Source organism: Pedobacter riviphilus (genome assembly GCF_014692875.1).
In the GTDB taxonomy this organism is placed as follows: Bacteria; Bacteroidota; Bacteroidia; order Sphingobacteriales; family Sphingobacteriaceae; genus Pedobacter; species Pedobacter riviphilus.
Genome location: NZ_CP061171.1, coordinates 4958092 through 5015762 on the forward strand (window position 1 = coordinate 4958092; position 57671 = coordinate 5015762).

Consider the following 57671-nt stretch of genomic DNA (forward strand, 5'->3'; position numbering starts at 1 on the left):
GTAACGCAGTAGAGATGGCAACCAGCTTAACGGAAAGCTACTTTTTTAACGTATTCTCATACAATTTAAATATTCTTTTATACTCATCGGTCCAACTGCTTGGCTCGATAAAACCATGGTCTTCTACCGGATAAACCGCAAGTTCCCAGTTATTTTTACCCAACTCAATAAAACGTTGCGTTAGGCGTACAATATCCTGAAAATGAACATTCACATCAACCATTCCATGTGCCATTAAAAGGTTTCCCTTTAACTTATCGGCGAAATAGATCGGAGAGCTTCTTTTGTATGCAATTGGGTCGTTAAAGGGTTCATTTAAAATATTCGAGGTATAACCATGGTTGTAATGCGCCCAGTCGGTAACCGAACGTAAAGCGGCACCACTGGTAAAAACCTCGGGCTCGTTAAACATCGCCATCAGCGTGATAAAACCGCCATACGAGCCGCCATATAAACCAACATGCTGCGGGTTAACACCATATTTCTCCACCAAAAACTTAACGCCATCTACCTGGTCCGTTAAATCTTTTCCACCCATATGACGGTAGATGCCTGTACGGTGATCGCGGCCATAGCCAGAACTTCCGGTATAATCAATGTCAATTACGGTGTAACCATTATCAGCCAGTAAATTATTGAACATAAACTCGCGGAAGTAAGTGCTCCAGCCAAAGTGAACGTTTTGAAGATAACCTGCACCATGAACAAAAACTACCGCGGGATGGTTAGGATGCGGATTATCCGATTTATAAACTCTTGCATACACATCTGCGCCATAACGGTTTTTAAAGGTTACCATATCCGGTTGACGCCATTTGTAAGAATTAAACTCAGCAGATGTAGATTGCGTAATTTTTTCGGCTTTGGCTCCAACCTTATTCGGCTGAAGATACAACTCACCAGGTTTATCCATAAAGGAGTAATTAATGGCGATGTATTTCTCGTCAGGAGAAAGCGTAATTTCATTTAAACCTTTCATAGTGGTAATCTGCACAGGTTCGCCACCATTAACACCGATTTTAAAGAAATTGGTAATACCAGGATGCTCTTTGTTTGCTTTAAAATAAAAGATGCTTCTATCTTTTGAAAGCTGAACAGATTGTACTTCCCATTTGCCGGAGGTTAGTTGTTTTTTATCGCCTGTGGTAACATTAGCTACATAAAGATGCGAATACCCGGTAGCTTCGCTTTGGTAATAAAAGCGGTTATTGTCTATCCATCCAGTACTACCCTGGTAAAAGCCACTAATGCCTGGGCCACCAATCCAGGCTTCATCCCATTGGCGGTCTATTAAAGAAAATTTACCAGTTAAAGCATCTAGTTTTAAAATCCAGCGGTCTTTATTGTCGGTAGATGTTGCCACAACAATTGCCGTACTTCCATTATCGTTCCAAAGTGGCCCAAAGAAATTTACAGGTCTGTCTGCATTTTTCTTTTTTAGCGTATCCAATTCTTTTGGATAATCTTTAAGGTAATCAGGAAGATCTTTAATGCCCGGTATGGTAGCAGTCTGAATGGCATAAACAGAATCTTTTTGGGTATCGTAGATAAAGCCCTGCGAAATATTTTCATTTTCTCCAACCTTTGTTCTGCCAGGAATATCTTCGGTATAGCCTGATGATGTGATATAATTCGGAACAACAGTGCTATGGTTATTCTGCGCTGGTGTGGTGAGCTTATAAGTAATAAAATGCCCATCGGGACTAATGGTTACACCATTTAAAAATTTATCTTCGGTATAAAGCTCTTTTAATGGTTTTGTATCTGCAGATGTTGCGCCAGAACGGCCTCTTCCACCACGGGCACCACTTCTGGTTTCTGCATTTCTCTTTTTGATGATATCGAAGAGTTCGGTTTGCTGTGCTTTCAGCCATTTATCCTGCTCGGTAACAGGTTTGGTTTCTGGCCTTCCGGCTTTTTTACCTTTAACGAAATTGGTGAGCTGTTTGGTTTCGGCTGATTTTAGATCTACCTCGAAAAGATTATCACCCAATTGATAAACAACATTTCCACTGGTTAAAAAAAAAGGGCTGCTTTCCCGCTCTTGTGTACTAGTTAACCGCGTTTCTTTATTGTTTTTGAAATTCTGCAAATAGATATCGCCACTTTTTTCGATTAAACCAAGTGAGCGGTCAGTATTATAGGTATAGTTTAAGCTTAACAGTTTTTCATCTTCCTTTTCTGCGGCTTTAACCGGTTTGGTAGATGTTGCTGAAACCTTGAATAATTCTTCTTTAGCTTTATTTTCGGGATTCCAGTTAAAGTACAGGGTTTTGCTATCTGCAGTCCAACGGAAATTAGTTGGTGCAACGCCCATCCACTTTGGATCGCGCATGATCTTTTCTACGGTTAAAGGCGCTAGTTGTTGCGCGAAAGTATATTCGCCTGTGCAAAGCAAAAGGAAAAGTAAATATTTCTTCATGAATTTTAGGTTTGGACGCAATTTAGGTAAAGCGCCACCTAATTTTAAAAGGAAATGGAAATGTTACAACAACCTCCCTATGAAGGATAGTGTTTTATAGCAAAAGCTCTTCATTCCCTCTCCTTGAGGAGCGAGGCCACACGAAAGGCAGATTAGCTGCACCCACTTACATAGAGAGGGGTTAGCGGATTACCCTGCCCGTTTTATCTACATTCACATCATCGAACGGCTTTAGGTACTCGTTGATGATTATTGCAAATTCTCTTCTGGTTAATACTTTTTTAAGGTCGTATTTAGAAGTAAACTTGTAATTTTTGCTCCACTTTTTTTGCAGTTCGGTTTTGATTGCCTCAACCGATTTATTGCCTACATAACAAACCATCGCAATGGTGTTTTCTAAATTAATGGGGATATTCTGATGGTCATCAAACCAGATCTGGGCCTTGTAATAATAATCTTTGATCGGCTGCTTAATTTCATCGTAAGTAACCTCTTTTTCAGGGTTGAAATAGGCTTTATCTTGCCTTATTTCTGCCTTAAGAATACCGGTTACACCAACTTTCTGAATGGCGAGCCAATTAGAATCTATCACTTTTACATCCTCAAAAGGCATTAATGCATGTTTGTAACTAAGTAATTCGCCCTGAATCCTTTTTAAGTTCGATAAACTGGTTTTTGTGTCGAAAAAAGCGGTATAAGCGGCGGTTGCTCCGGCGGCAGGTCCGATTTCAAATTGATCGGCAGGAATATATAAAAGGTTTTCCTGATTTGGGATGAGTAAGCTGTATAAAGATAAAAAATCGGCCCCTTTGGACGAAACACTTGCTACTGTTGTTCTATATAGGGTTTCGTTATAATTTAATTGATTTGAAGGGGCAGGATTTAAGTTTGTAATTTTTAATGCAGCCATTAATTTTCCTGGATTGTCGGCCATAATCAGAACTTTTGCTTTGATGCTCGTATCTTTAGTGAGTTTCACTTCCCAGCCGCTGCCAGATCGTTTAATTTCAATATAAGGCGTATTATTAATCACATTTAATAGCAGCGTGCTATCAACCGTTACTTTTGTCGGCTTCTTTTTATCGGGTTTTGGTTTAGGCGCTGCTAAGCTTTTTGCGTTTTCAATTTCCCTTTTTAGAAAGTCCTGATAGAAATTTACCTCCGTTTTAGGCTTGCCCTCAGAAACTTTCTTAAGATTGAGCTGTTCCTTTTGTGTGAGTAAAATGGTTTTAACACCAGATTTAAATGATTGAAAAGATGCGGTATATGCGGCATCACCACTGCCAATAACCAGTACATCTGTTTTTAGGGTTTGGGCATGTATAATAACGGGAATTATGAATGCAAAAACAAAAAACAATCTTTTCATCTGTGAATATTAAAATTTGCTGCAATATGCTTTAAATGAATGAATTTTTAATGAAATGAATGCATTTTAACTAAATTTAACGCACAACATAGATAGGCTTTTTGAGCTTATTTCAAAGAGAGACAGTCAAAAATCTTTCGACAAGTTCAGGAGGACACAAACTAAATGAAAGAAGAAATTAAAACGGTTTTCGGTTTACAGCAGCAACATAAATTCGGGTTGCGCAAAACGGATGCTAAAACACGCATTGGAAAACTAAGGCAGCTTAAACAGGCATTAGAAAATGCCGAGGAAGAAATATTTGCCGCATTGAAGAGTGACTTGCGCAAAAACCGTTTCGAAAGCGCCGTAACCGAGTTGTTTTTCACCTATGCCGAAATAGATCACGCTATAAAAAAACTGAAGGAGTGGATGAAACCAAAATCGGCGGGTAGAAGCATGAGCAATCTTTTTGCTAGGAACAAAATCTATTACGAACCAAAAGGTGTTTGCCTGATTATTGCGCCTTGGAATTATCCTTTACAATTGATTATGAGCCCGTTGATTTCTGCGATTGCAGCAGGAAATTGTGTCATCTTAAAACCTTCTGAACTGAGTGGCGCAACAGCAGGTGTGATTAGCAAATTGATTTCAGATACTTTTGATGTAAAAGAAATTGCTTGTTTTGAAGGTGATGCAGATGTTTCTACCGAATTGCTAAAACTTCCTTTTGACCATATATTTTTTACGGGGAGTACCGCAATAGGTAGGGTGGTAATGGAAGCTGCAGCAAAAAACCTTAGCTCAGTTACCTTAGAGCTTGGTGGTAAATCTCCGGCTATTGTAGATGAAACCTGTGACCTACAAAAAGCGGCAAATAAAATTGCCTGGGGGAAATTGGTTAATGCCGGACAAACCTGTATCGCCCCAGATTATGTGCTGATTAAAGAAAATATGCTGAATGATTTTGTAATACATTACAAAGCTGCTGTTCAGAAAATGTTTTTTGAGGAATCGACAATTAATAAAAATGATTATGCTAAAACCATCAACACGAAACAGTTTCAACGTTTAAATAAATTGATTGAAGAAGCCCTTCATGATGGTGCTGTATTGGCCTTTGGTGGAAAATCGAATGAGCAAGATTTAACCATTACACCAACACTTTTAACTTCGGTAGCTGAGGGCAGCGCGATCATGCAGGAAGAAATTTTTGGACCAATTTTACCTGTAATTACTTACAACAATCTACAGGAGGCCATTGATTTTGTAAATCGTAAAGCAAAGCCTTTAGCATTATATGTTTTTTCAGATAACACTATACATCAAAATAAAATCATCAACGAAACTAGTGCCGGAGGAACCTGCGTAAACGATGTTCTGATTCATATCGGTAATCCGAATTTGCCTTTTGGTGGCATAAACAGCAGTGGGATGGGAAGCTGTCATGGTATTTTTGGTTTTAAAACCTTTTCACACGAAAGGGCAGTGGTTTTTCAATCAAAATTGGGTTTAACCAATATGATTTATCCGCCTTACGAAAAAAAAATGGGCTTGTTAAAATGGTTGAAGAAGTTGATGTAATTTAGTTCCTGCTGATTTAAGGTGACCTAAATACCCCAGCTCTTTGCTCTCTGTGTATTCCCATTTGTGATCTTTGTGGAAAAAAACCGATAATTATTCTTAAAAATCTTATTTTGCTTCATGGATTTAGAACAGCTTAAATACCCGATTGGCCAATTTTCAATGCCAGAAGTTTTCGATCAAAAACAAATCGACATATGGATTTCCGAAATCGAAACTTTACCGAACGAACTTAAGAAGGCTACCGAAAATTTAACCGAAAAAGAATTAAACCAAACTTATCGTCCGGAAGGATGGACGTTGAGACAAGTTGTTCACCATATTCCCGATAGCCACATCAATGCCTATATCCGTTTCAAACAAGCCATTACCGAAGATGTTCCCGTAATCAGGCCATATTACGAAGAGCGCTGGGCCGAAACTGGAGAAGCGAAAAATGGTGATATCAAATTATCTATTGATTTATTGGCTGCTTTGCACCAACGTTGGGTTGCTTTTTTAAAAACATTGAAACAGGAAGATTATCAGCGAAAATACATTCACCCGGCTCAAGGAAAAGAACTTACATTGGCAAACATGTTAGGTATGTATGCCTGGCACGGCAAACATCATTTGGCACACATTACCAATACCATAGCAAAATGAAAATAAATCGTTTAAATTTATTGGTCTTAATCTTTATCTGCTTTTGCACCAATGTGAATGCACAAAAACATCCTTCAAAAGCTTTTGCTTTTATTTTAGGCTCATGGGAAATGCAATCCGCCAAGGGCAAAATAGTAGAACAATGGATCCAAAATGCAGATCAAACATTCAGCGGCAAAAGTTACCGAATAAATGCCAAAGGTGATAGTTTGCTTACCGAAACCCTTAAGATCAAAAAGATTGGAAAAGATACTTTTTACTGTTCGACTGTGACAGGGCAGAACGAAGGGAAAGAAACTTGTTTCAAACTTATTACTACGAAAGACGAGACCTATGTTTTCGAAGATAAAACCCACGATTTTCCGCAGAGAATAGTTTACCAAAATCAAGGGAAAAATGATTTGCTCGCCTGGATAGAAGGCGAGCTTAATGGTAAAAGCCGAAAATCGGAGTTTAGGTATAAACGGCAATAGTTTACATCAAAACCAACATTGCTGCGCTCATGGCAATCATAATCGCATCTTCAACAATGGTTACAGTACTCATGGGTAGGTTAAATACCGCGCCCAAGCAAGCACACTGAATCTTTTTCTTATTTAAAACGCTTTCTAAAACACCAAGGATGCTTATCGTCATTACGATTAGCGTAACCCAGTTTACCACTACAGGTGATAAGTTTAAAGCGAAAGATAAGCCTAACCCAAGTTCGATAAAGGCATAGATATAACCCCACGCACCAAACTTTTTGGCTACAATATCGTACATGGCATAACTTTCGGCAAAAGCTTTTAGATTAAGCATTTTAAAGAATGAAAAGGTAAGGAAAAAACCAGCCATAAAAATGCGCATAAACACCATGAAATTGATGGCATTGCCCTGCCACGAAACCACTAACGAAATCGCGGTAACGTACCCGAAAATTAAGAGAATAGGTTTATAGGTTTCGGCCCAAGATTTTGCCCCTTCTATTGCTTCATTATGTTGGGTTGCTGAGATCTGATATTTACTATCTGATCCGCCCAAGGCTTTTTGCAAGGTATCTAAACCGATATGTTTATCCATGCTAATGGTAGCGGTATTAGTGTCTTTTGAGACCTCGACCGAGGTTACATCTGGTAAAACGAGCAGGTTACTTTTTACTTTATTTTCGCAACCGCCACAGGTCATGCCCGTGAGTTGATAGGTATGTGTCATAATTAAAATCTTTATACAAATTTACTGCTTCGCGCTGCGAGAGGCATTACAGAATAATCATAAAGTTTTATAGAATTTTGTGTACTATCATCCCGTGGAACATAGGTCTTTTCTTAATGACTTTAATTCCTTAATGATAAATTTTCAAAATATGCTTTTGACCATTAAGAAGTTAAGAAAATAAAGGTTCAAGATCCGTTTGAAATAGCTAAAACCAGTTCTTTGGCGATTCGTTTCTCCCTAAACCTCTATTTATCCCACCACTACCGAAGTCATCGTTAACGAACCGCCAACGGCTTTATCATTAAAGAAAGAAACCTCTTCTTTATCGTTTTTCATTCCGAGGGTATAAATAAGTGGCAGATAATGCTCTGGCGTAGGAATCGCCAACATCGCATCTGTGCCGAGGTTGCGGTAGTTGATCAAAGGTTGATGGTCGCCGTTGGCGATTAAATTTTTAAACTTATCGTTCATTTCAATCGCCCAATCATAGCCACCTCCATTAATCATGTCCCAGCTTAACATACGCAGGTTATGCACCATATTTCCGCTGCCTATAACCAATATCCCTTTTTTGCGGAGGGCATAAATTTCTTTGGCAATTTCATAATGTAACGCTGGCGATTTGGTGTAATCGATACTTAACTGGAGAACAGGAATATCTGCATTAGGATACATATGTTTAACAACAGTCCAGGTACCATGATCTAAACCCCAATCGTGGTCTAAGCCCACAGGGGTGGAATGAATTAAATTTGGTATTTCGGCAGCCAGTTTTGGATCACCCGGAGCAGGATATTGAACATCAAAAAGTGCCTGTGGAAACCCTCCAAAATCATGGATGGTACTTGGGAAATCCATTGCGGTGACAAAAGTGCCATGAGTGTACCAATGTGCCGATACAACCAGCACGGCTTTTGGAACGGGAATGTTCTTCGCTAATTCTGCCCAACTTTGGCTAAACTCATTGTTTTCGATGCCATTCATAGGCGAGCCATGACCAATAAAAAGCGTTGGCATTAGCTCGGTTTGAGGCAAGTGCTGAGTGAAGCTCCGGAATTGCGATAGTGCAGACATGATATTTTAGAAGTTATACTAACCGTCATCCCGAACTTGTTTCAGGATCTATTTAAAATGAAAGATTCTGGGACAAGCCCGGGATGACGATCTTATGTTTTTATGTTATTTCCCTTGAACAAACTCCAGGTTTAATTTAATAGCCACATCTTTTGCAACGCCAGCGCCAGTTGGGTCATATTTAATATTATAATCTAAACGGTTAATGGTTGTAGTTGCTCCAAAACCAGCTTTAGTGTTGCCTTGCTGATCTTTAGCGGTGCCACCATAAACAACGGCAAATTTTACATCTTTAGTTACATCGCGGATCGTTAATTTACCACTTAATTCATAATTATTTCCACTTAATTTTTTGAAAGATGTGCTTTCGAATTTCATTGTGGGATAAGTCGCCACGTTAAAAAAATCATCAGTTTTTAAGTGCCCATCTCTCATATCAACACCAGTAGTAATGCTATTTACATCAACAGTAAAGCTGATTTTGGCATCGGTTAAATCTGGTTTAGAAGCGGTAATCGTTCCGTCGAATTTTTTAAAAGAACCGTCAACGAAAGAAATACCCATGTGTTTAACCGAAAAGTTAACAAACGAATGCATGGGATCTATTTTCCAGCTTGTTTGTGCAAATGATGCCACACTGATTGAGGTAGCGATCAGAAATAAGAATAATTTTTTCATACTCAGTAATTTATTTAAATACAAAGTTATCACAGAATCAGCCAATTAGTCTTGATTTATGATAAGAAATTATTTTTAAGAAGTTAATCTGTTAACGGTTTTTGGGTTCATAGTTCCATAGGCGATAGGCTCATAGGTCATCAACCATGATCTATCTAACCATTGACCATAAACCTTACTCCATTTTCCATCAAACCTCGTCAAGCGTTTTCCTACTGTCTGTTGATGTGGTCTTATAAACCGAGGGTGTAATTCCGGTTACTTTTTTAAATTGTGCTGAGAGGTGGGCAACACTGCTGTAATTTAGCTGATAAGCAATTTCGCTCAGTGTAAGTTCGCCGTATGTAAGCATTTCTTTTGCTTTTTCTATTTTTTGTGCAATGAAATATTTCTCGATGGTTTGATTTTCCATTTCTGAAAAAATACTGCTCAAACTCGTATACTCCAGTTTTAACTGCTCACTTAAGTAAACAGAGAGGTTAATTTTTAACGGCTCTTTGGTGTAGTGTATCAGTTTAATAATGGCGGTTTTAATCTGTTCGGCAATTTGAGTTTTCTTATCTGCTAGCAGTTCGAAGCCAAAATCTGTTAGGCGCTCTGCTATTTTGATTTTATCCTCCGAAGAAATATTTTCGGCCAAAGTAACTTCGCCCAGTTCAACCAATAGTGGTTTAAGGCCTAGCTTTTCCAGCTCAGCCTTAACCACCATTTTACAACGGTTGCATACCATGTTTTTGATATGCAGCTTCATTATTTCGATTTTATGGTTTCTGAAACATCGCCACAATCGAACATCATGCTTCCATAATATGGGTTTTCGATGTTTTCTTTTTCGTTTAACCAGCTCGCCTTAGCCATTGGGCAATGTTGAATGTAAACGGTCTTACTATTAAATTTTAGACCTCTTAAGGTTTTAATCATGGCATAAGAAATTCCTTCAAAAGCTTTTCTCTGTGTTTTAATATCATTAGAGCCTGCAAGTTGTGCTGCTTTACTTTTAATGACGGCCGCTTGTTCCATAAATGTTTTATGCTGACCAGCAGGTAGATCTTTATGGTTCACTGCATTTACCTTTGCTGATAAAACTTTTACTTTTTCTATAGCGACGTCCTTTTTATCGGTTGCCAGTGCATTTTTTACGTCATAATATGCTGTTAAGACCTGATTTAAGGCTACATCTGTTTTGCCTTGGGCGTAGGTGAAAGCTGTTGTTGCGATTGTCATAATGGCAACTATTCCTAATATTTTTTTCATCTGTTGTAAATGGTTTTTGTACTGTTTATTTTAAAACGTTAAAGAAATTAAATTCTGCCCTAAGCAGATACATATTTTTGGTGTATCGGTTATCCATATTTCCGGCTGCCTGAAAGCGGTAGCCTAAATCGATACGGGTTGTACTGTTTAAAATCATCTGTATAGCAGGAGCGATATCCAAGTAAGATTGGCCGCTACTTGGATCGGTTTTGCCCAATAGTTCTAAATATACGTTAAAGTTTGGCTGCTTATAATCTTTGTAAACCACGGGTAGAACCAAATAACCCGACGATAAGCTGTACGAGAAAATGTTCTTCGGTTGAGGCATTCCCGCAATCTGTCTGTCATAATTTTCGAAAGCATGCGCGTAGCCTAAGGTTGATGATAGTGCCAGTTTGTGCAGCAACTGGGTAAAAATCAATCCGCCCTGCACACCACTGTTGTCGCCCTCAAGGTTAATATCACGGCTATATGTTGGCCTTCTGCTGGTACTAATCCTTCCAAATGCTGATGCTCTAAAATGGCTTTGTGCCTCATCTAACGATAAAAACCGATATTTCGCATACAAACTTCCACCCTCTAACCGGTATTTGCCGTCCATATCAGACATAAAACCTTGCGCATGCATCATCAGGTTTTTATTAAAACCAATCATTACTTCCGGAATAGTTCTACTTACAAAACCAGGATTATTGAACATGCCTTCATTCGTAATTCTTACGCCAATCGATTTGGTTGGCATATTACTGGCAGGTTCGGTAAATACATATAGTTCTTGTGCAAAACCATTTGTATAGGCGCCGATAAGCATCAACGCCAATACGAATACCTTTTTCATCTTAAGAAAGAACTAAATGGTAAATACGTGTTTTTTTTTCCATTAACTACGCCAGTACCACTCGCATAAGCATCAGAATTAGCTGTTGCGGCCTGCTTTTTAAATGCAGCGCCTGAAATGAAATTTTTATCTACAATACTGGCTTTTACAGTTCCATTAAGTGTTTTGCTTTTTGCGTTTACAAAGCGGTACACATTGCCATCAACAACTGCCTGCCCTTTATCGTCTATTTTTACCTGGTTAAAATTGAAATTTGCGGTTAAGCCACCAACCGAAAAACCAGCATCCTGAACTTTTTTGCGCACTAAATCAAGATTGATATTGGCATCCTTTTTAAATGTTAGAACAAAGATATTTTTGTTTAAATCGGGTTTTACACTGCTGATAAAGTTTAAGGTTTCTAACGACTTTTGTGTTGCATTAGAGCACATAGAGCAGGTTAAGCCTGTTACCTGTAAATCTGCTGAAGATATTTGTTGTGCCGAAACATTAGCGGCGAAGAATAGCATAATGATGCTGAATATTTTTATTGCTTTCATGATTTTTTTGAATTAGAGTTTAAGAAAAATGTCACATTGAGCCTGTCGAAATGCAAAAAACGATGCATTGACGAGCTGATGTTTAAAATCCTAATTCCTAAAAATACAATTGAAAATATGAAGGGCAATCCGCGAAGAGAGTGGCGGAGCTTTATTCGAAATTTTACTGAAAAATTTGGGGCTAATGTCGGATAAAAAAGCTAAAACTGGTGGATGAAGAAAAAGATGAATAAAAAAGAGCTTTGGCATTTGTACCTGGGCCCCAATCTGGTGACTATCTTTAACTTTTACCGTTACCTGGGTATTTTTACAACAGCCATCATCTTTATTCTCGGCTGGAATTTCTTTGCAAAATTTGCAGGAAACCTCGTTGCTAAAAAGTTTAACGTTTTCTAGTTTGCCCCCACAAAAATGGAGACTTAAAGCCAAACCCATAACACTAACTGCATATAATACAGCCAAAGAAAGTGCTATTTTTTGTTTTAACCTCATTAATACAAAGGTAAAGGAAAAAAAATCGAATAATGCCAGCAATTATTTATTGAATTTCATTTTTTAGCTTACTTTAGCCTTAAACACCAGTTAAATGAAGAAAATATTATTATTCCTCTGCACCTTTTCTATACTTTCGGCTTTTGCTGCAAAGCCCAAAAATCAATATGTACGGATTAAAACAGAATTCGGGGAATGCATCGTTAGGCTATATAACCAAACCCCTTTACACCGCGATAACTTTTTGAAATTAGCCCGGTCGGGCTATTACAACGGTGTTTTATTTCACCGGGTGATTAAAGATTTTATGATTCAGGGTGGTGATCCAGATTCTAAAAATGCCAAACCAGATTCGCTGTTGGGCGAGGGCGGACCAAAATATACCATCCCAGCAGAATTTAATGATAGCTTATTTCACAAAAAAGGCGTTTTGGCTGCGGCCAGAGAAGGCGATGATGTAAATCCGGCCAAAGCATCGAGTGGTAGCCAGTTTTACCTGGTGCAGGGAAAAGTTTTTACTGACCAGCAATTGGATAATGTAGAAGAAAAGCGCTTGAAATTTAAAATCCCTGAATGGCAGCGAGAGGTATATAAAACGATAGGCGGTACACCTCATTTGGATCGAAACTATACTGTTTATGGCGAAATTGTGGTTGGTTTGGATATGGTTGATAAAATAGCTGCTTTGGCGACGGATAAAAACAATCGGCCAAAACAGGATGTGAAAATGGAAGTTACCGTTTTAAAAAGAAGAACGGCGAAAAAATTGGAAAAGCGGTTGTTGCAAGGGTCTTTGAAAGATAAAATGATTATGGGCTCTTAGTTTTAGCACTTCTTCCAGACGCGCCCATCATGCTGAATTTATTTCAGCATCTTCGTACTATAAAGACCCTGAAATAAATTCAGGGTGACGACCGCTTGGACTTATCTCTAAAAAAAAGTTTCTGAGTATGTCACATTAATTGAATTACAATTACTAAGCATTTATTCAATTAATTTCTAAATTTACCGCCCACAACAATTGAAATTACTGAATGAAGATTATTTCCTACAATGTTAATGGGATTAGGGCGGCGAGTACCAAAAATTTTTTTGGCTGGCTTCAGGCTACAGATGCTGATATGGTTTGCCTGCAGGAAGTAAAAGCCCTGCCATTGCAGATTCCGGAAATTATTGCCCTGATTGAACAACTCGGTTATCATCATTATTGGTTTCCTGCTGAAAAAAAAGGATATAGTGGAGTAGCAATCCTAACCAAAATTAAACCTAACCACATCGAATTTGGCTGCGGTGAAGAGTGGATAGATAAAGAGGGTAGGATTTTAAGGGCCGATTTTAATGATTTTTCTTTAATGAGCCTCTATATGCCATCTGGCTCAAGCGGAGATGAGCGGCAGATTAAAAAGTATGAATTTATGCGGTTTTTTGATGTGTATATTGGTGAACTGCGCAAAGAGATCCCAAATTTAGTTGTAAGTGGCGATTACAATATCTGCCATACAGCCATCGATATTCATAACCCTAAATCGAATGCCAATTCATCAGGCTTTTTACCCGAAGAACGGGAGTGGATGCAGCTATTTTTGGATAACGGTTTTATTGATACCTTCCGTCATTTTAACAAAGACCCACATCATTATACCTGGTGGAGTTATCGGGCTGGCTCGAGAGGAAAGAATCTGGGTTGGCGGATCGATTACCATTTAGCTACGAAACCCATGGAGAACCGCTTGAAAAATGTTAGAATTTTGCCAGATGCGATACATTCAGATCATTGCCCTGTGCTTTTAGAGATAGATTAAATTTGGTTAAAAGTTAATTGTTTAAATCGGTTAACTGTACCCAATGCTCAATTAACCAGTTTATACAGTTTGAATATTAACCATTCTATAAATGCTAATCACAAACATAAAGGGGCTCGTAGGCCTGCATCCAAAAGATAAATTAGTGCTTCGTGGCAGCGAATTAGATTCGTTGCCTATTCTCGAAAATGCCTGGCTTTTAATTGAAGATGGCCTGATTAAAGATTTCGGCGAAATGGATTCAATCCCATCTCTTGTTTCAAGTCTACCATCTCAAATCTCGGCAGAAGGCAGATATATTTTTCCTTCATGGTGCGATAGTCATACACATATTGTTTTTGCTGCCCCACGTGAGGAAGAATTTGCCATGAAAATTCAAGGCAAAAGCTATGAAGAGATTGCCGCTGCAGGAGGTGGGATTCTAAATTCAGCTAATAAGCTCCAAAAAGCCTCAGAAGACGAATTGTTTAAAAGTGCATCTGTGCGATTAAATCAGATGATCCTTCATGGAACTGGTGCGGTTGAAATTAAAAGCGGATATGGATTAACCACAGAGAGCGAAATAAAAATGCTCAGGGTTATCCGTAGGTTGAAAGATCAGTTTCCAATTCCGATAAAAGCAACTTTTTTAGCTGCCCATGCTTATCCGGCTGAGTTTAAAAACAACCACCAGGGTTACATCGATTTAATTATTAATGAAATGCTACCTCAAATAGCAGCAGAAAAACTGGCTGACTATATTGATGTTTTTTGCGAAAAAGGATTTTTCTCTATCGAAGAAACCGATCAGGTATTAAAAGCGGGGGCAAAGTATGGGCTAAAACCAAAAGTACATGCTAATCAGCTTTCTGTTTCAGGAGCCGTAGAAGTTTCTGTACAAAACAAAGCCGTTTCGGTTGATCATCTCGAAGAAAGCAATGAGGAAACCATCCAGACATTAAGAAATGCTGATACCATTGTAACATTACTCCCTTCTTGTTCGTTTTACCTAGGTATTCCTTTTGCTGATGCCAAAAGCTTTATTATAGCCGATTTACCCGTTGCTTTGGCTACCGATTATAATCCTGGTTCAACACCCTCGGGAAACATGAATTTTGTGGTGTCGCTTGGATGCATTAAAATGAAGATGGTACCTGAGCAAGCGATAAATGCTGCAACATTAAACGGTGCGGCGGCAATGGAAATGAGTGATGATTATGGAAGCATTACCGTTGGTAAAAAAGCAAATCTATTTATAACCAAGCCAATGCCTTCAATTGCCTATTTGCCATATAGCTTTGGCGAATCGCAAATAGAAACTGTTATTTTAAACGGTGAAATTTATAATGGATAATCTTAAAATATATTCGCAGGGCGACATCGATCATCTGATTATCCTCCGCGATGGGGAAACCAAACTTGGCGAAAGAGTTGCAGTTTTATCCTCTTGGGATGAACTGGAAGGCGCAAATGCGAAATTTGTGCTTTTGGGTATCCCAGAAGACATAGGGGTGCGTGCCAATGCGGGTATTGCAGGTGCTGCATCTACTTGGAAGCCAAGTTTAATGGCTTTTTTAAATATCCAAAGCAACCGCTTTTTAAATGGTGGGGAGGTTTTGGTTTTAGGCCATTTCGAAATTGATGAGCCCGAAGATTCTTCCCTAAAGGGTTTAAGAAACAAAGTAACGCAGATTGATGACCTGGTTTATCCAGTAATTGAGAAAATTGTAGCTGCTGGTAAAATACCTATTGTAATTGGGGGCGGGCACAATAATGCCTACCCAATAATTAAGGGTGCTTCTTTAGCGCACAAGAAACCAATAACTGTTTTGAATGTTGATGCGCATGCTGATTTAAGAGAACTGGAAGGTAGGCATAGTGGAAACGGATTTTCTTATGCATTAAAAGAAAAATATCTCGACAACTATTGCATGTATGGCTTGCATCAAAACTATAATAATGAGGCTATTTTAAATCAAATAGATACCAACCCCAAGCTTAAGGCTGTATTTTTTGATGATATTTTAACTGGAACTGATTTTACTAACTTGATGAATGAAATAGGACCAGCTGCGGGTTTGGAAATTGATTTGGATTGCATTCAAAATGTGCTTTCGAGTGCAGAAACTCCATCAGGGTTTGCCGTTAACGATGTCAGAAAACTGATTTTAACCAGTGCTAAGAAATTTTCTTATTTGCATATTAGTGAAGGCGCCACACGGATGCTTGATGGGAGGGTGAGCAGGCTAACGTCGAAATTAGTAGCTTATTTGGTGAGTGATTTTGTTAAGGCATATATTTCCTAATTAAAGATCGTTATGCTGAATTTAGTTCAGCATCTTTAACTAAGTTGATTTCTTGTAGATAGACCCTGAAACAAGTTCAGGGTGGCGACTGTGTAAGAAATTTACAAGTGCTCTGCTTCGTATTTTTCTCCGGCCTGTAACATTAATTCAATCTGTTTCAGGTCTTCGGCGGTTAATTCTTCCTTTTCCTGTAATTCGAATACCGCAATCATGTTGTCTTCGTATTGTTTTTCGGTTTTGATAACGATTTCCTGAGGCATGCTGGTAAGCTTAAAATTTTATAATTTCTGTTGGCGTAATGCAAAAATCTAACCTGATGTCGTGTTCATTTACATCATCGATTTTTTCAATAGCAGGATACAAAGATAAGCCTATTTTTTGAGCATTTATATCCTGTAAAAAACGATCGTAAAAGCCCTTGCCATAACCCACCCGGTAACCTTGTTTATCGAAAGCTAATAGTGGAATCAATACCATGTTAATCTCGCCCTCATGCAAGCTTCCTTTTTGCGGTTCCAGGATGTTATAAAGGTTTTTCTTTAAGTCGCCTATTCCTAAATATTCGTGATTGCTCATTAAAGCCGTTTCAAAATCGGCTTTAGGTACAATGATTTTAATTTCTGGGTGATTTTTATTAAGCCATTCGATCAGTAGAAAGGTGTTGGGCTCTTTTTTTTCGGTGATGGGCAAAAAGATGTGCAGGGTTTTAATTTGGCTAAAATCGATCGATTTAAACTCATTTAAGAGCGCTTCACATAGGATTTTGTATTCTGAGACGCTCAGCAATAATCTTTCCTTTAGCACTTGCTTTCTGATTTCTGCTTTTAACATATTAACAAAGGTAAATATTTTACAGACCTATAAGGTTTCTGAAACCTTATAGGTCTTGAGAAAATAAAAAAGCCTCTAAAAACTTAATTTTAGAGGCTTTTAAATATTGAGTTAATTATTTTACACGCTCAACGTAGTCGCCTGTACGGGTGTCAATTTTAATTTTATCGCCCTGGTTAACAAACATTGGTACTTTAACTTCAACCCCATTTTCTAATGTTGCTGCTTTTAAAGCGTTTGTAGAAGTATCGCCTTTAACAGCTGGTTCCGAGTACGTAATTTCAAATTCGGCAAAGTTGGGTAATTGTGCCATAATAGCCTCGTCGCTTTCCATAGAAACAATAATGTTCATACCTTCTTTTAAGAATTTAATTGCAGAACCGAATAAGGTTTTTTCAACATTAAATTGCTCGTAAGAGTTGTTGTCCATTACTACCAGGTAGTTGCCATCTTCATAAAGGTATTGGTAATCGTTGGTTTCTACACGGCAAATTTCAACAGCCTCGTCTGTATTCATACGGGCTTCTACAATTCTACCTGTTTTAATGTTACGGAATTTACCGGTGTAAAATGCACCACCTTTACCAGGTGTACGATGATTCCATTCGTCAACAGTAACCAGCTCGTTGTTTACACGAAGAATGTTACCTGTTTTGATTTCTGATGCTTTTGCCATATTGTGTTATCCTAAATTGGATTTATATTTCAGTTTTTCGTGACGGCAAAGGTAAAATTATTTTGATAAAAACCTATAAAGGTTTAGGGTATAAGGCATAGGGTTTAAGGAGATTTAGAACCCCGGTTATACTATTTTACCCTTTCCATATATTCGCCGGTTTTAGTATCAACTTTAACCTTATCTCCTTGGTTAATAAACAAAGGAACCCTAATTTCGGCGCCGGTTTCTACAGTGGCATATTTTTGTGCGCTGGTAGAGGTATCGCCTTTTACAGCGGGTTCAGAGTAGGTAATTTCCAGCTCTACGCTATTAGGAAGCTGGGCAACAATCGGTTCATCACTTTCAAAAGCGATCGTTACATTCATGCCCTCTTTTAAAAACTTAATGGAGTTTCCGAAAAGCAGCTTGGGGATATTGTACTGCTCAAAAGTGTTGTTGTCCATTACCACTAAATAATCGCCATCTTCATAAAGATATTGATAGTCGTTGGTTTCTACACGGCAGATGGTCACCTCCTCATCGGTCCGGAAACGGTATTCTACAATTTTTCCGGTTTTTACATTGCGCATACGGGCCTGATAAAAAGCCCTTAAATTTCCTGGGGTACGGTGGATGTACTCTTCAACACTTACCAACTCTCCGTTAAAACGAAGTACGTTTCCGCTTTTTACTTCTGATGCCTTTGCCATTTGATAATGAAATATTGTTTTGTCAATTTTTAAATGCCAAAGTTAAAAAAAGGAATGTAATCCTTAAAATCGATCGATCAAAACCTTGCGGGTTTGATTCTGGGAAGAAAAAATACCCGTATAAAAGAAATGCCTTTGGGAACCACTCCAAAGGCATAATCAACCTAAACCTCAAACTAAACTATGAAAAACTCTTTGCCTTTTACGGGCTATATATTTTAATTCCTAAATACGGAAAATATGATCTTTTACTTAGAGAGATAAATTAAATAATTGTTTCTCTTTTTGGTGGTGCAAAGGTAGGTATAATTTGTGAATTACAAAATATTTTTTAAAAAATTTGTTTTTAATACAAATGTATGACAAAACAGACGTTTCGTAAGAGGTGGTGTTTTTTGTTAACTTACTTGTAATCAGATATTTGTATTTGATTTGTGCAGAAATCATACTCCTGAATCTGATTAGAGCCAATTATCGTTAAACGCCCTTTTCCGAAATTTTCGATCAGTTCGCGGTACCAACTTATTCCCTGAACGTCTAAATTACTCGTTGGTTCATCTAAAAATAAAATCGGCGTATCGGTGCAGCAGGCCAAAGCCAGTTTGGTTCTTTGCTTCATTCCTGATGAAAAGTATTTAATTTCTTTGTTTGTTGCTTTTTCCAGTCCTAAAATTCCGATCAGCTTTTTGGCATCAAGGCCCGGGGCAAAATTTTTGAACTTAAAGTGGAAGTCAATAATCTCCATTAAGGTGAAAGTTTCAACCAATTCGAGGTATGGTGCAGCCAAACTAATATATTTATAGATGTTCTCTACCGGGATATCTTTTGTATCTGAGAATGAGATTGCTCCCTCAGAAGGAGATAAACTGCCAGTTAGCACGCTCAATAATGTTGATTTACCAGAGCCATTGGGACCTAATATTGCATAACTATTTCCAGAAGAAAATTCAGCACTTAAATTCCTGAAAATCCACTCCTTATTAAACCTTCTGCCAACGTTATTTAAAGAGATATTCATTTTTGCTAGGCGTTAAGGGGTTTAGACATGCAAACGCTGTTATCAACGCCAATATATTGCCCGTAGTTGGGTGTAATGTTGTAACCCACTTTTTGGTAAAGTGCAATGGCCTCTGGTTGTTTTTTACCCGTTTCTAATACACATACAGTAAAACCCAGTTCAGTAGCCCAGCTTTCTAATTCATTCAAAACTTTAGCAGCTATGCCTTGCTTCCGGTAATCTGGATGTACAAACATTCTTTTAACTTCAGCAGCTGCTGCTGAAAAAGACTTTATGGCGCCACAGCCAACAGCGGCTCCATTTTGATAGGCCACAATCACTTCTCTGATGGCATCAACCTTGTTAAACTGGGCATAAAAAGCATGGTCGTCACCATCTCTAATCGCTAAATCCTGATCGAGCAAGGCAACCAATGTTCTAAAATCGGTATGGTCTGAATCGGTTCTGATCAGCGTTAAATCACTCATGAATATTTGTTTTGCTTTAAGCTTTTCGCTTAGCTTCCCATGCCAAAACCCTTCATTACCCCGCGGTTAGAATTACGGATAAAATCTACAATTTCATCACGTATTTCAGTAGGTTTAAATTCGGCTTCAATCATATCTAAAGCTTTGGTTACGTTGTTGTGCTTTACAAAAAGTACGCGGTAAATTTCTTGAATCTCATCAATCTGCTCATTGGTAAAACCTCTTCTGCGCAAGCCTACGGAGTTAATACCCGCATAAGAAAGTGGCTCCCGAGCCGCTTTAACATAAGGTGGAACATCTTTACGTACCAATGAACCTCCAGTTACAAAGGCATAAGAACCTACTTTAACAAACTGGTGTATGGCAACCAAACCAGCCAGAACAACATTGTTACCAATGGTAATGTGACCAGCTAAAGTGGTGCTGTTAGAGAAAATACAGTTGTTTCCAACCTCGCAATCGTGTGCAATATGCGAATAGGCCTGGATAAGACAATTACTGCCGATAACCGTTTTCCATTTATCTTTGGTGCCCCGGTTAATGGTTACACATTCGCGGATAGTTGTATTATCGCCAATTTCTGCAGTCGTTACCTCACCGGCAAATTTTAGATCCTGAGGTTCTCCAGAAATCACTGCACCAGGAAAGATGCGGCAGTTTTTACCAATACGTGCACCATCCATAATGGTCACGTTCGATCCGATCCACGTTCCCTCTCCAATCACAACATCTTTATGTATCACTACAAAAGGTTCAATTACCACGTTTTCGGCAATTTTTGCCTGAGGATGTATATATGCTAGGGGTTGTATCATTATTGAGCGGGTTCTGCTTGTTTAACTTTTGAAATTTGAGCCATCATTTCGGCTTCGACAACGATTTTTTCGCCAACCATACCCACACCTTTCATCTGGGCAATGCCCCTTCTGATGGGTTCAAGTAAATCGCAACGGAAAACAATAGTATCGCCAGGAAGAACCTGGGCTCTAAAGCGTACGTTATCTATTTTTAGGAAATAAGTAAGGTAATTTTCAGGGTCGGGCACGGTACACAGGACAAGGATTCCGCCAACCTGTGCCATAGCCTCAATCTGCAATACACCCGGAAATACCGGCGCACCAGGAAAGTGGCCTTTAAAAAACTCTTCGTTCATGGTTACGTTTTTAACGCCTACCACATGGTTTTTAGAGAGTTCCAGTATCTTATCAACAAATAAAAATGGCTGACGGTGTGGCAAAATCTCCATTATTTTAACTACATCAAATAATGGTTTTGCATTTGGATCGTATACCTTTTGTATTTTTTTGTTTTTCTCTTTTTTGATGGCTGCTTTAATCTTTTTTGCAAAGGCAACGTTTGCAGCGTGGCCAGGGCGGGCAGCCATAATATGGCCTTTTAAATGCATGCCTACCAAAGCCAAGTCGCCAATCATATCTAATAATTTATGACGGGCTGGCTCGTTTTGATAACGCAGTTCCATGTTGTTCAAAATCCCCTGTGGGGCAACATCAATGTCCTTACGGTTAAATAATTTAGCCAGGTGGCTTAATTCATCCTTCGTAACCTCTTTATCTACAATTACAATGGCGTTATTTAAATCGCCGCCTTTAATTAAATTGTGCGATAACTGGTATTCCAGTTCGTGAAGAAAACAGAAAGTACGGCAAGAAGCAATTTCTTTCTTAAACTCTGCAATGGTATTAATGCCTGCGTGTTGGCTGCCCAGAACAGGAGAGTTATAATCGATCATACACGTAAAACGATAGTCGTCTAACGGCATGGCCACAATTTCCACTTTTCTATCTTCTTCGGTGTAGGTAATGTTATGCGGAATGGTGAAATACTCGCGATCTGCATTTTGCTCAACTGTACCTACTTCTTCCAGTAAATCCACAAACTGGATGGAGCTTCCGTCCATAATTGGCGTTTCTGGGCCGTCTAATTTAATGAGTACGTTATCCAGATCCATACCAACCAGCGATGCCATTACATGTTCTACAGTACTTACACTAGCACCATTTTGGGTAAGCGTGGTGCCTCGTGAGGTATCGGTAACGTTATCTGCATCGGCTTCAATAATGGGGTGGCCGTCTAAATCAATACGCTGAAATTTAAAGCCATGATTTTCGGGGGCCGGGCAAAATGTTAAAGTAACATTAGCGCCTGTGTGTAAACCAACACCAGATGCTGATATTTCTTGTTTAATCGTTTTTTGTCTAACGTTCATTGTGTATTGTATTCTTTTCCAGTTCAGCTGTAAGCTTTTTCAATTCCTCTTCGAGCGCATTTATTCTTTTTTCTACATCTGGAAGATGTTTGAAAATTACTGAGGCACGCATCCAGTTGCGCAGTGGTTGCGCCGGACTACCATGCCATTGTTTATTTTCTTCTGTAATATTAAAATTAATGCCGGCCTGTGCGCCAATCTGCGTACCTTTTGCTAAGGTTAAGTGCCCTGCTATACCAACCTGACCGCCAACAACACTGTTAGGGCCAATTTTTGTACTTCCTGATATACCTGATTGAGCGGCTAAAACGGTGTTTTCGCCAATCTCTACATTGTGCGCAATTTGGATCAGATTATCGATTTTTGCACCTTTCTTTACAATTGTTGATCCCATTGTTGCACGATCTACGGTTGTATTTGCGCCAATTTCTACATCGTCTTCTATGATAACATTTCCAATCTGAGGGATTTTATTGTAAGTGCCGTCTTTTTGTGGGGCAAAACCAAAGCCATCGCTTCCGATAACGGTATTGGAATGAATAACAACTCTGCTGCCGATTATCGAATTGTGATAAATTTTTACACCAGGAAAAAAGGTGCTGTTATTGCCAACTTTAGAATTTGCACCGATAAAGGTTTGCGAATTTATTTTACAGCCATCGGCAATTTCTACATGCTCAGCAATATATGCAAAAGCATCTATAAACACATTCTTGCCAATTTTTGCTGTTGGGTGAACGAATGCCAGTTTGTCAATTCCAGATTGTGTGGTTTGGGCATTAACGGCTTCGTTATATTTATCTAATAAGATTGTAAAAGCGCTGTATGGATTTTCTACACGTATTAATGTACTGGTATACGGTTGTGTAGGAGCGAAATCCTTTGATACGATAACAACTGACGCCTGAGTAGAATACAAAAAGTTTTCGTACTTAGGGTTCGAAAGAAAAGACAAAGAGCCTTCCTTCCCGTCTTCTATTTTAGAAAGTTCGGTAACGGCTACATCAGGGTTACCATCAATGGAACCGTTTAGAAACTGACTTATCTGCGTGGCAGTAAATTGCATCGTACAAAGGTATATGTTAAATTGATATGAACAAAAAAACCTGCTCGGGTTAAAGGGTGTATATTTTACACAATAATAAGACTTAAAACGGCACCAAAAGTTAAATATTTTGTTAAATAACCTTAAATCCCTCTGGGGTAACAGAGGATATATTTTTCTACAGTTTTTTGCAGCGACTCCAGATTAGACAAATCAGAGGCCTTTGCAATATCAACAATATCGTTATTTTTCATCAAAATCTTAATATTTCCAACACCTGCATTATAGGCGCGGTTTTGAATAGAATCGGTAAAAACGAAATATCGGGCCTCTTCCGGTTTGATTTCTAATAAATTAACAGCGGCATCCTGCAAAAAGTTTACACGGTCGCGATTAGCCATTTCGTTACCCATTTCTACTTTATAGAGATTTCTGGAAGTAAGCATTTTACATAAAGTAGACAAAATTTTATCGTCATGTTTGGTCCAAACCTTAACGGCTGCATAAATATCCTGATCGTCGAGGTTGGTAAAATGCTCGAGATTTTCGTGCTGATAAAAGAAATTAGCCTCATTAATATCGTTTTTCAAAAAATAATTTAATGATGGTGAAGCAAATAAATCGGCTCCAGCAGCCGATAATTCTTTTGCACGCTCTAATAATTTTACCAAAATCATCTCGCCAGAAATAACGGTTTTGTGCAGATAAACCTGCCAGTACATCAGTCTCCGGGCAATTAAAAATTTCTCGATAGAGTAAATACCTTTCTCCTCAATTACCAGATCATCATCGTAAACGTTAAACATCTTAATAATCCGATCGAAACTGATTACACCTTCGCTAACACCCGTAAAAAAGCTGTCGCGGTTTAAATAATCCATTCTATCGAGATCTAACTGACCAGAAATCAATTGATGCAGAAATTTTTTAGGGTAGGTGCCGTTAAAAATCTCAATGGCATGGGTTAAACGTCCATCGAAATGTGCATTCAGATCGTGCATCAGTTTTGCCGAAATATCTTCATGCCTAATTTCACTTACCAAAGAATGTTCTAACGCATGCGAAAAAGGACCATGGCCGATATCGTGCAATAAAATGGCCAAAATGGCGGATTCTTCTTCGCCATCGGTTATGGTATGACCTTTACTCCTTAAAAGATTGATGGCCAAACTCATTAAATGCATGGCACCTAATGCATGGTGGAAACGTGTATGTAAAGCGCCAGGATAAACCAAATGAGTCATTCCAAGCTGTTTGATGTAACGCAAACGCTGGAAATAAGGATGTGAGATCACATCGTAAACTAATTCGGACGGAATGCTAATGAAACCGTATACCGGGTCATTTATTATTTTCTTCTTGTTCAATCGTTAAAAATAGTTAAATAGATAGATACGGTACAAAAATTGCTATTTTTATTTACAGTTTGATTTACCTGCCAAAATTAAAAGGCAATACTTACCTATTTTTACAATAACATGCAAGAAACTAAAATATTATGGGCCGATGATGAAATCGACTTATTAAAACCTCATATATTATTACTAAATGATAAAGGTTATAATGTAACCACATTTACCAATGGAAACGATGCGCTGGAAGCATTTGGAAAAGCCCATTTTGATCTGGTTTTTTTGGATGAAAATATGCCAGGCATGAGTGGGATCGAAACACTATCTGCCATTAAAAACCTTAATCCAGATGTTCCTGTTGTGCTGATCACCAAAAGCGAAGAAGAAAATTTGATGGAGGATGCCATTGGTAGCAAGATTGACGATTACCTCATTAAACCAGTAAACCCGAAACAGGTTTTGTTAACCATTAAAAAACTGATTGATAACAAACGCCTGGTGAGCGAGAAAACTTCTATGGCTTATCAACAGGATTTTCGCCGTTTAGGCATGACCTTAGGAGATAGGCTGAATTATGAGGAGTGGGTTGATGTTTATAAAAAGATCGTTTTTTGGGAGCTTGAGTTAGAAAAATTAGACGATCCGCAGATGCATGAAATTTTAACCATGCAAAAACAAGAAGCCAATACGCAGTTTTCTAAATTTGTTGAAGAACATTATTTAGGGTGGATTAAAGAAAAAGATAAAGCCCCGTTGCTTTCTAACGAGTTGTTAAAGAAAAAGGCTTTTCCGCATATTAGCGAGACAACACCTGTCTTTTTTATCCTCATTGATAATTTAAGGTACGATCAGTGGAAAATCATCAATCCCTTAATTTCTGAATATTTCAGAATTGATGAGGAGGATATGTACACCAGTATTTTACCCACGGCCACACAATATGCCCGTAACGCCATTTTTTCGGGAATGATGCCTTTAGATATGGAGAAACGTTTCCCTCAGCTTTGGCAGAACGATGATGATGAAGGTGGGAAAAATATGCACGAAGAGGCTTTTTTGGCCGATAATATTAAACGTAACATCAGAAAAGATTGTAAGTTCAGCTATAACAAAATCTTAACTTTCGAACAAGGAAAGGATTTGGTAGACCAGACGAATAATTTGTTACAGAACGATTTCAATGCGATTGTATTCAATTTTGTTGATATGTTAAGCCATGCCCGCACGGATATGCAGATGATCCGCGAGTTGGCTAATGATGATGCTGCTTACCGTTCGTTAACTTTGTCTTGGTTTGAGCATTCGCCGCTTTGGGACTTACTGAAAAAAATATCTCAGAAAAAGGTAAAAGTGATTATTACAACTGATCATGGGACCATCCGTGTGAAGAAACCGGTTAAAGTAATTGGCGATAGGAGCACAAACACCAATTTAAGATACAAACAAGGTAGAAACCTTAATTTTAATGCAAAAGATGTGTTTCTGATTAAAAACCCTCATGATGCTTTGCTGCCTAAAATCAACATCAGCAGCAGTTATATCTTTGCAAGAGAGGATAGCTATTTCGTTTACCCAAACAACTACAATCAGTTTGTGAATTATTATAACGAAACCTTCCAGCATGGAGGAATATCATTAGAAGAAATGATTATTCCAGTGGTAACGTACTCACCGAGGTAACAAAAGAGAATTGAGATACTAGATTTGAGCTCAGTCGTTTTTAATAAGACCGTCCTCCTGAATTTATTTCAGGATCTGTCACGATGGTAAGGTCTTCGACAGGCTCAGACTCACAAATCGCAAAATAATCAGGCAAAAGCAATGCAATTATGTATTACTTTTGCCTTTATTTTTTTAAAATGGATATTGAAGTTAACAGTTTAGCCGATTTACCTGCTGTAGCACAACAGCTTTCAGACTTTGCCGGTGGCCAAAAAGTCTTCATTTTTGAGGGTGATATGGGCGCAGGAAAAACAACCTTCATTAAAAAATTCTGTAAACATTTAGGTGTTGATGATGTGGTTTCGAGTCCCACTTATTCTATTGTTAACGAATATGAAAGTCCTAATGGTCCGGTGTTCCATTTCGATTTTTATAGAATAAAAGATATTCACGAAGCTTATGATTTGGGCTATGAAGAGTATTTTTATGGTGGTGGTGTCTGTTTAATAGAATGGCCAGAGCGGGTGGAAGAATTGTTACCCGAAAAACTTATTAAAATTGAGATTAATGTGTTGGATGAAAACCGCAGATTATTCAGATTTTCGAAGGTATAACAATTAGTTATCAATAAATTAACAGATTTTCCTTACCTTGAACAACCTAAAACTATCAAAATTTTAATTCAACATGGCTACAGGATTACGCGAAGGAATGGCCGATATAGCTCGTCAGGGTTTATTACAAACCCAAGAGGCAAAGTTAGAAACCAGAAATAAAAAAAACAGCCTATACATAGGAATACCCAAGGAAATTTCTTTCCAGGAAAATAGAATTGCCTTAACACCGCTTTCTGTCGCCTTGTTGGTAAACAATGGTCACCGCGTTGTACTGGAAAGTGGTGCCGGCACGGGAGCAAATTTTACCGATACAGAATATGCCGAACAAGGTGCTAAAATAACCTATAACAAAAAAGAGGTTTTCGAAGCAGATATCCTGGTAAAAATTGCACCACCAACGCTGGAAGAGATTGATTTGATGCATAAAGGGCAAACGCTTATTTCTTCTTTACAAACCGGAACGCTAAAGCAGGATTATCTAAAAGCATTGATGCATAAAAAAATTAATGCGTTATGTTTTGAGAATCTTCGCGACGAAGGTAATGTACTTAGCGTGGTACGTGCCATGAGCGAAATAGTAGGATCGACCTCTATTTTAATTGCTGCAGAATATTTGAGCAATGTAACAGGTGGTAAGGGATTAATGTTAGGAGGCTTTACTGGTGTTCCACCAACAGAAATCGTTATTTTGGGTGCTGGAACAGTAGGCGAATATGCTGCGCGAACAGCTTTGGCACTGGGTGCCGAGGTTAAAGTTTTCGATAGTTCTATTTACCGCTTACGTCGCTTGCAGAATAATTTGGGCAGTAGGGTGTTTACCTCGGTAATGCAACCTATTGTTTTAAATAAAGCCATTGTAACTTGCGATGTCGTAATAGGCGCTATTAGGGCTACCCACGGGCGTAGCCCATGCATAGTAATGGAAGAAACGGTTGCCCGTATGAAACCACATTCGGTGGTAATTGATGTAAGCATTGATCAAGGGGGCTGTTTTGAAACTTCTGAGGTAACCAATCATACGAATCCCGTATTTAGAAAATACGATGTAATCCACTATTGTGTGCCAAATATTGCTTCGCGTGTGCCAAGAACAGCATCTTACGCTTTGACGAACATTTTTGCTCCAATTTTATTGGATATCGGTGAATTCGGAGGTTTAATGAATATGGTTTGGAATAATCCGGGCATTCGTGAAGCACTTTATATTTACCAGGGTAACTGTACCAATAAAGATCTGGCAGATATGTTTAATCTGCCATTTAAGGATCTTGAATTATTGGTCGTTTCGAATCAGTAAAACTTTGCAGTAACGAGACTATTGATAAACGAAAGAAATGTCATCCTGAGCTTGTCGAAGGACATTTTGTTGGTTATTTAAATGTAAAGGTCTTCGACAAGCTCAGACTGACAATCGTTTTGACTTATAGCAGTAATGACATATGCCAAATACCATTTTATATGAAATTCAATCTCTTTACGTTATTTTTCTTCCTCTCAGTCGTTGTTAGCGCCCAAAATAAACCCATTGCCGAAAAAAAACTGGTGGTGGTGGGTTCCTATAATCAATATCTGGCATCGGTAAAAACAGATCCGAATAACGAATTGGTTGAAATTAAAAAAGCCATTCCCAATATCAAATTAGATATCCGCTATGCTACCAATAATAATTTTATGCAGCAGGTGATGTATAAACAGGCAAGAGCTTTTGCCCGAAAGCCAGTAGTAGAATCGTTAAAAAAAATTCAAAAGGAATTAAATAAAAAAGGCTATGGTTTAAAAATATTTGATGGTTATCGGCCTTATGCTGTAACTGTTGAATTTTATAAAAAAGCCAGTGATAAAAATTTTGTAGCTAACCCATCGAAAGGGTCTAAGCATAACAGGGGCTGTGCGGTAGATTTAACCTTGATTGATCTGAAAACGGGCAAAGAAATAACAATGCCAACTCCTTACGATAGTTTTTTGGCTGCTGCTGCGGCGAAATACAAAAATGTATCGTCAGAGGCAAAAAAAAACCGCGATTTTCTGATCGCTATAATGGGTAAGTATCAGATGAATGTGCTAGAAAATGAATGGTGGCACTACGATTTCTCGGGGTGGAAAAAGTACGATTTAATGGATATTCCCTTCGAGAAGCTTTAGGGGTTTATTGGTTCATTCGTCAATAAGTCCATTGGGTGTGATGCATATCTTGATCATTAGTCATTGCAAAGAGCAAATCGTTGAGTTCAGGTTGTTGGTATAAATCATTCTAGTTTTTAGGAAATGAAGGGGCAGCATTTCATGGATGCTGTAGTCCTGCCATCCGCTTTACTTCGTTGCACTCGTGCTCGCTCCTGTCTGGTTTAGTTAACAACAGTTTGTTTTCAGTGCACCGACCTGAGTTAAATAAACCCGATTGTCGGGAAGAGCTTCCGATCCTTCATCGGAGCTCGAACCAAAAGCGGGGCTGAAAAAGCCAAATGCGCAGAACCAATCATTTCCTATTAGCCTGAGGCTAATTATTTTTATTAGGCTATATATCCGTAGTGTAAGATGTTGCCATCTGTTGATATTTAGTTTAACAATTGTCAGTTGGTAACACCTGACATTACAAACTACAAATGATGCGGCCTCCCGTATTGTTCCATTTTTACCCTGGCCTTATCTTCCTTTACTGATAGTTCAAAAATATAATCGTAATCATCATCAGTTAATTCATCTTTAGGCTTTTTGCCACCAAGGGCTTCAATAATCTCCAGCACGGTGTTAGAATGGCCCGCTACAATAACGGTTTTGCCGACATAATTGGTTTTAATACTATCTACAAGTGATTTGATGTCTTTATAATCAATCACCTTCGGAATCACCAATGAATCTAATGTTTGATGTGTTCTTTTTGTTGGAGTGGCAAAAGCAACATCAAACTTTACCTTTTTTAGGTAGGTTGCTAAATCTCCTGCACGGATTCTTCCTTCATCAGAAAGGTTGGGGTTGGTATCCTGTGGGTTCGATTTATCTTTCTCTGCATGTCTAACAATCCAAACACTAGTGGTTTGTGCAAAAACTATATTGGCAAAGAGTAGCGTTAACGAAAGTAATACGAACAGTTTTTTCATGTCATAAATATTCGAAAATTAATTGGATAAGAAAAGGTTAAAAATTTATAGCGGCGATTAATTTTTCAATATCTTCTTTTTCATGCCAGGCAGAAAGCACTATACGGTTTAAGGTTTCGTCGGTAGGATTCGGATAAGGAAAAGACGAAATCAGGACCTGCTTTTGTAAAAGATGTTGTGAGAAATTTACATCACCCAGCAGATAAACAGGAAAACCCCATTCGTATTTCCAGGAAAGATCTAATGCCGTTTCAAACATCAACATATTTTCCTTTAGTTTATTTAAAGCTTTGCTATATATTTCTTCTGCATGCATAAACGCATAAAGGCCAGCTGCAGTTGATGGGGAGGCACCAATAAAAGTATTTGTGTTTTTAAGCAGATGGATAATTTTATTTGAAGCCAAAACAATACCAGCATCTACGCCTAAGGCTTTTGCCATAGAAGCAAGCACCACATTTTCGATGTTTTCTTGTTTGGGAAGATTAATAATGGCTCCCATGCCATTGTTGTTTACGCCTATTCCATGCGAATCATCAACAACAAGGATTATATTTTTATCCCTGCTGATTTCTTTTACAAAGTCGAAATTATAAATTTCGGGTATAAGATTGTTCATCGAATTGCTGATCAAAACCCAGGTTTTTTCTTCGGATGCATTTATCCTTTCAATGGTTTCCCGTTCCCATGCTTTAAACGGTATTAAATTTCTGGTTTGATTTTCTGCTAGCCAGAGGGATGGATGTGCTGTAGGAGCATAAATTACTTTGCCCAATCTGTCTAAGGCTTTAACAGTAAGCTGCGCAGCTAAATAGCCGCTCGAAGTAATCAGGGCTGCTTCTGCTCCATACCGAGCTGCTGCTACTTTTTCGGCATCATCGTAAATACCTAATTGGATGTTGTTGGTGCGACTTGTTCCGTTGTTTAAACCGAATTTTTTAATCCCTTCGATATATAGATTAATGAAATCCTGATCTTGAGGAATGCCCAAATAGGCTGTTCCCCCAAAATATAAATAGGTGCTTCCCTCAATATTTATTTTGTTAGAAAAGGGTTGATCAATCGATTTAAAGTTAAGCTTCATATTAATTGTAGTTTCTGCCAAGCTCATCATTTGCCGCACGGATAATAGATTTATCGCCATTGTCATCATGGTAAAATTCCCAGAACATGATTCCATTTGCCATATCTTTAGCCAGTTTAGCTTTTTTCCTGGTTGTTACTGTTCCATTAAAGTAAAATTGAACGCCATCAATTAATGCATTATCTAAACTTACATCAGCACCCGCGGTTACAAAATCGCGATAAGCCTTCGCCGAATTATTGGCGTTTTTACCATAAGCCGGGATGCCTAAAACGGCTTTTTCCTTTGGCATACCGCGCGTGCTTAACCAATAATTTAAACTGGCAACGGCCATATTGTACGATGCATGTTGAAAAGGCTCATTTTTATCCCAACCAATGCCATCATAAACCATAATATTAAAGAAATCTACAGCAGGGAAAACTTCTGATTTTAATCCATCACGAATACTGCCTGCGTATACACCCGGGGTTATAGCTGCGCTTAAAAATTTATGGTGTTTGTGCAGCGAATCAGAAAGCTCCTTCATTAACAACACATAATTGTCTGCCGATCCGTCGCTGGTACTTGGATATTCCCAGTCCATATCTACGCCATCAATATTATTTGTTTTAACAAAAGTTAGTACATTTTTTACAAACAGGTTTCTGGCTGTTGCAGATGCTGCCATGGTTACAAAAATACTTTTCGTGCCAGATATCGAAATACCTGTTTTTACGCCATTTGCCCTCGCTTTTTGCATTAGGGTTGTAAATCGGCCAGGTTGTGCTAATGCCACTAAACTTCCATCTGTATTGGGATTTAGAAAGGCATAAAAGAGGTGCGTAATCATTTTGAATTTCGAGTCTGCAACACCGGCAGGATCACGGTAACTGGGAAAATAGCTTATAACTTTAAAACTGTTGTCGGGCACATATGGTGTAGTAGGCATAGGAGGTTCAGTAGGAACTGTTATGGGATCGTTTTTCTTACAAGATGACATGATAAGCAGGCTAGAAATGCCAATCAATAGGTAGATTTTTTTCATAGGTTAGGTGTTTTTTAATGCTGCATACGTTTAAAAATTATCGTGTATATAAGTGATTATCCTCACCATTTCTGCACGTACCTCGGCAGTTGGTTTTATAAAGCTGTTGTTCATGAAAGAATAAATATATGTTTTACCCTTTTTTGTTAGTACATACCCACTTTGATTATGAACACCCCCTAGCGAGCCTGTTTTTCCGAAAACAAAAGGTTTGTCGGTTTTGGGGTAGGCATTTTTTAAAGTGCCACTTTTACCACCTGCAGGTAATAGATTAAAAAGCTTTTCCGGGTTGTTTACCAATCTGTAAATAGAATCAAGGAGGTATACATTATCACGGGGAGTAAATAAATTCTGACGGGACAAGCCAGATCCATCAACCCATTTTACTTTATCAGGTAGAAAAGAAAGGTAATTTTTCGTAATGTAATCAATCGCTTTTGTTGTACTTAATGTATCGCCAATCTGGTTGGAGCAAACCAACAACAAATGCTCGGCAATAAAATTGTCGCTGGGCAGCATCATATGCTTTAAAACCGAATCGCGCTTTGCGCCAGGTAATGTCTTAGCATCTGATGGTATTTTTAGATTTATGATGCCAACAGGTTTGTGTAAAGTATCTGTTAATATTTCGACGGTAACCTGTGCACTGGTTTTATATGGGTTTTGCTGATTGTAGCCTGGTTTTACCGCAACTGCCGGATAATGGAAGCGGTTGCTTAAAAAATCTCTGCTTACCTGAAAGCCGCCCGTTTTCTTTGTAGAATCTATTTCGAAACAGGGGGCAAAAACCTTTGGTTCAATATTAATTTTATTCAAACCGGCGTAAGTGGAAGTAACCATGTTATCCATAATTGGCATTTCGGTAATTTCTGGCTGATAATAATAATCGTAATCATCCCACGACCAGCCATCGCCAAAGAAATTGCCCGAATATCGCCCTGCAGAAAAGAACAGCTTTTTGTTTGAGGAGAGGAGAAAGTTGTAAGCCGATTTGTCTTTTACTGCAAATTGTAAAAAAGCTGGATCTCCGGTTCCCCAAAAAATCAACGAATCATTCCGCTCAATGTACCTTAAAGCAGGCATTAAATCTGGCAGCATTTTTAAGCTCGCAAAAAAAGTATAAAGTTTGGTATTAGATGCCGGGGTAAAATACTTATCGGCATCTTTCTGAAAGATCATTTTTTTATCTGTCGGATTATATAGCGCAAAGCCAACCTGATATTGCTTAATCACCTGCGAATTTTTAAATTCTTTAGCTACTTTTTTTGAAATGATTTTATTGGTTGAGCAACTTATTAATAAACAAATAGATAGTACAAATGCGAGAAAAATAAAATTATGATTTTTTAAGGGAAACATGTTCTAAATTTAGGGACATAATTATCAACTAATTTATTAAATTTAGTTTAATGTTAACCAAGTATAACCCCGGTGTAATAATCTGTTTACGTAAACTGACAATTTGCATGGGATTTATATTTCTTGCTTTTTCTGGGTTTGGGCAAGAGTTCCTTTTTAAAAGGAATCGCCAAAAACAGTCTATTCCTTTTAAGTGTATCAAAAACCTAATGGTTATTCCGGTATATGTAAATGGAAAAGGGCCATATGATTTTGTTCTTGACACCGGAGTTGGGCCCATGATTATTACAGATCCATCTATTATCGATTCGTTGAATTTTAGCATGCTCCGTAAAATTACGGTCTCTGGTCTGGGCATCGAAACCGTCGAGGCTTATGTTTCTCAAAGTCTCGATGTTAAAGTAGGTAGTGCAAGCATTGAACATATACCTACGGCAATCTTAAAAGAAGATCTCTTTAACCTATCGGGGCATTTAGGGCTGAAAATTTATGGCTTATTGGGTTTTAGCTTTTTTAACAGCTTTATTGTTGATATAAGGTATAGCGAAAATAGGCTGATTATTTACGATCACGACGCTATGGTTAAATACCGTGGAAAAAAAATACCCATTGAAATAGAGAACCAGAAACCATATATATCAGCTACAGTTGATGTTCCGGGCAGCAAACCCGTTGAAGCACGGTTTTTAATGGATACCGGAGCCAGTCACGCTTTATCGCTCGAAATGTTAAGGGGAAGCGAATTCCCACTGCCAGAAAAAAAAATCAAAGCTAATTTAGGAATGAGTCTTAGCGGGCAGATTAAAGGGTATATTGGGCGTGTAGATAAACTTAATGTTGGAGGTTATATTTTTAAAGACGTTGTTGCCGGATTCCCTAATTTTAAGAGTATTGCAGATAAGATCGATTTATCAAAACGGAACGGTAATTTAGGTGCCGATTTACTTCGGAAATTTAATATCCAGTTTAACTACCAGGATGGCTTTATTTATGTTAAACCCAATGGATTAAGTAAAACCCCTTTCGAACACGATATGGTGGGGATGGTGATTTATCTCGATCAGAAAGAGTATAAAAGAGTTATGATTGGAGAAATAGATGAAAATAGCCCGGCAGAAAAAGCAGGTTTGTGCCCTGATGATGAAATTATTGCCGTAAACTTTAAAAACATCGATGCCTATTCTTTAAACGACCTTACCGAGATGTTTAAATCGAAAGCAGATAGAAATATAATCTTTGAAATTTTTAGGGATAATCAAGTCTATTTTAAAGTGGTGCGCCTTGAAAAGAGGATCTGATAAGCGTAATTTTCCAGTTACAAATGAATTGTGCTGTAACAAGCCTTTAACTTTAACCTCTTATTGCCAAGCAAACTAACTTTTATATACACATGAAGAAAAACTTTAAGGTACTTGCCCTCGCAGGTATCGTAGCACTTGGTGTAGCTGGATCAGGTTCGGCATATGCCCAGAAAAAATCTAAAACAACAAAAGGGGCTACTCCTGCAGCCCCGGCAGCAGCACCTAAAAAAGAAGGAATTAAACCATTCTCTGAAGTAATTACCGCAAAAGCCAGAACAACAAACGGCTTATTCAAAACACACAAAGTAGACGATAAATGGTACTTTGAAATACCAGATTCGATGATTAACCGCGAAATGCTTGTGGTTACGCGGCTGGCAAAAGTACCCGCAGGTGTAAAAGTTGGTAACCAGCAGTATGGTGGTGAAGAATTAAACGAACAGGTTTGGAAATGGGAACGCAGAGGCAAACAGGTTTACATCCGCGTACCAAGTTATTCAACTAAGGCCGATCCGAACAGCGATATGTACGAATCGGTACAAAACTCCAATCTTGCACAGATTTTAGCCAGCTTTGAAATTAAGGCTTATAATAAAGATACAACAGGGGTTGTGATTGATGTTACCGATTTTTATAATGGCGATGTAATGGCAATCGGCGCTACCGATCAAATCCGTAAAGCCTATAAAGTTACCATGTACGATGCAACACGTTCTTATATCGATACGGTAAAAACTTTCCCTATTAATGTTGAAGTAAAAACGGCTAAAACCTACCGTGCAGCAGAATCTCCAACAGATAATAGTAATGGAGCGGTTACTTTCGAATTCAATACGTCGATGTTATTATTGCCAAAAACTCCTGTAAAAGCCAGAATAATGGATAGCAGAGTTGGTTTTTTTGGTCAATCTCAAATCGATTATGGAAGCAATGCACAAAAGGCAGAGCGCACAGCCTATATTCACCGCTGGAATTTAGTTCCGAAAGATACAAATGCCTATAAACGTGGCGAACTAGTAGAACCGGTTAAACCTATTGTAATTTATATCGACCCTGCGACACCAAAAAAATGGGTGCCGTTTTTGATTCAGGGAATTAACGATTGGCAGGTAGCGTTCGAAGCTGCTGGTTTTAAAAATGCCATTATAGGTAAAGAAGCGCCAACACCACAACAGGATCCTCAGTTTAGTGTAGAAGATTCTAGATATTCGGTTGTTCGTTATTTTGCTTCAGATATTGCAAATGCTTACGGCCCGCATATCAGCGATCCCCGTACCGGACAAATTTTAGAAACGCATATTGGCTGGTATCATAATGTAATGAATCTACTGCGTAACTGGTATTTTGTACAAACAGCGGCCATTAATCCTGAAGTGCGTAAAGCTAAATTTACCGATGCACAAATGGGCGAATTGATCCGCTTTGTTTCTTCACACGAAATTGGTCATACTTTAGGCTTACCGCATAATTTTGGCTCAAGCTATGCTTATCCGGTTGATTCGTTACGTTCAAAAGCGTTTACAGATAAACATGGTACCGCACCATCCATTATGGATTATGCGCGTTTTAACTACATCGCTCAACCAGGCGATGGCGTAACCAAGCTTCACCCGCAAATTGGAGAATACGATAAATGGGTAGTGAAATGGGGATATTCTTGGATTCCTGGAAATAAAACTGCAGAACAGGAAAAAGAGATTTTAGATCAGTGGACATTAAAAAATGCGGGTAATCCTTTATATTTCTATGGCCGTCAGGGAACATCATTAGATCCTCGTTTGCAGAGCGAAGATTTAGGCGACAATGCGATGAAAGCAAGTACTTATGGTATTGCTAATTTAAAACGTATCCTTCCAAACGTAGAAAAATGGACTTATCAAAAAGGAAAAGATTACAGCGATTTAAAAGAAATCTACACCGAAATTGTTGGCCAGTTTAACCGTTATATGGGACATGTGGCCACAAACGTTGGTGGATTAAGCGAAAATTTTAAAACCTACGATCAAAAAGGACCAGTTTACGCTTATTTGCCTAAGGCGAAACAAAAAGAAGCTGTTGCTTTCTTCAATCAACAATTATTTACTACGCCACTTTGGTTAATCAGTAACGATCAACTAAGTAAATTCGATAACGGAGTACTTTTAAACCGGATTAAAGGTGTTCAAACAAATACTTTGGGGAACCTGCTATCGGCATCCCGTATTGCACGTTTGTTAGATAACGAAACAAAAAACGGCACTGCAAAAGCATATACTTTGCCCGAGTTATTTACTGATTTAAGGTCATCGGTTTTTGTTGCAGGAAGAGCAGATGCATTTAAACGTAATTTACAACGCGCTTATGTAGATCGTTTACAGGATCTGATGACTAAAGAAAACGAACTTCCGGTTGGATTTCCTGCAGATTATGCAGCAAGTTATGGTTTAACACCAATTAATGTTGGCTTATCTGATATCAGGCCATTGGTTAGAGCAGAACTGAAAACCTTATTAGCTACTACAAAAGCCAGGGCAGCAGCAGGCGATGCCATTACCAAAGCACATTACGAAGATTTAAACATCAGAATTAAAGATATTTTAGATCCGAAGAAATAAATGATTCAATGATAGAGGGATGGAATGAGAGAATGGATTAAAGATCTAAACTCAGTCATTCTCTAATTCAATCATTCAAAATTAAAAAAATAGTGTAGATCATTCAATTGATCGCTCGCGCTAGCAACCCCGCAGGTTTTCAAAACCTGCGGGGTTTTTTATTGACCACGTTTGTATAATTCTTGATGCTTTGAGCTAAACACGCAACAGTTTTCTAATTTTATGATTAAAACAGCCATTATGTTTAAAAGATTATTGTTTGTAGCTACCTTATTCACATACGGTTTATCTGCTTTTGGCCAAAGTACAGATTCATTAACCATCGTAAAAACCAAATGGCATAAAAATAGAATTGCCAGGCAGGTGGTTTTATTTCAGCATCACTTTGATCAGAAAAATCTTTTCGCTGCAAATGAAAATATTTCATTTTTAGAAATAAAAAATACCGGTCGAAAGGCCGTTTTTGCTATTGGTGCAGAAGCGAAAGAACTGATTACTACCAGTAATTTCGGGTTACGCGATACAGCAATTGCTGCAATAAATGGCAATTTTTTCGATGTGAAAAACGGAGGTTCGGTAGATTTTGTTCGCGTTAATGGAAAAACCATTAATACTAACCGTTTGGATAAGAATGGAAATCGGGCAAGGCATCAAGAAGCTGCGGTTGTAATTGAGAAGGGAAAAATTTCGATCAAAAAGTGGGATGGAACAACCGATTGGGAAACCAAACTGACTGCTGAAAATGTTTTGTTAAACGGCCCTTTATTAACCTTGAACCATGTTGATGAAACGTTGGATACTACCGGTTTTAGCCGCTTACGCCATCCGCGTACCTGCCTGGGCATAAAACCAAACGGGCGTGTGATTTTATTAACCGTTGATGGAAGGAACGAAAACTCTGCAGGCATGAGTTTGTTCGAACTAACCAAATTAATGCATTGGTTAGGCTGTGCCAGTGCCATTAACTTTGATGGTGGTGGTTCTACAACTTTGTGGGTAAACGGAATGCCCGGTAATGGCGTAATTAATTATCCTACCGATAATAAAAAGTGGGATCACGAGGGGCAACGCAAGATAGCCAATGTAATATTGGTGAAGAAAAAATAAGTTGCGCTTAGTTTAAATGATTTGCTGCTGCAGTGCGCGGCGAACTTTCATGACCCTCATGATTTGGTGCTGCACACTGCAGCGGGTTTTCATGATACTCATGCAAGGCTGCTCCTTGTAGCGGAAGCTTTCATGACCCTCATGATTGATCGTTGCGTAAGGCAGGAAACTTTTATTGGAAAATACCCTGCAAGTTTAAATTATGGCAGTTCAGGTGCATTTTACTTAAAACTTAAAGGCCTTTTTAGATAATTACTTATTTTAGGGGCATATTTTTTATTGCAATGTTTAAAAACACCTTATACTTTTTCTTTTTTATGCTGTGGCTTTCGTCGTGTAAGTTTGGCTCTAAAACCAGCGACCCAACGTTACGAGATTTTACTTTCGAGCCTGTAAAAGGCATTCGCTATCAAGAGGTAAAACGACGCTTTAAAAATGGACTTTCTTTTAATGCGGAAGGTTTTATGCAAAAACCATCTTGGATTATTGAAGTGGCTAAAGAAGACACCATGATGGCCTGGAGCCCGCAGAAAAAGAAGATGCAGAAGTTTTACATGCAATATGATCATGGAAACGTATATAATTTCGCTGCAGAATTTTTTAAGGTAAAGCACATCAGTAAAGATAGTCTGGTTTTTCAACGTATACAGGTAGACGGAAAGGTAATTGCCGCCGATATACGCTCGGATGTAAACATGACCTTTTATGCACAGGATTACATTAAAAATAAATTGAAAGCCAAGGCTGCCGATCTGCAAAAACCCACCAAAGCCGATACCGCTTTTATCGAAAAACGTTCGGCCAAGGTTAACCTCAATAGCGATAGTGCTTTTGCCGCTACAAACCCAGTTCAGTTTATTCCTAAGAGCAAAATTGCAAGGGTCGAAAAAATCAGTACGGTAGACCGGACAAATAACAGAACCGAGGCTTATGATTATATGTTTCCACAGTATATTATCAGGATAGACCGGGCTTATAAAGATTTTGCTTACCAGGTTGCAGCGGTTGTCGATTTTCAGGGTGGGATACACGTAAAAACGGTTTATAACGTGCTTCCTGAGAATGCTGAAGCTAAAAAAAAGGTGGCTCAGGGAATTGCTGATATCTATGTTAGAAACCTTTTTGATGTAGCTCCTGGAACGACATTAGGGATTCCGCACAATAGCGAAATTACCCTGACAATAATTGGGAAGGCAATTAAAAAGCCTTAGTAATCTGCTATTTACAAAATTTTAACGTTAAAAAAATGTTAAAATTTATTTTGATTTTAAAAATTAAAACTTACCTTGCATACTTAATTTTAATATTTAATACAATGCAAGAAGGCACAGTAAAATTCTTCAATGTAACTAAAGGTTTTGGCTTTATCATCCCTGCGAATGGCGATAGCGAAATTTTTGTTCATTCAACAGGTCTTATCGACGAAATCCGTGAAAACGACAAAGTTCAGTACGAAGTTGCTAACGGTAAAAAAGGCTTAAATGCCGTTAATGTGAAAGTAATTTAATTTATTTATCATATTTACAGAGAAGGCTGCTTTCTTGCGATGGCGGCCTTTTTTATTTTCTTTTTCTACCTCACAGATCATGGCTTATTATTTCATCATTCCGGGTTTGGGCAATTCTGGTCCAGACCATTGGCAAACGCACTTCGAAAAATCAGGAGACAATTTTATCCGCATCGATCAACAGGAGTGGGACTTACCGGCAAGTAAAGATTGGATCGAAAATATAGATAATGCCCTTATCGGTTATAATCTTAACGATGTAGTTTTAATTGGCCATAGCCTAGGCTGTACTGCAATAGCTAACTGGGCAAAACAATACCAAAGGATAATTAAAGGGGCCTTATTGGTTGCGCCAAGCGATTTGGAAGCGCCGCGTTATACATTTGCAACAGTTGGTTTCGATCATGTGCCTTTGGATAAGTTAAACTTTAAAACAATTGTTGTGGCCAGTACTGATGATGAATGGGTAACTATACAAAGGGCTGAGTTTTTTGCCAAAAATTGGGGAAGCGAATTTATTAATATCGGTAGTGCTGGCCATATTAATGCCGATGCAGGTTTCGGGGAGTGGCCAGAAGGATTGGAGATCCTTAAAAAACTGGGTTAAAAGTTTCCCGCAGATTTCGCAGAAAACACAGAAGTCAAAATAAATCTGTGTAAATCAGCTTAATCTGCGGGCATAAACAAGCTAGGTTTTAATGTTTATTTATCCTTTTCCTCAAAAACTGATCAAGAAATATCAATCCGATCACCAGGTCGATAAATAAGAAGCTATATAGCACAGTAGGGGTAATGTATTGATCTAAATTATAGTTCAGGTTAACATTAAAGTCGAATTTAGGCATATTCAGGTCCGAATGGTAAAGCACATAGCCAAATAAGGCTAGTAATGAGATTACGAAAAAACCTCCAATGCAATAGATAATGTTTTTATCAACCCGTGTTTTCATGGCAACCGGCGCGGGTACTGTGGCCACACTTTCCATTACATTCCTGTTGAAAGACATGGAAGGTTCATCAAGATCGAGTTCATTAAAAACTAAATTAAGCTTTAACAGTTCCTCATACTGCGATTTAATCTCAGCATCCGATTCAATTTTTTCTTCGATGGCTTTTTTTGAAGAATCGTCCAAATTCCCATCAATATAGTCCCAAAGCTGTTGTTCTATTGTGTTCATAGTAACTCCTTTACTTCATCTTTTAACAAATATTGTAATTTTTCTTTAAGTCTTTGTCTGGCCCTGTGCAACTTAACTTTTATCGTGTTGGGCTCCATGTGCAATGCTTCGCCAATTTCTTCTAAACTCTGCTCGCCTTTATAAAATAGGGTAATAATAGCCGCATCATCTGGTAAAAGCTGGGTAATGGCAATATTTAAAAAAGTATGGCTGTCTTGCTTCTCATAGCCATTAGCGTTAAAGCCAGAAGTCTGATTTTCGAGCTGTAAAACGGTACCTTCATCATGAATAGATGTGGTATCTAAGCGGTTTTTCCTTAAAAAAGTCATGGCCGTAGTATAGGTAATAGTGTACAGCCAGGTACTAAATTTGGCCGTCTGTTTAAAAGTGCCCAATGCTTTATATGCTTTTACAAAGCAATCCTGTGCAATTTCTTCGGCATCTTCCCTGTTTTTCGAAAATCTTAAAGCAAGCGTAAACACAAACCGCTGATGGCGTTTTACCAATAAGGAATACTGATCGGTTTCGCCGTTCAATACCTTCTGGATCAGCTCTAAATCTGTAGGTTTTTGCTCCATGTTTAGCTTAAGACTACATTAAAGATAAGTAGGTTACACGTGAAACATCATTAAAGGAATTATTATTTGTAAATAGCCAATTGTTTTTTGGGAAATGAAAGGGCAGTTTTTCATAGCGGGCTGTAGTCCTGCTGTTCGCTATAGCCCTCATGCTTCGGGGCTGCCGCTGCCATCAGGTTTACGAACAGCGTGCGTGCACCCTGCAGCCCTAAAAATGAAATGCTGTTTTGGCCATTTAGCCCCGGGAGAAGCGGTACCCTGTAGGCTGAGGAACGAAGCCGAAGCGTACAAGCGGAACACGGGAACTCCGTTCTTTTCTTGCATAAGCATTGCGCTCCAAAAAAGATAAGTTAATCTAACATTTGTTGTTTGGAAATGAAAGGGCGGTTTTTCATCGGAGAGTTCAGTCCCGCTTTCCATTACAAGTCCTCGCTTCGCTGTTGGCTTTTCATTGCAATCGGGTTTATAAATAGGGTTGCTGCGTCTTGCTCAAAAAAAATAAAACACTGTTTTAGCCATTTAGCCCCGGGTGAAGTGGTACCCTGTAGGCTGAGGAACGAAGCCGAAGCGTACAAGCGGAACACGGGAACTCCGTTCTTTTCTTGCACTGAGATTGCGCTCCAAAAAAGATAAATTAATCTAAACATTTGTTTTTTGGAAATGAAAGGGCAGTTTTTCATGGCGGGCTGTAGTCCTGCTGTTCGCTATAGCCCTCATGCTTCGGGGCTGCCGCTACCATCAGGTTTGCGCACAAAGTTTTGGTGCCTTGCAAACCCAAAAAAGCATGTATTAGGCTCTGGCGAAACCTGCGAAGTTTTGCTTGCGAATTGGTCTTATAAATTTCGCAAGTTATCCACTAATGTGAGGCGAAAAACTTTAGTCCTGCAATTGACCCGATAAGCGTGCAGATAAAAAATATCCGCCAAAAGGTTGCGGGTTCATTGAAGTAAAAAATCCCGATAATTACCGTTCCTACAGCACCGATACCTGTCCAGACGGCATAAGCAGTTCCCATGGGTAAAGTTTGAGTTGCTTTATTTAGCAATAAGAAACTTAAAACAATGCAGACAAAAAAAGCGGTACTCCATTTTATGTTCGAAAAATTGTTCGATAATTTAAGACAGGTAGTGAAGCCAACCTCGAAAAGGCCCGCAATAATTAAGATAATCCAGTTCATAATAAATGTGTTTCTGCAAATTTAAGGCACATTTATCGGGCAACATTTTACAAATGTTAAAAAATGATTTTATTTATGAGCAGCCCTTATTCGGCTCAAGGTAACCTGTGTTACACCGAGGTAAGAAGCAATATGTTTTAAGGCTACTCTTTTAATCAGCTCGGGAGATTGATTTACGAAATCCTGATAACGCGCTGTCGCCCCTTTAAAAGCCCGGTCTATTAATCTTCTTTCAGTAGCAATTAGCTCCTGTTCTGCAATTTTTCTACCCCAGTTGGCAATTTCTAAATGTTGCTCGTAAAGCGAAAAAAGATCAGCCAGCCTAATTTGAATTAAACGGCAGTTTTCCAATAGCTCAATGTTCTCGTACCCAGGGCTGTTATTAATATAGCTGTTAAAAGAGAAAAGAACGGAACCACTTTGTCCGAACCAAAAGGTTATTTGCTGGTTTTCGCCGTCAGAATAGGCTCTGGCAATACCTCTTTCGAGGATATAGAAATAAGGTTCAATTTTATCGGCATAGATCAAAATCGTTCCTTTCTGATGTTCTACCTGTTTGGAAACAGCAGCCAGCCTTTCTAAAGCTTCATTGCTGAGCGGCTTAAAGATTTCTATATTTTTTAACTGATTGTACAATGAAATTTTGAATGTTTTATAAAGCTATCGATTTTTTTTAGCAAGGGTGTAACCTGATTAAAAAGCATGTAGTCATAATACACAGAACACGGTTCAATTTAAGCAATAGAATATTTACAAATTAAAAAATTATAATCATGGAAGGTATATTAGTTCCAATCTCGCTTTTTTTAGGCGCATTCGCAATGGTATTCGGAATCCGCTATCTATCTAACAAAGAGAAAATGGCAATGATCGAAAGAGGAATCGATCCGGGGGTGCATAAGGCCACACCAAAACCGTTTTTAAGTTTAAAGTTCGGTTTGCTGTTAGTTGGTTTAGGAATTGGCTTGCTGGTAGCACTCTTTACCGTTAGGGGAGTATTCGGCAATGATATGACGCATAGCGAAGAAGGGCAGTCAGTAGCCATTTACTTTGGTTGCATAGGAATTTTCGGTGGATTGGGTTTAATCGTTTCTTATCTGGTAGAAAAGAAATGGTTGGATAACGAAAAAGGATAAAAGTATTAAATCTTAACCAATGAACCCAAAACGTATTTATGCCCTGGGGTTTTTCCTTGTTTTAATCTGTAGTTTAGTATATGCTGTTCCGGCAAGGGCGCAAAAGCTAAACAATAGGGTAGATAGTTTAATTACCACAGTATTAAAAGATAAGGAAGGGCCCGGGGTGTATTTATGATTGCCCAAAGAGGAAAAATGATTTACCAAAAAGCTTTTGGAAAGGCCAATCTGGAACTTGGGGTAAACCTGACTCCCGAAAATGTTTTCCAACTAGGCTCAATGACGAAACAGTTTACGGCTGTTGCGGTAATGATGCTGGAGCAGGGGGACAAGCTGAGTGTAACTGATCCTATTTCCAAATATATAACCGATTACCCGGCTGGCGATAAAATAACCATACACCAGCTCCTTACGCATACTTCGGGCATTAAAGATTTTACCCAAATAAAATTGCTTGGCAGCATCGCTCAAAAGGAAATGACGCCTAAAATGATGGTCGACTTTTTCAAAAATGAACCTGTCGATTTTGCTCCTGGAGAGCGGTTCGAATACAATAACTCAGGCTATGTGCTATTGGGTTATCTTATAGAACTGGTTTCAGGTGAGCGTTACGAGGATTTTATTAAAAAGTATATTTTTGATCAGGTTGGTATGAGCCATTCTTATTATGCCAGCGACAGGCGGGTGATAAACCAAAGGGCTTACGGATACCAGAAAAAAGAAAATACTTATGTAAATAAAACGGCAATCAGTTTTAGCGTTCCTTTTTCTTCTGGTTCATTAATGTCTACTGTGGCTGATTTGTTGAAGTGGCAGAATGCTTTAAATCAAAATAAACTGCTCAATGCCAGTGAAACAAAGAAAATGTTTTCGTCGTATAAATTAAATAACGGCAAAATGTTAAGCTACGGCTATGGCTGGCACCTTAAAGATATAGATGGAATAGCAACCAGAGAGCATGGTGGCAGTATATTTGGATTTAAAACCATGGGCGTTTACATTCCCAGCGAAGATATTTACGTAGTTGGCTTAAGTAACTGCGACTGCAATTCGCCAACCGAGCTTACCCGGAATATTGCAAAACTTGCTATCACGAAACCTGCAAAAACTAACTAAATAAAGCCGGGTTGTTTTTACTGTGGTTTATTAATAATCGCTACGGTTAAACGGCTAATGCAGTTCATCTTTCCACGTTCGTCGTAAATTTTAATTTCCCAAACATGGGTTTTTGCTCCAATATGTAAGGGTTTGCAGATGCCTTTTACCAAACCGCTTTTTACTGGCCGTAAATGGTTGGCGTTTACTTCTAAACCCACAGCAACATATTTCTCTGGGTCGATACACATATAAGAAGCAATACTACCCAGTGTTTCTGCCAAAACCACCGAGGCGCCGCCGTGTAAAATCCCAGCGGGTTGGTGTGTGCGCTCATCAACGGGCATGGTTCCGATAATAAAATCTTCACCAATTTCGGTAAAACGGATATCGAGTAGTGCTCCAAGATGATTTTTTGGACGGTTGTTCAGCTCATCAACAGTAAAATTTTTAAACCACATGATAACGTTCTTTTAAAATGGAAACATGGTGAATAATATGGCCACCTACAATAAATAAAATAGATTTTACATTAATTTCTCTGCCCGAAGCAATACCTTTTCTGTTTAATTCTTCTTCATTTAAAGATTTAAAAAGGTATAAATTGGCTTTACGCAGCGCGATGAATTCCTCAATCAGATCTTCCAGATCGCGTTCAGCAAAGCGGGCGTTCAGTACATAGTCATCTTCCTCGAAACCTGGTAAATGCTGCTGTTCTTTTCGGGCAAAACAGGTAATCCGAAAAGCAAAAACACGTTCAGCATCAATAATATGGCCCAGCATTTCTTTTAGTGTCCACTTACCTTCGGCATAGGCATAATCAGCTTTATCGGCATTCGCCCTAAACAGTGCAGGAAGACTTTGAATCTGATCGTTTAATATTTCGAAAATATCTCTATCAACTTTACTGATATAGGTTTCGCCCCAAGTTGGATATTCGTTAGGCTGTGGTCGGTTCATATTTTAAACTGCTTTTTAATATTATTCTAAAAGTTGTGCCTTTACCGAGTTCAGAGTCTTTTACAAAAATTTCTCCACTGTGGTAATTTTCTACAATCCGTTTGGTAAGCGATAAACCCAAGCCCCAGCCGCGTTTACGGGTGGTGTAGCCAGGTTGAAAAACCGCGTCGAACTTAGATCTTGGAATGCCCTTTCCAGTATCGCTAACATCAATAAAAACCTGCTCTTTGGCTAAATTTTCTATGATATTGATGGAAATAGAGCCTTCGTTTTCAATCGCGTTTGCCGCATTTTTTAAAAGGTTTTCAATCACCCAATCAAACAATGGAACGTTTAACATCGCCCTTACCTGCTCATCGCCGGTAATGTTAAATTTAACCTTGTCTGATGTTCGCACTTTAAAATAGCGGATAAAATCGCTGATTACAATGTAAACCGTATGATCTTCGAGTATAGGTTTAGAACCGATCTTCGAGAAACGGTCGGTAATAATTTCCAGGCGTTTAATATCGTTCTCCATCTCAGCAATCAGCGGATCATCTTCTGCATCGAACTTAGATTTCATTAACTCCGTCCAGGCCATGAGCGATGATATTGGTGTTCCCAGCTGGTGTGCTGTTTCTTTAGCTAAACCCACCCAAACGTGATCCTGCTCATCCCGTCGGGCCGAACTAAATGCAGCATAGGCCGTTAACAGGAAAAGGAAAATAACACCCATTTGGATATAAGGAAAATACCTCAGCTGCGTTAAAATGAAAGAGTCGCGATAGTAAGCTTTAAATTTTTTGCCCAAAAACTTCATTTCATCTGGCGGATGCTGTGCTTTCATCTGCCTTAACTGACGCACAAAATAAAGACTATCGTAAGTTAATTTGGCATCAGAAATGGGGTAATTGGTTTTTGTACTGTCGAGGCCGTTAAAAGAGGTAATCATTCCGGCCGAATCTGTCATGATTACAGGAGTTTTTGTGTTTTTTCTTACGGTTTCTACTATATCACGATAATCGTCATTGTCATAAAGAAACATGGCTCGTTCCTGGATTTTTACCCAAAGGTGAAACTGGTCGGCCTCTTCGCGCTCCATTTTTTTTACAAAAGAATCGGTGTAAAATACTGAAGCAATGCCAATTAAGATGGCAAAAATGAGAAGGAAAAACTTCCAGCGGCGTTTCTTTTGATAGGGGTTCATGCTTTAGCTAGCCAAATTACAATAACAAAACGAAAAAAACACAAAACCATTATGCTTTTTCAAAAACCTTAAAGCAATCATTTTGAAAGCATAATAGCTTCATCGCAGATGAAAACGCTATAAAATGGATGAAAAACATATCTTTGTGGCGTCTTGCGCTTTGCGTATGGCAATAGGCGTTCATCGCGCCTTCAGCCCAGCGCCAACCGCTCAACAATTCAATCATGGATAAAAAAGTTAGAGTAAGATTTGCCCCAAGCCCAACCGGAGGTTTGCATTTAGGTGGTGTGCGCACTGCCTTGTTCAATTATTTGTTTGCGAAAAGAAATAATGGAACTTTTGTACTTCGCGTAGAAGATACCGATCAAAACCGCTTTGTAGAAGGCGCAGAACAATATATTGTGAACTGTTTAGATTGGTGCGGTATTACGCCGGATGAAAGCCCTAATAACCCGGGTGCTTATGGTCCGTATCGTCAAAGCGAACGCAAAGCAAGTTATCGTAAATTTGCCGAACAGTTAATTAGTGATGGTTATGCTTATTACGCTTTCGATACACCAGAAGAATTGGATGCCAAGCGTAAAGAAATTCCAAATTTTCAATACGGGCAAGCTACACGGATGCAGATGCGCAACTCTTTAACCCTTACCGTTAGTGAGGTTGAAGAGTTATTGGCGACCCAAACACCACATGTTATCCGCATTAAAGTACCAGCCGATGAAATTGTGCATTTTAACGATTTAATCCGCGGCGATGTAAGTTTCGAAACCTCGTTGGTTGATGATAAAGTATTATTAAAGGCTGATGGAATGCCAACCTACCATTTAGCCGTTGTGGTTGACGATAAGGCAATGGAAATTAGTCATGCTTTTAGGGGAGAAGAGTGGTTGCCTTCTGCGCCTGTTCATATTTTACTTTGGAAGTATTTAGGCTGGGAAGCGGAGATGCCTGCATGGGCACACTTACCTTTAATCTTAAAGCCAGATGGACATGGAAAATTAAGTAAACGTGATGGCGACCGATTAGGTTTCCCGGTTTATGCCATGAACTGGACCGATCCTAAAACCGGAGATATAACCAAGGGTTTTAAAGAAATGGGTTTTATGCCCGAAGCTTTTATCAATATGCTGGCCCTTTTAGGCTGGAATGATGGTACTGACCAGGAGTTATTCTCGTTAAAAGAACTGGAAGAAAAATTCTCGATAGAAAGAATTAGTAAGGCCGGGGCTAAATTCGATTTTGAAAAGGCAAAATGGTATAATCACGAATGGATTAAACACTCTTCATTTGACCGTTTACATTTGGCAGTTAAAGCCGAGCTCGAAAAAGCAGGAATTGAAGTTAAGGATCAAGTGTTTCTAGGTACAATTATCGATTTAATTAAAGATCGCTGTACATTATTGCCTGATTTTGTGGCACAGAGCAGTTACTTTTTTAATTCACCGGCAGAGTATGATATAAACTCGGTAAAACCAAAATGGACAGCAGAAAAAGCTGATTTCTTTAATGCTTTTGCTGATAGTTTAACATTAACTGATGCGGGTACTGCTGAAGCAGCTTTTAAAGCTTTGGCCGAAGAAAAAGGCTTTAAACCAGGCGAATTGATGTTGCCATTTCGCATTATGCTGGTAGGCGGTAAATTTGGTCCGGGTGTTTTCGATATTGCTGTATTGTTGGGCATAGCAGAAACTAAAGCAAGGATAGCAAAAGCAATTGCTGTTTTTAATAACTAGTATATCCTTCAGGGAATACAGGAAAACAATACCGAGAAGTCAGGTTTTAAACTTGGCTTCTTTTTTTTGCCAAAAATGAGAATGGATAAATCAATAAAAATAATTTATACTTTAGTATAACAATTGTGTCGGAATTAAGGTTATTCATTAAACAAAAAAATAGATTATGCAATGGTTTGGTAAAGGCAGTAATAATGTAGAAGACGGCAGAAGCGGTGGTGGCGGAAAAACCATCCTCGGTGGGGGGTAGGTATAATAATCGTAGTGCTGGGTTTAATTTTTGGTAAAGATTTAACGGGTTTGGTTAGCCAGATTCCGGCTACTACAGGTACAGAGGAAGTAAAACAAGGCGTACCAGCTAACGACCCACAGGCCCAGTTTGTGGCGGGCGTTCTAGAATCTACGGAGCAAGTTTGGGATAAAGAATTTCAAGCTATGGGCAAGCAGTATGAATATCCTAAACTCAGACTATTTAGGGAAGCAGTGCAAACGGCATGTGGGAATGCAAGCGCCAATGTTGGGCCGTTTTATTGCCCGGGCGACCATAAAGTCTATATCGATTTGTCATTTTATGACGATTTAAAAAACCGTTTCGGTGCTGCTGGAGATTTTGCCCAGGCTTATGTAATTGCACATGAGGTTGGCCATCATGTTCAAAATTTATTGGGAATCTCAGAAAAGCTAGATCAGGCACGTGGCCAGGTTAGTGAAAAAGAATATAACCGCTTGTCAGTAAAATTAGAGCTACAAGCCGATTTTTTTGCAGGACTTTGGGCGCACAATGCACAAAACCTTAAAGATTTTAAATTGGATGAAGGTGATATAGAAGAAGCATTAACTGCTGCAAATGCCATTGGCGATGATAAATTGCAAAAACAGGCTACAGGCGATGTTCAACCCGATTCTTTTACCCACGGTACCTCTGCGCAGCGTATGTATTGGTTTAAAAAAGGCTTTGAAACTGGAGATATTAGACAGGGCGATACCTTTAATTCAAGTAATTTATAAAAAATAAAAACTTTTTTAAAAGCACATTGTTTACTTACATTTAATGAGGTTTTTATCTCAGCACCAATCGTAATTATCCCTGCTTCTTATTTGTTTTAATAAAAATGATCCTTATAGTTGATGACAGGCCAGAAAACCTGATCTCGTTACAGAAAGTACTCCAAGCACACAATTTTGAGGTTGATACCGCATCATCTGGAGAAGAAGCGCTGAAAAAAGTTTTAAAAAATAACTACGTCCTGATTATTCTCGATGTACAAATGCCAGATATGGATGGCTTTGAGGTAGCCGAAACCATTTCGGGTTTTAGTAAGGCAAAAGATACTGCCATTATATTTCTTTCTGCTGTAAATACCGAGTTAAAATTTATTACAAAAGGATACCTTAGCGGTGGATTGGATTATATCACCAAGCCCGTTGATATTAATGTGCTGCTTCTAAAAATAAAAACATTTTATCGCATTTATGAGCAGAATAGAAAGCTTAACGAGGTGCAGGAAAAATTGCTCGAAGAAATCGAATTCAGGAAACAGGCCGAGCATAAAAAAGACGAATTTATCAGTATTGCCAGCCATGAGCTTAAAACACCCTTAACAAGTGTAAAAGGGTATATTCAGCTGTTGCAGCGCAGCCTTAATAGAGATGATAAAGCAATGGCTCAGAACCACCTCGAAAAAGCCAGCATCCAACTCGAAAAACTAAACGAGTTAATTGTCGATTTGCTCGATATCTCGAAAATCGAAAGCGGAAAGATGAAGTTTAACATGAAAAGCTTTTATGCTGATAATATGGTAAACAATGCGATCGAGATGTTACAGCAATCTAATCCCGATTTTAAAATCAGTAAGCTAGGTAAAACAGACGACATGATATTTGGTGATGAAATGCGTTTAGAACAAGTCGTCATCAATTTTATCACCAACGCCATTAAATATGCCCCAGGTACCAACCAGGTTAATGTAACCACGCATATTAAAGATGAAAAACTTTATCTGGCTGTGAAAGATTTTGGTATAGGTATTTCAAAAGAGCAGCAGCACAAAATTTTCGATAAATTTTATCGGGTAGAAGAAAACAGTAATCGGTTTAATGGCCTGGGCATTGGCTTATATATCTGTTCAGAAATCATTAACCGCCACGGAGGCACAATAGGCGTAAACAGTGTGCCAGATGAGGGGTCTGAATTTTATTTTATTATTCCTACAACAGAAGAAGAAATCCTTAAAAATCAAATCTAATTATCCTTAATCCATATTAATGAAAACAACTCTTAAAAATAATTTACGTTTAGGCCTTGGCTTATCGCTAATTATTCTATTTATCAGTTCGCTGGCCTCTTACATCAGTATTGGCAATCTTATTAAAAGTACCGAACTGGTAAAAAAAAGTGATGAGGTGATATTAAATGCTGAGAACATTATATCCTATTTAAAGGATGCCGAAACTGGTCAGCGGGGTTTTTTATTAACAGGGAACAAGGTGTTTTTAACACCTTATTATGGCGCCAACGATTCGGCCGCTTTGATTCTAAAAAAAGTTGAGCTCGATACCAAGGATAATAGTGTTCAGCAAAAAAATGTAGCAGCACTTAAAAATATTCTTTTTAAAAGAATGGATATCATTAAATCGACCATAGAGATTAAAACTTTAGGCGGTGTTATTGATCCAACTGTTTTGTTTCAGGGCAAGCTTTATATGGATGAGGCTAGGGAAATTGTAAGTAAAATGGTAGTTGAAGAGAAAAGATTACTTGAAGAAAGAACCAACGAATTAAATAAGCTTACATCTTATACCCCGATCCTGATTTTAATTGCGGCGCTCCTTGCCATTCTGATTACTTTGTTTTTTTACCGGAGGGTATCAATTGATTTTGATGAACGTGTTAAACTTCAGCAAGAAATTGAAGATAAAAAAACCGAGATGGAGAAACGTATAATTGCCATTAAAGAAATTGCCTATCAAATTTCTAGTGGTAATTATGGTGTAAAACTCGATAGTCAAACCGCGGATGATATTGGAGAACTTTCTGATTCGCTAAATACAATGTCATTATCATTGAAAAAATCTTTTGATACTTTAGCAGAGAATGAATGGTTGCAAACCGGAGTAGCTAACCTAAACGTGAAAATGGTTGGCGAAAAAGATGTTTTCCATCTGGCAGAAGATATTATAGCGTTTTTGGCTAATTACACTAAGAGCCAGGTAGGTGCCATTTATTTATTTAAAGATGATGGATATCTGCATTTAAAAGGGCAATATGCTTTACGAGGACAAAATCTACTCCAAACCATAGAACTTGGGCAGGGCTTAATTGGCCAGGCGGTTAAATCAGGTAAGCCAATATTATTGGATGATGTTCCGCAGAACGAGCTAACCATTACACATGCTACGGGGAATATTAAACCAGCACAGGTAATTGTGTTACCAATAATTAGAAATGAAATTTCAATAGGCGGTTTAGAACTAGGTACCATTGGTAAATACAGCGATCTGCAATTGCACTTTTTAAACTTGGTTTCATCTGATGTGGGCACCGCCTTATTAGGGGCGCAGAACAGGCAAAAGCTACAGCAGCTGTTAGAAGAAACCCAGGCACAATCAGAAGAGTTGCAGGTTCAGCACAGTGAGTTGGAGGGTTTAAATGCGGAGCTTGAAGCGCAGGCACAAAAACTGCAGGCCAGTGAAGAAGAATTACGCGTACAGCAAGAAGAACTGTTGCAAAGTAACCAGGAGCTGGAGGAAAGAAGCAGCTTATTGGAAGAAAAAAATGAACTGATAGAAGAACGTAATATAGAGATTCAGCAAAAGGCTGAGGCTTTAGAATTGAGTACAAGGTATAAGTCAGAATTTTTGGCCAATATGTCGCACGAGTTAAGAACACCGCTCAACTCGATATTGTTGTTGTCGAGGTTAATGGCCGAAAATGAGGCTATGGATCGGGAGCATCAGGAATATGCAGAGGTTATTCAAAGCTCAGGCCAGGGTCTTTTAAGCTTAATTGACGAAATTTTAGACCTTTCTAAAATCGAAGCTGGCAAAATGGAACTCGATAGAACAAATATTAAGGTTGACGAGGTTATTTTCAACATGCGTTCGCTGTTTAATCCTTTAGCTAAAGAGAAGAACCTAAACTTTGTTATCGAAAAATCGCCAGAAGTTCCGGAGTTTTTTCATACCGATAAAATGCGTTTGGAACAGATCATTAAAAACCTGCTGTCAAATGCCATTAAATTTACTGCCGCAGGTGCTGTAACCTTAAATATTAATAAAAATGAAAAGTTAGGCGCGTTGGTATTTAAGGTTACCGATACGGGAGTAGGTATAGCGCCCGAAAAGCAGGGCATGGTATTCGAAGCTTTTCAGCAGGCAGATGGCTCTACGCGCCGTAAGTTTGGTGGTACAGGCCTTGGGCTTTCAATTAGTAGAGAGCTGGCCAAACTATTGGGCGGATATATTGATTTAAAAAGTACAGAAGGCGAAGGGAGTATTTTTACGCTCACTTTACCCATTGATAGAAATAAAGGTTTTGATGGTATTGTGCCAAGTGTAGACCAACCGATAATCGCCTTGGAAGCACCGGTAAAAAAAGTGAGCCATTTAACCGTAGATAATATTCCACAAGAGGTTGAAGATGACCGAGATAATATTCAGCCTGATGATAAGGTGATTTTAATTGTTGAAGATGATACCCCTTTTGCTAAAACACTTTTAGATTTTACCAGGAAAAGAAATTATAAAGGTTTGGTTGCTGTTCGCGGCGATGCAGGTATAGAAATGGCGAAAACCTTTAAACCACTTGCTATTTTACTTGATATCCAATTGCCGGTTAAAGATGGCTGGCAAGTAATGGAAGAGCTGAAATCGGATCCATCAACGCGCCCCATTCCGGTACACATCATGTCTTCTCTACAGGTTAAGAAAGAAAGTTTATTAAAAGGTGCAGTAGACTTCATAAATAAGCCTTTTGCTTTTGAGCACATGCAGGAGATATTTTCGAAACTGGAACATGCCTTAAGCCGTCATCCTAAAAAAGTACTCATTGTTGAAGAAAATGAGCAACATGCTAAAGCATTAAGCTACTTTTTAAGCAATTTTAACATCCAGACAGAAATTGTCAACCAGGTAAAAGAAAGTGTTTCTGCCTTACATAAGCCAGAGGTTAATTGTGTGATCTTGGACATGGGCATTCCTGACAAACATGCTTACGATACGCTGGAGGTGGTAAAGAAAACGCCCGGCTTAGAAAATTTACCAATCATTATTTTCACAGGTAAAAACCTTTCAAAAGGAGAAGAGAACCGGATCAAACAATATGCTGATTCTATCGTCGTAAAAACGGCACATTCTTATCAGCGTATTTTGGATGAAGCAGGCCTGTTTCTTCACTTAGTAGAAGAAAAAAGTAAGGAAAAGATAAAAACACCTAAAAAGTTTTCCGAATTGCAGGATGTATTGGTTGGAAAAACCGTTCTGGTAGCAGATGATGATGTGCGTAACATCTTCTCCTTAACCAAAATGCTAGAGCAGCACCAGATGAAAGTTATAGCAGCAACCGATGGTAAAGAGGCGCTTAAATTACTAAATGAAAACCCAGGAATTGATGTTGTTTTAATGGATATGATGATGCCGGAATTAGACGGTTACGAAACTACAACAGCCATCAGGCAGGATATTAAATATCGAAACCTGCCCATTTTAGCCGTTACTGCAAAAGCCATGATGGGCGACCGCGAAAAGTGCATTGCTGCAGGTGCGTCTGATTACATTAGCAAACCCGTAGATATGGATCAACTGATATCGTTATTAAGAGTATGGTTGTACGAAAATCACCATAAATCATAAACCATTTTTTATTTTATGCCTCAAAAATTAATTCTCATAATTGATGATGATAACGATATCGTTATTAAGAGTATGGTTGTACGAAAATCACCATAAATCATAAACCATTTTTTATTTTATGCCTCAAAAATTAATTCTCATAATTGATGATGATAACCGAAACATTTTTGCTTTAAAAGCTGTTTTAAAGGCCAAAGGTTTTGATTGTTTATCTGCTTTAAGTGCCAAAGACGGTTTTTCTATTCTAGAAAAGCACGATAATGTTGCCATTGTTTTAATGGATATGATGATGCCAGACATGGACGGTTATCAAGCTATTGCGGTAATGAAGAAATCGGCGAGAATGCAGGATATACCTGTGTTAGCGGTAACCGCCCAGGCTATGGTTGGAGATAGGGAGCGTTGTTTAAGCGCAGGCGCATCGGGCTATATTTCAAAGCCGATAAATGTTGATGAGTTATTAGTGCAAATAGAAAATTTTACAAAATAGCAGGTGATAAGTGATGCGATAGATAATGAACAGGTAGAAATCCTGTTGAATGATGTTCTAGAAACTCATGGATATGATTTTTTGGAATACTCTCACGCATCGATAAAAAGAAGGATTATACGCCTTTATGGACTGGATAATTTTGTGAGTTTTGCAGAATTTCGGTACACAATTAAAACAGATAAGCAATATTTTAAGCGGTTTTTAGAGGAAATTACGGTTAATGTTACCGAAATGTTTCGCGATCCTTCTTTTTATAAATCGTTGCGGAATGATGTACTTCCTGTGCTTGGCACTTATCCGTTTATACGGATCTGGGTGGCGGGCTGCTCTACCGGAGAAGAGGCTTATTCGCTTGCCATTGTTTTAAAAGAACTTAATTTGCTCAATAAATCGCTTATTTATGCCACAGATATTAATCCATCGGTTTTAGATAAAGCAAAAAAAGGCATGTTCCCTTTAAATTATTTAAAGCAGTATTCCGAAAATTACCTGCAATCGGGTGGGTTAAAAGATTTTTCTTCTTATTACACAGCGAACTACTCTTTGGCAAAATTTGATGAAAGCTTAAACAGTAAGATGATCTTTTCTACGCATAATCTGGTTTCCGATCATTCTTTTAACGAGTTTCAGCTAATTTTATGTAGAAACGTATTAATTTATTTTGATAAAGATTTACAGCATAAAGTATTTAACCTATTTGATAGTAGCATCGAGAAATTAGGCTATCTTGCCCTAGGAAGTAAAGAAAGTTTGGAGTTCTGGCCAAAAGCCAAAGAATATAAAAGGGTTAAAATGGAGAAAATATGGCGGAAACTGTAGATTCTATATCGTGTGGTGCATTAATTATTGGCGGCTCGGCCGGTAGTTTAGATGTATTGCTCGAAATTTTTCCAGCCCTAAGGAACGATATTAGTTTCCCTATTGTATTAGTGGTTCACCGTAAGGCAAGTAATCAATCTCTTTTAACCGATTTATTAAAATCGCGCACTACATTGACAGTTAGCGAAGCAGAAGAAAAGGAATTTTTAAACGCAGGCAAAGTTTTTATCGCACCTGCTGATTATCATATGCTGATAGAGGAAGACCAAAGTATATCTTTTGATTATTCTGAAAAAGTAAATTATTCCCGACCATCAATTGATGTTACCTTTCAGTCAGCAGCTGAGGTTTTTAAAGAAAAATTAGTCTGTATTTTGCTTTCAGGATCTAATGCCGATGGAGTAGAAGGGTTAAAAAGTGTAAACAATTATAGCGGTAGGGTAGTTATACAGAATCCACGTACGGCCATAATGCCGTATATGCCGCAACAGGCGGTTCTGAATGTCGAGCCGCATATAATATTGGATAGCTACGATATGGCTAATTATATAAATAAGTTAAATGGTTGATTGCTTTTCGGAGGTTAATATGATAGTTACAAAAAAAGTATTTGTTTTTGATGATAATAGGGATATCCTTGATCTCTGTACATTTATTTTGGAAGATGCAGGGTATGAGATAAAAACATCAGAAAATGCCAACAACATAGAAGAACAGGTTGCAGCGTATATGCCTGACTTAATTTTTATGGATAATTGGCTGCCCGATTTGGGAGGTATACAGGCTACTAAAGCATTAAAAAGCCATCCTGATTTAAAACATATTCCAGTAATTTATTTCTCGGCAAATAATGATATATCTTCACTGGCCGATGAAGCTGGTGCCGATAGTTATCTATCGAAACCTTTTGATATTGCCGCGCTTGAAGAAATTGTAAAAAAACATTTGAGTTAGGCGCTATTTAACCGCAAAGTGCGCAAAGATAAATCGCAAAGGACGCTAAGCAATAGCTTTTTATATATCCTTTGCAACTCCGCGAAAAAACTCAGCGCCCTTTGCGGTTAAACACCTTATTCCTTTCCCCAAATCCTTGTATTCAGATCCAATTCCTTAACAATATCATACATAAATTTTATGGTAGAGATATCTTCATTTACTGTTTCTGGACTTAGCAATGATTTAAAAACGGGCGCTTCAAAATAATTCCGGTTCAAAGGGAAAGCGATGTACATCCTCGATTCGATAAAGGATAAACTGATATTATATTTGGTTTGATGATTGAGGTTTAGTATGCGTTCCATCATGGCAGGTGTAAGGATATATCTAGATTCTACCTGATCTGAGCCATAAGTCACAAAAGTCTTATCAAATTCTACATTCTCCAATTGGATAACATCATTACCGCTAAAAGAGAACAGGTTTTTAGAAAACCATGCACCAAAGGCCGCTCCGAAATCTTTTGGTCTAACAATGGTTACGCCATTAAATTTCTTGTTAAAATCGGCAGCAAAGATGATGCCCTTAAAAATGTCGTGCCACTCTGTTCGGGTTCCGTTTTTGGTTTGGGTTACTGTTTTGTATTCAGCATGCACCTCAGCAAAGTAAAACCGGGTTTTATCAGCACATCCAGTTACCAGGTCC

Annotated in this window: 59 protein-coding genes and 1 pseudogene (1 of these 60 running past the window's edge); 28 read left to right on the top strand and 32 right to left on the bottom strand. The window is 38.4% G+C overall.

Features of this window, described 5'->3' with window-relative positions:
- Positions 1–37 precede the first annotated feature (37 nt).
- On the bottom strand, positions 38–2422 hold the full coding sequence (locus H9N25_RS20350; protein ID WP_190327046.1) for a S9 family peptidase: 2385 nt from the start codon (positions 2420–2422) through the stop codon (positions 38–40).
- A gap of 181 nt (positions 2423–2603) precedes the next feature.
- Positions 2604–3791, bottom strand: a complete 1188-nt coding sequence (locus tag H9N25_RS20355; RefSeq protein ID WP_190327047.1) for a hypothetical protein — start codon at positions 3789–3791, stop codon at positions 2604–2606.
- A 165-nt stretch (positions 3792–3956) separates the two neighbouring features.
- Between H9N25_RS20355 and H9N25_RS20360 the strand changes: the two genes are divergently transcribed.
- The 3 genes from H9N25_RS20360 to H9N25_RS20370 all read left to right on the top strand — a co-directional run bounded on the left by H9N25_RS20360 (position 3957) and on the right by H9N25_RS20370 (position 6472).
- Positions 3957–5354 (top strand): aldehyde dehydrogenase family protein, encoded by a 1398-nt coding sequence (locus tag H9N25_RS20360; protein WP_190327048.1) that lies wholly within the window; start codon positions 3957–3959, stop codon positions 5352–5354.
- Between the two features lie 120 nt (positions 5355–5474).
- Positions 5475–5999, top strand: coding sequence for a YfiT family bacillithiol transferase (locus H9N25_RS20365; protein WP_190327049.1), 525 nt, complete (start codon positions 5475–5477; stop codon positions 5997–5999).
- Positions 5996–6472, top strand: a complete 477-nt coding sequence (locus H9N25_RS20370; protein ID WP_190327050.1) for a DUF6265 family protein — start codon at positions 5996–5998, stop codon at positions 6470–6472. Before H9N25_RS20365 ends, H9N25_RS20370 begins: the two co-directional genes overlap by 4 nt.
- A 1-nt stretch (position 6473) precedes the next feature.
- Here H9N25_RS20370 and H9N25_RS20375 read toward each other — a convergent pair whose 3' ends face one another.
- The 8 genes from H9N25_RS20375 to H9N25_RS20410 all read right to left on the bottom strand — a co-directional run bounded on the left by H9N25_RS20375 (position 6474) and on the right by H9N25_RS20410 (position 12071).
- Positions 6474–7193: a heavy-metal-associated domain-containing protein gene (locus tag H9N25_RS20375; RefSeq protein ID WP_190327051.1), complete on the bottom strand. Its 720-nt coding sequence runs from the start codon at positions 7191–7193 to the stop codon at positions 6474–6476.
- Positions 7194–7445: 252 nt separating this feature from the next.
- The gene (gene ygiD / locus H9N25_RS20380) at positions 7446–8270 is read right to left on the bottom strand and encodes a 4,5-DOPA-extradiol-dioxygenase (protein ID WP_190327052.1); all 825 of its coding nucleotides are present in this window, start codon (positions 8268–8270) and stop codon (positions 7446–7448) included.
- Positions 8271–8375: 105 nt separating this feature from the next.
- Entirely contained in the window at positions 8376–8948 is a 573-nt protein-coding gene (locus H9N25_RS20385; protein WP_190327053.1) for a YceI family protein, read from the bottom strand.
- Between the two features lie 190 nt (positions 8949–9138).
- On the bottom strand, positions 9139–9699 hold the full coding sequence (locus tag H9N25_RS20390) for a helix-turn-helix domain-containing protein (RefSeq protein WP_190327054.1): 561 nt from the start codon (positions 9697–9699) through the stop codon (positions 9139–9141).
- Positions 9699–10202, bottom strand: a complete 504-nt coding sequence (locus tag H9N25_RS20395; RefSeq protein WP_190327055.1) for a DUF3347 domain-containing protein — start codon at positions 10200–10202, stop codon at positions 9699–9701. Before H9N25_RS20395 ends, H9N25_RS20390 begins: the two co-directional genes overlap by 1 nt.
- 25 nt (positions 10203–10227) lie before the next feature.
- Positions 10228–11040 carry a transporter family protein gene (locus tag H9N25_RS20400; protein WP_190327056.1) on the bottom strand — a complete coding sequence of 271 codons (813 nt, stop codon included), beginning with the start codon at positions 11038–11040 and terminating at the stop codon, positions 10228–10230.
- On the bottom strand, positions 11037–11579 hold the full coding sequence (locus H9N25_RS20405; RefSeq protein ID WP_190327057.1) for a heavy-metal-associated domain-containing protein: 543 nt from the start codon (positions 11577–11579) through the stop codon (positions 11037–11039). The genes H9N25_RS20400 and H9N25_RS20405 overlap by 4 nt, the downstream gene beginning before the upstream one ends.
- A gap of 90 nt (positions 11580–11669) precedes the next feature.
- Positions 11670–12071 (bottom strand): HYC_CC_PP family protein, encoded by a 402-nt coding sequence (locus H9N25_RS20410; protein ID WP_190327058.1) that lies wholly within the window; start codon positions 12069–12071, stop codon positions 11670–11672.
- A gap of 94 nt (positions 12072–12165) precedes the next feature.
- Between H9N25_RS20410 and H9N25_RS20415 the strand changes: the two genes are divergently transcribed.
- From H9N25_RS20415 to H9N25_RS20430, 4 genes are all read left to right on the top strand, one after another.
- Entirely contained in the window at positions 12166–12894 is a 729-nt protein-coding gene (locus H9N25_RS20415; protein WP_190327059.1) for a peptidylprolyl isomerase, read from the top strand.
- A 211-nt stretch (positions 12895–13105) separates the two neighbouring features.
- Positions 13106–13873, top strand: a complete 768-nt coding sequence (locus tag H9N25_RS20420) for an exodeoxyribonuclease III (RefSeq protein ID WP_167295949.1) — start codon at positions 13106–13108, stop codon at positions 13871–13873.
- Between the two features lie 91 nt (positions 13874–13964).
- Positions 13965–15206, top strand: a complete 1242-nt coding sequence (gene hutI, locus H9N25_RS20425; RefSeq protein WP_190327060.1) for an imidazolonepropionase — start codon at positions 13965–13967, stop codon at positions 15204–15206.
- A complete protein-coding gene (locus H9N25_RS20430; protein WP_190327061.1) occupies positions 15199–16158 on the top strand; it encodes a formimidoylglutamase in 960 nt (319 codons plus the stop codon). The genes hutI and H9N25_RS20430 overlap by 8 nt, the downstream gene beginning before the upstream one ends.
- A gap of 101 nt (positions 16159–16259) precedes the next feature.
- On the opposite strand, the gene H9N25_RS20435 is transcribed toward H9N25_RS20430, so the two are convergent.
- From H9N25_RS20435 to H9N25_RS20480, 10 genes are all read right to left on the bottom strand, one after another.
- Positions 16260–16418 (bottom strand): hypothetical protein, encoded by a 159-nt coding sequence (locus tag H9N25_RS20435; protein WP_157257919.1) that lies wholly within the window; start codon positions 16416–16418, stop codon positions 16260–16262.
- A gap of 10 nt (positions 16419–16428) precedes the next feature.
- On the bottom strand, positions 16429–16989 hold the full coding sequence (locus tag H9N25_RS20440; protein WP_190327062.1) for a 5-formyltetrahydrofolate cyclo-ligase: 561 nt from the start codon (positions 16987–16989) through the stop codon (positions 16429–16431).
- Between the two features lie 115 nt (positions 16990–17104).
- Positions 17105–17665, bottom strand: coding sequence for an elongation factor P (gene efp, locus H9N25_RS20445; protein ID WP_124558901.1), 561 nt, complete (start codon positions 17663–17665; stop codon positions 17105–17107).
- A gap of 131 nt (positions 17666–17796) precedes the next feature.
- Positions 17797–18357, bottom strand: a complete 561-nt coding sequence (efp, locus tag H9N25_RS20450) for an elongation factor P (RefSeq protein WP_055904075.1) — start codon at positions 18355–18357, stop codon at positions 17797–17799.
- Between the two features lie 403 nt (positions 18358–18760).
- Positions 18761–19375, bottom strand: coding sequence for an ABC transporter ATP-binding protein (locus tag H9N25_RS20455; protein ID WP_190327063.1), 615 nt, complete (start codon positions 19373–19375; stop codon positions 18761–18763).
- A gap of 5 nt (positions 19376–19380) precedes the next feature.
- Positions 19381–19842 (bottom strand): GNAT family N-acetyltransferase, encoded by a 462-nt coding sequence (locus H9N25_RS20460; RefSeq protein WP_190327064.1) that lies wholly within the window; start codon positions 19840–19842, stop codon positions 19381–19383.
- Positions 19843–19871: 29 nt separating this feature from the next.
- Complete coding sequence (gene lpxA, locus H9N25_RS20465; RefSeq protein ID WP_010599175.1) at positions 19872–20657, bottom strand: acyl-ACP--UDP-N-acetylglucosamine O-acyltransferase; 786 nt, start codon at positions 20655–20657, stop codon at positions 19872–19874.
- Positions 20657–22069: a bifunctional UDP-3-O-[3-hydroxymyristoyl] N-acetylglucosamine deacetylase/3-hydroxyacyl-ACP dehydratase gene (locus tag H9N25_RS20470; protein ID WP_113950099.1), complete on the bottom strand. Its 1413-nt coding sequence runs from the start codon at positions 22067–22069 to the stop codon at positions 20657–20659. Before H9N25_RS20470 ends, lpxA begins: the two co-directional genes overlap by 1 nt.
- Positions 22059–23135 carry a UDP-3-O-(3-hydroxymyristoyl)glucosamine N-acyltransferase gene (gene lpxD, locus H9N25_RS20475; RefSeq protein ID WP_190327065.1) on the bottom strand — a complete coding sequence of 359 codons (1077 nt, stop codon included), beginning with the start codon at positions 23133–23135 and terminating at the stop codon, positions 22059–22061. The genes H9N25_RS20470 and lpxD overlap by 11 nt, the downstream gene beginning before the upstream one ends.
- Before the next feature lie 122 nt (positions 23136–23257).
- On the bottom strand, positions 23258–24481 hold the full coding sequence (locus H9N25_RS20480; RefSeq protein ID WP_190327066.1) for an HD domain-containing protein: 1224 nt from the start codon (positions 24479–24481) through the stop codon (positions 23258–23260).
- A gap of 111 nt (positions 24482–24592) precedes the next feature.
- Between H9N25_RS20480 and porX the strand changes: the two genes are divergently transcribed.
- The 4 genes from porX to H9N25_RS20500 all read left to right on the top strand — a co-directional run bounded on the left by porX (position 24593) and on the right by H9N25_RS20500 (position 28887).
- Positions 24593–26146: a T9SS response regulator signal transducer PorX gene (gene porX / locus H9N25_RS20485; protein ID WP_190327067.1), complete on the top strand. Its 1554-nt coding sequence runs from the start codon at positions 24593–24595 to the stop codon at positions 26144–26146.
- Positions 26147–26325: 179 nt separating this feature from the next.
- Positions 26326–26742 carry a tRNA (adenosine(37)-N6)-threonylcarbamoyltransferase complex ATPase subunit type 1 TsaE gene (gene tsaE, locus H9N25_RS20490; protein ID WP_190327068.1) on the top strand — a complete coding sequence of 139 codons (417 nt, stop codon included), beginning with the start codon at positions 26326–26328 and terminating at the stop codon, positions 26740–26742.
- A 73-nt stretch (positions 26743–26815) separates the two neighbouring features.
- Complete coding sequence (locus H9N25_RS20495) at positions 26816–28042, top strand: alanine dehydrogenase (protein ID WP_167295959.1); 1227 nt, start codon at positions 26816–26818, stop codon at positions 28040–28042.
- 161 nt (positions 28043–28203) lie between these two features.
- Positions 28204–28887, top strand: a complete 684-nt coding sequence (locus H9N25_RS20500) for a M15 family metallopeptidase (protein ID WP_190327069.1) — start codon at positions 28204–28206, stop codon at positions 28885–28887.
- 455 nt (positions 28888–29342) lie between these two features.
- Here the strand turns inward: H9N25_RS20500 and H9N25_RS20505 are convergent, their stop codons facing one another.
- Genes H9N25_RS20505 through H9N25_RS20520 form a run of 4 tightly spaced genes read right to left on the bottom strand, consistent with a single transcriptional unit; the run spans position 29343 to position 33313 of the window.
- Complete coding sequence (locus tag H9N25_RS20505) at positions 29343–29843, bottom strand: phosphoglycerate mutase family protein (RefSeq protein ID WP_167295961.1); 501 nt, start codon at positions 29841–29843, stop codon at positions 29343–29345.
- A 37-nt stretch (positions 29844–29880) separates the two neighbouring features.
- Entirely contained in the window at positions 29881–30927 is a 1047-nt protein-coding gene (locus H9N25_RS20510; protein ID WP_167296617.1) for an aminotransferase class I/II-fold pyridoxal phosphate-dependent enzyme, read from the bottom strand.
- A gap of 1 nt (position 30928) precedes the next feature.
- The gene (locus H9N25_RS20515) at positions 30929–31954 is read right to left on the bottom strand and encodes a glycosyl hydrolase family 18 protein (RefSeq protein WP_190327070.1); all 1026 of its coding nucleotides are present in this window, start codon (positions 31952–31954) and stop codon (positions 30929–30931) included.
- Positions 31955–31984: 30 nt separating this feature from the next.
- Complete coding sequence (locus H9N25_RS20520; RefSeq protein ID WP_190327071.1) at positions 31985–33313, bottom strand: D-alanyl-D-alanine carboxypeptidase; 1329 nt, start codon at positions 33311–33313, stop codon at positions 31985–31987.
- 209 nt (positions 33314–33522) lie between these two features.
- Between H9N25_RS20520 and H9N25_RS20525 the strand changes: the two genes are divergently transcribed.
- The 6 genes from H9N25_RS20525 to H9N25_RS20550 all read left to right on the top strand — a co-directional run bounded on the left by H9N25_RS20525 (position 33523) and on the right by H9N25_RS20550 (position 40429).
- Complete coding sequence (locus H9N25_RS20525; RefSeq protein ID WP_190327072.1) at positions 33523–34611, top strand: aspartyl protease family protein; 1089 nt, start codon at positions 33523–33525, stop codon at positions 34609–34611.
- 92 nt (positions 34612–34703) lie between these two features.
- Positions 34704–37208, top strand: a complete 2505-nt coding sequence (locus tag H9N25_RS20530; RefSeq protein ID WP_190327073.1) for a zinc-dependent metalloprotease — start codon at positions 34704–34706, stop codon at positions 37206–37208.
- 240 nt (positions 37209–37448) lie between these two features.
- Positions 37449–38315: a phosphodiester glycosidase family protein gene (locus H9N25_RS20535; protein WP_190327074.1), complete on the top strand. Its 867-nt coding sequence runs from the start codon at positions 37449–37451 to the stop codon at positions 38313–38315.
- 317 nt (positions 38316–38632) lie between these two features.
- Positions 38633–39526, top strand: a complete 894-nt coding sequence (locus H9N25_RS20540; protein WP_223833454.1) for a hypothetical protein — start codon at positions 38633–38635, stop codon at positions 39524–39526.
- Positions 39527–39630: 104 nt separating this feature from the next.
- Positions 39631–39822 (top strand): cold-shock protein, encoded by a 192-nt coding sequence (locus H9N25_RS20545; RefSeq protein ID WP_010599196.1) that lies wholly within the window; start codon positions 39631–39633, stop codon positions 39820–39822.
- A gap of 79 nt (positions 39823–39901) precedes the next feature.
- Complete coding sequence (locus tag H9N25_RS20550; protein WP_190327075.1) at positions 39902–40429, top strand: RBBP9/YdeN family alpha/beta hydrolase; 528 nt, start codon at positions 39902–39904, stop codon at positions 40427–40429.
- Positions 40430–40517: 88 nt separating this feature from the next.
- Here H9N25_RS20550 and H9N25_RS20555 read toward each other — a convergent pair whose 3' ends face one another.
- From H9N25_RS20555 to H9N25_RS20570, 4 genes are all read right to left on the bottom strand, one after another.
- Positions 40518–41000: an anti-sigma factor family protein gene (locus H9N25_RS20555; protein ID WP_190327076.1), complete on the bottom strand. Its 483-nt coding sequence runs from the start codon at positions 40998–41000 to the stop codon at positions 40518–40520.
- On the bottom strand, positions 40997–41578 hold the full coding sequence (locus tag H9N25_RS20560) for an RNA polymerase sigma factor (protein ID WP_167295970.1): 582 nt from the start codon (positions 41576–41578) through the stop codon (positions 40997–40999). Before H9N25_RS20560 ends, H9N25_RS20555 begins: the two co-directional genes overlap by 4 nt.
- A gap of 856 nt (positions 41579–42434) precedes the next feature.
- The gene (locus tag H9N25_RS20565) at positions 42435–42755 is read right to left on the bottom strand and encodes a DMT family transporter (RefSeq protein WP_167295971.1); all 321 of its coding nucleotides are present in this window, start codon (positions 42753–42755) and stop codon (positions 42435–42437) included.
- A gap of 69 nt (positions 42756–42824) precedes the next feature.
- Positions 42825–43391: a Crp/Fnr family transcriptional regulator gene (locus H9N25_RS20570; RefSeq protein WP_190327077.1), complete on the bottom strand. Its 567-nt coding sequence runs from the start codon at positions 43389–43391 to the stop codon at positions 42825–42827.
- Positions 43392–43528: 137 nt separating this feature from the next.
- Between H9N25_RS20570 and H9N25_RS20575 the strand changes: the two genes are divergently transcribed.
- From H9N25_RS20575 to H9N25_RS20580, 3 genes are read left to right on the top strand one after another with little or no spacing between them, the layout of a single operon-like run.
- Positions 43529–43891 (top strand): DUF6249 domain-containing protein, encoded by a 363-nt coding sequence (locus H9N25_RS20575; RefSeq protein ID WP_190327078.1) that lies wholly within the window; start codon positions 43529–43531, stop codon positions 43889–43891.
- 19 nt (positions 43892–43910) lie between these two features.
- Positions 43911–44069 (top strand): hypothetical protein, encoded by a 159-nt coding sequence (locus H9N25_RS24725; protein WP_223833455.1) that lies wholly within the window; start codon positions 43911–43913, stop codon positions 44067–44069.
- A gap of 17 nt (positions 44070–44086) precedes the next feature.
- Positions 44087–45007 (top strand): serine hydrolase domain-containing protein, encoded by a 921-nt coding sequence (locus tag H9N25_RS20580; RefSeq protein WP_255524503.1) that lies wholly within the window; start codon positions 44087–44089, stop codon positions 45005–45007.
- Positions 45008–45024: 17 nt separating this feature from the next.
- Here H9N25_RS20580 and H9N25_RS20585 read toward each other — a convergent pair whose 3' ends face one another.
- Genes H9N25_RS20585 through H9N25_RS20595 form a run of 3 tightly spaced genes read right to left on the bottom strand, consistent with a single transcriptional unit; the run spans position 45025 to position 47135 of the window.
- Complete coding sequence (locus tag H9N25_RS20585; protein ID WP_167295975.1) at positions 45025–45447, bottom strand: hotdog fold thioesterase; 423 nt, start codon at positions 45445–45447, stop codon at positions 45025–45027.
- On the bottom strand, positions 45437–45946 hold the full coding sequence (locus H9N25_RS20590; RefSeq protein ID WP_190327079.1) for a DinB family protein: 510 nt from the start codon (positions 45944–45946) through the stop codon (positions 45437–45439). The genes H9N25_RS20585 and H9N25_RS20590 overlap by 11 nt, the downstream gene beginning before the upstream one ends.
- Entirely contained in the window at positions 45927–47135 is a 1209-nt protein-coding gene (locus H9N25_RS20595) for a sensor histidine kinase (protein WP_190327080.1), read from the bottom strand. The genes H9N25_RS20590 and H9N25_RS20595 overlap by 20 nt, the downstream gene beginning before the upstream one ends.
- A 224-nt stretch (positions 47136–47359) precedes the next feature.
- On the opposite strand from H9N25_RS20595, the gene gltX reads away from it, so the two are divergent.
- The 8 genes and pseudogenes from gltX to H9N25_RS20635 all read left to right on the top strand — a co-directional run bounded on the left by gltX (position 47360) and on the right by H9N25_RS20635 (position 56984).
- Positions 47360–48868, top strand: coding sequence for a glutamate--tRNA ligase (gltX, locus tag H9N25_RS20600; RefSeq protein ID WP_190327081.1), 1509 nt, complete (start codon positions 47360–47362; stop codon positions 48866–48868).
- Positions 48869–49034: 166 nt separating this feature from the next.
- A pseudogene (gene ypfJ / locus H9N25_RS20605) lies at positions 49035–49876 on the top strand (KPN_02809 family neutral zinc metallopeptidase).
- Between the two features lie 104 nt (positions 49877–49980).
- Positions 49981–51114: a hybrid sensor histidine kinase/response regulator gene (locus H9N25_RS20610; protein WP_167295980.1), complete on the top strand. Its 1134-nt coding sequence runs from the start codon at positions 49981–49983 to the stop codon at positions 51112–51114.
- 19 nt (positions 51115–51133) lie between these two features.
- Positions 51134–54718, top strand: coding sequence for a response regulator (locus H9N25_RS20615; protein WP_167295981.1), 3585 nt, complete (start codon positions 51134–51136; stop codon positions 54716–54718).
- Between the two features lie 118 nt (positions 54719–54836).
- Complete coding sequence (locus tag H9N25_RS20620; RefSeq protein ID WP_167295982.1) at positions 54837–55208, top strand: response regulator; 372 nt, start codon at positions 54837–54839, stop codon at positions 55206–55208.
- A 3-nt stretch (positions 55209–55211) separates the two neighbouring features.
- On the top strand, positions 55212–56030 hold the full coding sequence (locus H9N25_RS20625) for a CheR family methyltransferase (protein ID WP_190327082.1): 819 nt from the start codon (positions 55212–55214) through the stop codon (positions 56028–56030).
- Positions 56015–56599: a chemotaxis protein CheB gene (locus H9N25_RS20630; RefSeq protein ID WP_190327083.1), complete on the top strand. Its 585-nt coding sequence runs from the start codon at positions 56015–56017 to the stop codon at positions 56597–56599. The genes H9N25_RS20625 and H9N25_RS20630 overlap by 16 nt, the downstream gene beginning before the upstream one ends.
- A gap of 19 nt (positions 56600–56618) precedes the next feature.
- Positions 56619–56984, top strand: coding sequence for a response regulator (locus H9N25_RS20635; protein WP_190327084.1), 366 nt, complete (start codon positions 56619–56621; stop codon positions 56982–56984).
- A 116-nt stretch (positions 56985–57100) separates the two neighbouring features.
- Here the strand turns inward: H9N25_RS20635 and H9N25_RS20640 are convergent, their stop codons facing one another.
- A protein-coding gene (locus tag H9N25_RS20640) for a DUF3137 domain-containing protein (protein WP_190327085.1) crosses the window boundary here: on the bottom strand, positions 57101–57671 show its 3' portion. 386 nt of this gene lie beyond the right edge of the window; 571 of the gene's 957 nt are visible here — the last part of the coding sequence; its start codon lies beyond the right edge, outside the window; it ends in the stop codon at positions 57101–57103.

Excerpts from the sequence above, each read along its gene's own strand:
- H9N25_RS20555 (WP_190327076.1), bottom strand. The coding sequence starts at position 41,000 with ATGAACACAATAGAACAACAGCTTTGGGACTATATTGATGGGAATTTG.
- H9N25_RS20575 (WP_190327078.1), top strand. The coding sequence starts at position 43,529 with ATGGAAGGTATATTAGTTCCAATCTCGCTTTTTTTAGGCGCATTCGCA.
- H9N25_RS20390 (WP_190327054.1), bottom strand. The coding sequence starts at position 9,699 with ATGAAGCTGCATATCAAAAACATGGTATGCAACCGTTGTAAAATGGTG.
- H9N25_RS20545 (WP_010599196.1), top strand. The coding sequence starts at position 39,631 with ATGCAAGAAGGCACAGTAAAATTCTTCAATGTAACTAAAGGTTTTGGC.
- H9N25_RS24725 (WP_223833455.1), top strand. The coding sequence starts at position 43,911 with ATGAACCCAAAACGTATTTATGCCCTGGGGTTTTTCCTTGTTTTAATC.
- H9N25_RS20405 (WP_190327057.1), bottom strand. The coding sequence starts at position 11,579 with ATGAAAGCAATAAAAATATTCAGCATCATTATGCTATTCTTCGCCGCT.
- H9N25_RS20355 (WP_190327047.1), bottom strand. The coding sequence starts at position 3,791 with ATGAAAAGATTGTTTTTTGTTTTTGCATTCATAATTCCCGTTATTATA.
- H9N25_RS20615 (WP_167295981.1), top strand. The coding sequence starts at position 51,134 with ATGAAAACAACTCTTAAAAATAATTTACGTTTAGGCCTTGGCTTATCG.
- H9N25_RS20530 (WP_190327073.1), top strand. The coding sequence starts at position 34,704 with ATGAAGAAAAACTTTAAGGTACTTGCCCTCGCAGGTATCGTAGCACTT.
- H9N25_RS20455 (WP_190327063.1), bottom strand. The coding sequence starts at position 19,375 with ATGAATATCTCTTTAAATAACGTTGGCAGAAGGTTTAATAAGGAGTGG.
- H9N25_RS20420 (WP_167295949.1), top strand. The coding sequence starts at position 13,106 with ATGAAGATTATTTCCTACAATGTTAATGGGATTAGGGCGGCGAGTACC.
- H9N25_RS20375 (WP_190327051.1), bottom strand. The coding sequence starts at position 7,193 with ATGACACATACCTATCAACTCACGGGCATGACCTGTGGCGGTTGCGAA.
- H9N25_RS20550 (WP_190327075.1), top strand. The coding sequence starts at position 39,902 with ATGGCTTATTATTTCATCATTCCGGGTTTGGGCAATTCTGGTCCAGAC.
- H9N25_RS20460 (WP_190327064.1), bottom strand. The coding sequence starts at position 19,842 with ATGAGTGATTTAACGCTGATCAGAACCGATTCAGACCATACCGATTTT.
- tsaE (WP_190327068.1), top strand. The coding sequence starts at position 26,326 with ATGGATATTGAAGTTAACAGTTTAGCCGATTTACCTGCTGTAGCACAA.
- H9N25_RS20535 (WP_190327074.1), top strand. The coding sequence starts at position 37,449 with ATGTTTAAAAGATTATTGTTTGTAGCTACCTTATTCACATACGGTTTA.
- H9N25_RS20410 (WP_190327058.1), bottom strand. The coding sequence starts at position 12,071 with ATGAGGTTAAAACAAAAAATAGCACTTTCTTTGGCTGTATTATATGCA.
- H9N25_RS20590 (WP_190327079.1), bottom strand. The coding sequence starts at position 45,946 with ATGAACCGACCACAGCCTAACGAATATCCAACTTGGGGCGAAACCTAT.
- efp (WP_055904075.1), bottom strand. The coding sequence starts at position 18,357 with ATGGCAAAGGCATCAGAAGTAAAAAGCGGAAACGTACTTCGTTTTAAC.
- H9N25_RS20630 (WP_190327083.1), top strand. The coding sequence starts at position 56,015 with ATGGCGGAAACTGTAGATTCTATATCGTGTGGTGCATTAATTATTGGC.
- H9N25_RS20500 (WP_190327069.1), top strand. The coding sequence starts at position 28,204 with ATGAAATTCAATCTCTTTACGTTATTTTTCTTCCTCTCAGTCGTTGTT.
- H9N25_RS20400 (WP_190327056.1), bottom strand. The coding sequence starts at position 11,040 with ATGAAAAAGGTATTCGTATTGGCGTTGATGCTTATCGGCGCCTATACA.
- ygiD (WP_190327052.1), bottom strand. The coding sequence starts at position 8,270 with ATGTCTGCACTATCGCAATTCCGGAGCTTCACTCAGCACTTGCCTCAA.
- H9N25_RS20435 (WP_157257919.1), bottom strand. The coding sequence starts at position 16,418 with ATGCCTCAGGAAATCGTTATCAAAACCGAAAAACAATACGAAGACAAC.
- efp (WP_124558901.1), bottom strand. The coding sequence starts at position 17,665 with ATGGCAAAAGCATCAGAAATCAAAACAGGTAACATTCTTCGTGTAAAC.
- H9N25_RS20470 (WP_113950099.1), bottom strand. The coding sequence starts at position 22,069 with ATGAACGTTAGACAAAAAACGATTAAACAAGAAATATCAGCATCTGGT.
- gltX (WP_190327081.1), top strand. The coding sequence starts at position 47,360 with ATGGATAAAAAAGTTAGAGTAAGATTTGCCCCAAGCCCAACCGGAGGT.
- lpxA (WP_010599175.1), bottom strand. The coding sequence starts at position 20,657 with ATGATACAACCCCTAGCATATATACATCCTCAGGCAAAAATTGCCGAA.
- H9N25_RS20540 (WP_223833454.1), top strand. The coding sequence starts at position 38,633 with ATGCTGTGGCTTTCGTCGTGTAAGTTTGGCTCTAAAACCAGCGACCCA.
- H9N25_RS20610 (WP_167295980.1), top strand. The coding sequence starts at position 49,981 with ATGATCCTTATAGTTGATGACAGGCCAGAAAACCTGATCTCGTTACAG.
- lpxD (WP_190327065.1), bottom strand. The coding sequence starts at position 23,135 with ATGCAATTTACTGCCACGCAGATAAGTCAGTTTCTAAACGGTTCCATT.
- H9N25_RS20620 (WP_167295982.1), top strand. The coding sequence starts at position 54,837 with ATGCCTCAAAAATTAATTCTCATAATTGATGATGATAACCGAAACATT.
- H9N25_RS20580 (WP_255524503.1), top strand. The coding sequence starts at position 44,087 with ATGATTTACCAAAAAGCTTTTGGAAAGGCCAATCTGGAACTTGGGGTA.
- H9N25_RS20505 (WP_167295961.1), bottom strand. The coding sequence starts at position 29,843 with ATGAAAAAACTGTTCGTATTACTTTCGTTAACGCTACTCTTTGCCAAT.
- H9N25_RS20370 (WP_190327050.1), top strand. The coding sequence starts at position 5,996 with ATGAAAATAAATCGTTTAAATTTATTGGTCTTAATCTTTATCTGCTTT.
- H9N25_RS20395 (WP_190327055.1), bottom strand. The coding sequence starts at position 10,202 with ATGAAAAAAATATTAGGAATAGTTGCCATTATGACAATCGCAACAACA.
- H9N25_RS20385 (WP_190327053.1), bottom strand. The coding sequence starts at position 8,948 with ATGAAAAAATTATTCTTATTTCTGATCGCTACCTCAATCAGTGTGGCA.
- H9N25_RS20565 (WP_167295971.1), bottom strand. The coding sequence starts at position 42,755 with ATGAACTGGATTATCTTAATTATTGCGGGCCTTTTCGAGGTTGGCTTC.
- H9N25_RS20430 (WP_190327061.1), top strand. The coding sequence starts at position 15,199 with ATGGATAATCTTAAAATATATTCGCAGGGCGACATCGATCATCTGATT.
- H9N25_RS20560 (WP_167295970.1), bottom strand. The coding sequence starts at position 41,578 with ATGGAGCAAAAACCTACAGATTTAGAGCTGATCCAGAAGGTATTGAAC.
- H9N25_RS20440 (WP_190327062.1), bottom strand. The coding sequence starts at position 16,989 with ATGTTAAAAGCAGAAATCAGAAAGCAAGTGCTAAAGGAAAGATTATTG.
- H9N25_RS20350 (WP_190327046.1), bottom strand. The coding sequence starts at position 2,422 with ATGAAGAAATATTTACTTTTCCTTTTGCTTTGCACAGGCGAATATACT.
- H9N25_RS20495 (WP_167295959.1), top strand. The coding sequence starts at position 26,816 with ATGGCTACAGGATTACGCGAAGGAATGGCCGATATAGCTCGTCAGGGT.
- H9N25_RS20415 (WP_190327059.1), top strand. The coding sequence starts at position 12,166 with ATGAAGAAAATATTATTATTCCTCTGCACCTTTTCTATACTTTCGGCT.
- H9N25_RS20635 (WP_190327084.1), top strand. The coding sequence starts at position 56,619 with ATGATAGTTACAAAAAAAGTATTTGTTTTTGATGATAATAGGGATATC.
- porX (WP_190327067.1), top strand. The coding sequence starts at position 24,593 with ATGCAAGAAACTAAAATATTATGGGCCGATGATGAAATCGACTTATTA.
- H9N25_RS20360 (WP_190327048.1), top strand. The coding sequence starts at position 3,957 with ATGAAAGAAGAAATTAAAACGGTTTTCGGTTTACAGCAGCAACATAAA.
- H9N25_RS20515 (WP_190327070.1), bottom strand. The coding sequence starts at position 31,954 with ATGAAAAAAATCTACCTATTGATTGGCATTTCTAGCCTGCTTATCATG.
- H9N25_RS20520 (WP_190327071.1), bottom strand. The coding sequence starts at position 33,313 with ATGTTTCCCTTAAAAAATCATAATTTTATTTTTCTCGCATTTGTACTA.
- H9N25_RS20525 (WP_190327072.1), top strand. The coding sequence starts at position 33,523 with ATGGTTATTCCGGTATATGTAAATGGAAAAGGGCCATATGATTTTGTT.
- hutI (WP_190327060.1), top strand. The coding sequence starts at position 13,965 with ATGCTAATCACAAACATAAAGGGGCTCGTAGGCCTGCATCCAAAAGAT.
- H9N25_RS20365 (WP_190327049.1), top strand. The coding sequence starts at position 5,475 with ATGGATTTAGAACAGCTTAAATACCCGATTGGCCAATTTTCAATGCCA.
- H9N25_RS20585 (WP_167295975.1), bottom strand. The coding sequence starts at position 45,447 with ATGTGGTTTAAAAATTTTACTGTTGATGAGCTGAACAACCGTCCAAAA.
- H9N25_RS20595 (WP_190327080.1), bottom strand. The coding sequence starts at position 47,135 with ATGAACCCCTATCAAAAGAAACGCCGCTGGAAGTTTTTCCTTCTCATT.
- H9N25_RS20510 (WP_167296617.1), bottom strand. The coding sequence starts at position 30,927 with ATGAAGCTTAACTTTAAATCGATTGATCAACCCTTTTCTAACAAAATA.